At 71.0% G+C, this 56,661-nt stretch carries 49 protein-coding genes (1 of these 49 running past the window's edge); 19 read left to right on the top strand and 30 right to left on the bottom strand.

Annotated elements, in window-relative coordinates:
• Positions 1-13 precede the first annotated feature (13 nt).
• Positions 14-937 (top strand): LysR family transcriptional regulator, encoded by a 924-nt coding sequence (locus NUT86_RS35120; RefSeq protein WP_274739385.1) that lies wholly within the window; start codon positions 14-16, stop codon positions 935-937.
• Positions 938-946: 9 nt separating this feature from the next.
• Here the strand turns inward: NUT86_RS35120 and NUT86_RS35115 are convergent, their stop codons facing one another.
• From NUT86_RS35115 to NUT86_RS35080, 8 genes are all read right to left on the bottom strand, one after another.
• The gene (locus NUT86_RS35115) at positions 947-1,159 is read right to left on the bottom strand and encodes an EF-hand domain-containing protein (RefSeq protein WP_020397709.1); all 213 of its coding nucleotides are present in this window, start codon (positions 1,157-1,159) and stop codon (positions 947-949) included.
• Positions 1,160-1,241: 82 nt separating this feature from the next.
• Entirely contained in the window at positions 1,242-3,695 is a 2,454-nt protein-coding gene (uvrA, locus tag NUT86_RS35110; RefSeq protein ID WP_274739383.1) for an excinuclease ABC subunit UvrA, read from the bottom strand.
• 65 nt (positions 3,696-3,760) lie between these two features.
• On the bottom strand, positions 3,761-5,092 hold the full coding sequence (locus NUT86_RS35105; RefSeq protein WP_274739381.1) for an NAD(P)/FAD-dependent oxidoreductase: 1,332 nt from the start codon (positions 5,090-5,092) through the stop codon (positions 3,761-3,763).
• A complete protein-coding gene (locus tag NUT86_RS35100; protein ID WP_018088471.1) occupies positions 5,089-5,283 on the bottom strand; it encodes a ferredoxin in 195 nt (64 codons plus the stop codon). The genes NUT86_RS35105 and NUT86_RS35100 overlap by 4 nt, the downstream gene beginning before the upstream one ends.
• 82 nt (positions 5,284-5,365) lie before the next feature.
• Positions 5,366-6,586 (bottom strand): cytochrome P450, encoded by a 1,221-nt coding sequence (locus NUT86_RS35095; RefSeq protein ID WP_159488848.1) that lies wholly within the window; start codon positions 6,584-6,586, stop codon positions 5,366-5,368.
• 206 nt (positions 6,587-6,792) lie between these two features.
• Positions 6,793-7,410: a TetR/AcrR family transcriptional regulator gene (locus tag NUT86_RS35090; RefSeq protein WP_018088469.1), complete on the bottom strand. Its 618-nt coding sequence runs from the start codon at positions 7,408-7,410 to the stop codon at positions 6,793-6,795.
• Positions 7,411-7,510: 100 nt separating this feature from the next.
• Positions 7,511-8,680 (bottom strand): CapA family protein, encoded by a 1,170-nt coding sequence (locus tag NUT86_RS35085; RefSeq protein ID WP_274739378.1) that lies wholly within the window; start codon positions 8,678-8,680, stop codon positions 7,511-7,513.
• A 105-nt stretch (positions 8,681-8,785) separates the two neighbouring features.
• Positions 8,786-10,048: a tetratricopeptide repeat protein gene (locus NUT86_RS35080; RefSeq protein ID WP_274739376.1), complete on the bottom strand. Its 1,263-nt coding sequence runs from the start codon at positions 10,046-10,048 to the stop codon at positions 8,786-8,788.
• Between the two features lie 308 nt (positions 10,049-10,356).
• Here NUT86_RS35080 and NUT86_RS35075 point away from each other — a divergent pair, with 308 nt between their 5' ends.
• Positions 10,357-11,160, top strand: a complete 804-nt coding sequence (locus tag NUT86_RS35075) for an alpha/beta fold hydrolase (protein ID WP_274739374.1) — start codon at positions 10,357-10,359, stop codon at positions 11,158-11,160.
• Positions 11,161-11,214: 54 nt separating this feature from the next.
• Here the strand turns inward: NUT86_RS35075 and NUT86_RS35070 are convergent, their stop codons facing one another.
• Together NUT86_RS35070 and NUT86_RS35065 are read right to left on the bottom strand one after the other, a co-directional pair.
• Positions 11,215-13,293 carry a restriction endonuclease gene (locus NUT86_RS35070; protein ID WP_446750804.1) on the bottom strand — a complete coding sequence of 693 codons (2,079 nt, stop codon included), beginning with the start codon at positions 13,291-13,293 and terminating at the stop codon, positions 11,215-11,217.
• 233 nt (positions 13,294-13,526) lie between these two features.
• The gene (locus NUT86_RS35065; RefSeq protein ID WP_018088464.1) at positions 13,527-13,871 is read right to left on the bottom strand and encodes a DUF1330 domain-containing protein; all 345 of its coding nucleotides are present in this window, start codon (positions 13,869-13,871) and stop codon (positions 13,527-13,529) included.
• Between the two features lie 232 nt (positions 13,872-14,103).
• On the opposite strand from NUT86_RS35065, the gene NUT86_RS35060 reads away from it, so the two are divergent.
• Positions 14,104-16,212, top strand: a complete 2,109-nt coding sequence (locus NUT86_RS35060; protein ID WP_274739370.1) for an alpha-galactosidase — start codon at positions 14,104-14,106, stop codon at positions 16,210-16,212.
• A gap of 511 nt (positions 16,213-16,723) precedes the next feature.
• Positions 16,724-17,566, top strand: a complete 843-nt coding sequence (locus tag NUT86_RS35055; protein WP_274739368.1) for a nitroreductase/quinone reductase family protein — start codon at positions 16,724-16,726, stop codon at positions 17,564-17,566.
• Between the two features lie 30 nt (positions 17,567-17,596).
• Here the strand turns inward: NUT86_RS35055 and NUT86_RS35050 are convergent, their stop codons facing one another.
• Positions 17,597-19,159, bottom strand: a complete 1,563-nt coding sequence (locus NUT86_RS35050) for an AMP-binding protein (RefSeq protein WP_274739366.1) — start codon at positions 19,157-19,159, stop codon at positions 17,597-17,599.
• 309 nt (positions 19,160-19,468) lie between these two features.
• Between NUT86_RS35050 and NUT86_RS35045 the strand changes: the two genes are divergently transcribed.
• A complete protein-coding gene (locus NUT86_RS35045) occupies positions 19,469-21,298 on the top strand; it encodes an alpha-L-fucosidase (RefSeq protein WP_274739364.1) in 1,830 nt (609 codons plus the stop codon).
• 158 nt (positions 21,299-21,456) lie between these two features.
• On the top strand, positions 21,457-22,032 hold the full coding sequence (locus NUT86_RS35040) for a TIGR03086 family metal-binding protein (RefSeq protein WP_274739362.1): 576 nt from the start codon (positions 21,457-21,459) through the stop codon (positions 22,030-22,032).
• A gap of 54 nt (positions 22,033-22,086) precedes the next feature.
• Here the strand turns inward: NUT86_RS35040 and NUT86_RS35035 are convergent, their stop codons facing one another.
• Positions 22,087-22,257: a hypothetical protein gene (locus NUT86_RS35035; protein ID WP_158686011.1), complete on the bottom strand. Its 171-nt coding sequence runs from the start codon at positions 22,255-22,257 to the stop codon at positions 22,087-22,089.
• Positions 22,258-22,648: 391 nt separating this feature from the next.
• Here NUT86_RS35035 and NUT86_RS35030 point away from each other — a divergent pair, with 391 nt between their 5' ends.
• Positions 22,649-24,073: a lipase maturation factor family protein gene (locus tag NUT86_RS35030; protein ID WP_274739361.1), complete on the top strand. Its 1,425-nt coding sequence runs from the start codon at positions 22,649-22,651 to the stop codon at positions 24,071-24,073.
• Here NUT86_RS35030 and NUT86_RS35025 read toward each other — a convergent pair.
• Positions 23,967-25,055, bottom strand: coding sequence for a tetratricopeptide repeat protein (locus NUT86_RS35025; protein WP_159484915.1), 1,089 nt, complete (start codon positions 25,053-25,055; stop codon positions 23,967-23,969). The two genes, NUT86_RS35030 and NUT86_RS35025, sit on opposite strands and share 107 nt — an antisense overlap.
• 298 nt (positions 25,056-25,353) lie before the next feature.
• On the opposite strand from NUT86_RS35025, the gene NUT86_RS35020 reads away from it, so the two are divergent.
• Positions 25,354-26,562, top strand: a complete 1,209-nt coding sequence (locus tag NUT86_RS35020; protein ID WP_274739360.1) for a lactonase family protein — start codon at positions 25,354-25,356, stop codon at positions 26,560-26,562.
• 175 nt (positions 26,563-26,737) lie between these two features.
• Here the strand turns inward: NUT86_RS35020 and NUT86_RS35015 are convergent, their stop codons facing one another.
• From NUT86_RS35015 to NUT86_RS34995, 5 genes are read right to left on the bottom strand one after another with little or no spacing between them, the layout of a single operon-like run.
• Positions 26,738-27,406, bottom strand: a complete 669-nt coding sequence (locus NUT86_RS35015) for a contact-dependent growth inhibition system immunity protein (protein WP_266443765.1) — start codon at positions 27,404-27,406, stop codon at positions 26,738-26,740.
• A gap of 9 nt (positions 27,407-27,415) precedes the next feature.
• A complete protein-coding gene (locus tag NUT86_RS35010) occupies positions 27,416-27,712 on the bottom strand; it encodes an RNase A-like domain-containing protein (protein ID WP_266443768.1) in 297 nt (98 codons plus the stop codon).
• A complete protein-coding gene (locus NUT86_RS35005; protein ID WP_274739358.1) occupies positions 27,706-28,416 on the bottom strand; it encodes a hypothetical protein in 711 nt (236 codons plus the stop codon). The genes NUT86_RS35010 and NUT86_RS35005 overlap by 7 nt, the downstream gene beginning before the upstream one ends.
• Before the next feature lies 1 nt (position 28,417).
• Positions 28,418-30,106: an RNase A-like domain-containing protein gene (locus NUT86_RS35000; RefSeq protein ID WP_274739357.1), complete on the bottom strand. Its 1,689-nt coding sequence runs from the start codon at positions 30,104-30,106 to the stop codon at positions 28,418-28,420.
• Entirely contained in the window at positions 30,106-30,402 is a 297-nt protein-coding gene (locus tag NUT86_RS34995) for a WXG100 family type VII secretion target (protein ID WP_266443774.1), read from the bottom strand. The genes NUT86_RS35000 and NUT86_RS34995 overlap by 1 nt, the downstream gene beginning before the upstream one ends.
• Positions 30,403-30,604: 202 nt before the next feature.
• On the opposite strand from NUT86_RS34995, the gene NUT86_RS34990 reads away from it, so the two are divergent.
• Positions 30,605-30,829: a hypothetical protein gene (locus tag NUT86_RS34990; protein WP_274739355.1), complete on the top strand. Its 225-nt coding sequence runs from the start codon at positions 30,605-30,607 to the stop codon at positions 30,827-30,829.
• 37 nt (positions 30,830-30,866) lie between these two features.
• Here NUT86_RS34990 and NUT86_RS34985 read toward each other — a convergent pair whose 3' ends face one another.
• Positions 30,867-32,135 carry an aminotransferase class I/II-fold pyridoxal phosphate-dependent enzyme gene (locus NUT86_RS34985; RefSeq protein ID WP_018088453.1) on the bottom strand — a complete coding sequence of 423 codons (1,269 nt, stop codon included), beginning with the start codon at positions 32,133-32,135 and terminating at the stop codon, positions 30,867-30,869.
• A 317-nt stretch (positions 32,136-32,452) separates the two neighbouring features.
• Between NUT86_RS34985 and NUT86_RS34980 the strand changes: the two genes are divergently transcribed.
• A complete protein-coding gene (locus NUT86_RS34980) occupies positions 32,453-33,871 on the top strand; it encodes a hypothetical protein (RefSeq protein WP_274739352.1) in 1,419 nt (472 codons plus the stop codon).
• Between the two features lie 130 nt (positions 33,872-34,001).
• On the opposite strand, the gene NUT86_RS34975 is transcribed toward NUT86_RS34980, so the two are convergent.
• Positions 34,002-34,775 carry a PaaX family transcriptional regulator C-terminal domain-containing protein gene (locus tag NUT86_RS34975; RefSeq protein ID WP_159484923.1) on the bottom strand — a complete coding sequence of 258 codons (774 nt, stop codon included), beginning with the start codon at positions 34,773-34,775 and terminating at the stop codon, positions 34,002-34,004.
• Positions 34,776-34,916: 141 nt separating this feature from the next.
• Here NUT86_RS34975 and NUT86_RS34970 point away from each other — a divergent pair, with 141 nt between their 5' ends.
• The 4 genes from NUT86_RS34970 to NUT86_RS34955 all read left to right on the top strand — a co-directional run bounded on the left by NUT86_RS34970 (position 34,917) and on the right by NUT86_RS34955 (position 39,423).
• Positions 34,917-36,581 (top strand): acyl-CoA dehydrogenase family protein, encoded by a 1,665-nt coding sequence (locus tag NUT86_RS34970; protein WP_159484925.1) that lies wholly within the window; start codon positions 34,917-34,919, stop codon positions 36,579-36,581.
• Positions 36,581-37,360 carry a crotonase/enoyl-CoA hydratase family protein gene (locus NUT86_RS34965; protein ID WP_274739349.1) on the top strand — a complete coding sequence of 260 codons (780 nt, stop codon included), beginning with the start codon at positions 36,581-36,583 and terminating at the stop codon, positions 37,358-37,360. Before NUT86_RS34970 ends, NUT86_RS34965 begins: the two co-directional genes overlap by 1 nt.
• 196 nt (positions 37,361-37,556) lie before the next feature.
• Positions 37,557-38,066: a DUF1990 family protein gene (locus NUT86_RS34960; RefSeq protein WP_274739347.1), complete on the top strand. Its 510-nt coding sequence runs from the start codon at positions 37,557-37,559 to the stop codon at positions 38,064-38,066.
• 133 nt (positions 38,067-38,199) lie between these two features.
• Positions 38,200-39,423 carry a metallophosphoesterase gene (locus tag NUT86_RS34955; protein ID WP_274739345.1) on the top strand — a complete coding sequence of 408 codons (1,224 nt, stop codon included), beginning with the start codon at positions 38,200-38,202 and terminating at the stop codon, positions 39,421-39,423.
• Positions 39,424-39,603: 180 nt separating this feature from the next.
• Here NUT86_RS34955 and NUT86_RS34950 read toward each other — a convergent pair whose 3' ends face one another.
• From NUT86_RS34950 to NUT86_RS34940, 3 genes are all read right to left on the bottom strand, one after another.
• Positions 39,604-41,058, bottom strand: coding sequence for a glycoside hydrolase family 30 protein (locus NUT86_RS34950; protein WP_342456269.1), 1,455 nt, complete (start codon positions 41,056-41,058; stop codon positions 39,604-39,606).
• 138 nt (positions 41,059-41,196) lie between these two features.
• Entirely contained in the window at positions 41,197-42,033 is an 837-nt protein-coding gene (locus tag NUT86_RS34945) for an NAD-dependent epimerase/dehydratase family protein (RefSeq protein ID WP_274739343.1), read from the bottom strand.
• Between the two features lie 105 nt (positions 42,034-42,138).
• Positions 42,139-42,765 (bottom strand): LysE family translocator, encoded by a 627-nt coding sequence (locus NUT86_RS34940; protein WP_274739342.1) that lies wholly within the window; start codon positions 42,763-42,765, stop codon positions 42,139-42,141.
• Between the two features lie 195 nt (positions 42,766-42,960).
• Here NUT86_RS34940 and NUT86_RS34935 point away from each other — a divergent pair, with 195 nt between their 5' ends.
• A complete protein-coding gene (locus NUT86_RS34935) occupies positions 42,961-43,509 on the top strand; it encodes a hypothetical protein (protein ID WP_274739341.1) in 549 nt (182 codons plus the stop codon).
• 14 nt (positions 43,510-43,523) lie between these two features.
• On the opposite strand, the gene NUT86_RS34930 is transcribed toward NUT86_RS34935, so the two are convergent.
• From NUT86_RS34930 to NUT86_RS34915, 4 genes are all read right to left on the bottom strand, one after another.
• A complete protein-coding gene (locus tag NUT86_RS34930) occupies positions 43,524-45,560 on the bottom strand; it encodes an ATP-binding SpoIIE family protein phosphatase (RefSeq protein ID WP_274739339.1) in 2,037 nt (678 codons plus the stop codon).
• Positions 45,561-45,704: 144 nt separating this feature from the next.
• Positions 45,705-46,406, bottom strand: coding sequence for a class I SAM-dependent DNA methyltransferase (locus NUT86_RS34925; RefSeq protein ID WP_274739337.1), 702 nt, complete (start codon positions 46,404-46,406; stop codon positions 45,705-45,707).
• 185 nt (positions 46,407-46,591) lie between these two features.
• Complete coding sequence (locus NUT86_RS34920) at positions 46,592-47,545, bottom strand: NAD(P)-dependent alcohol dehydrogenase (RefSeq protein WP_274739336.1); 954 nt, start codon at positions 47,543-47,545, stop codon at positions 46,592-46,594.
• A 115-nt stretch (positions 47,546-47,660) separates the two neighbouring features.
• The gene (locus NUT86_RS34915) at positions 47,661-48,569 is read right to left on the bottom strand and encodes an NADP-dependent oxidoreductase (RefSeq protein WP_274739335.1); all 909 of its coding nucleotides are present in this window, start codon (positions 48,567-48,569) and stop codon (positions 47,661-47,663) included.
• Positions 48,570-48,747: 178 nt separating this feature from the next.
• Between NUT86_RS34915 and NUT86_RS34910 the strand changes: the two genes are divergently transcribed.
• Positions 48,748-49,356 carry a TetR/AcrR family transcriptional regulator gene (locus NUT86_RS34910; RefSeq protein ID WP_274739334.1) on the top strand — a complete coding sequence of 203 codons (609 nt, stop codon included), beginning with the start codon at positions 48,748-48,750 and terminating at the stop codon, positions 49,354-49,356.
• A gap of 277 nt (positions 49,357-49,633) precedes the next feature.
• Positions 49,634-50,491 carry an SMI1/KNR4 family protein gene (locus NUT86_RS34905; RefSeq protein ID WP_274739333.1) on the top strand — a complete coding sequence of 286 codons (858 nt, stop codon included), beginning with the start codon at positions 49,634-49,636 and terminating at the stop codon, positions 50,489-50,491.
• A gap of 16 nt (positions 50,492-50,507) precedes the next feature.
• Here NUT86_RS34905 and NUT86_RS34900 read toward each other — a convergent pair whose 3' ends face one another.
• Together NUT86_RS34900 and NUT86_RS34895 are read right to left on the bottom strand one after the other, a co-directional pair.
• Complete coding sequence (locus tag NUT86_RS34900) at positions 50,508-51,083, bottom strand: DUF3995 domain-containing protein (RefSeq protein ID WP_274739332.1); 576 nt, start codon at positions 51,081-51,083, stop codon at positions 50,508-50,510.
• A 98-nt stretch (positions 51,084-51,181) separates the two neighbouring features.
• Positions 51,182-51,613: a DUF2000 domain-containing protein gene (locus NUT86_RS34895; RefSeq protein WP_159484949.1), complete on the bottom strand. Its 432-nt coding sequence runs from the start codon at positions 51,611-51,613 to the stop codon at positions 51,182-51,184.
• Between the two features lie 572 nt (positions 51,614-52,185).
• Between NUT86_RS34895 and NUT86_RS34890 the strand changes: the two genes are divergently transcribed.
• Positions 52,186-54,330 carry a SpoIIE family protein phosphatase gene (locus NUT86_RS34890; protein ID WP_274739331.1) on the top strand — a complete coding sequence of 715 codons (2,145 nt, stop codon included), beginning with the start codon at positions 52,186-52,188 and terminating at the stop codon, positions 54,328-54,330.
• Positions 54,331-54,554: 224 nt separating this feature from the next.
• On the opposite strand, the gene NUT86_RS34885 is transcribed toward NUT86_RS34890, so the two are convergent.
• Positions 54,555-55,952 carry an NADP-dependent succinic semialdehyde dehydrogenase gene (locus tag NUT86_RS34885; RefSeq protein ID WP_026169426.1) on the bottom strand — a complete coding sequence of 466 codons (1,398 nt, stop codon included), beginning with the start codon at positions 55,950-55,952 and terminating at the stop codon, positions 54,555-54,557.
• Positions 55,953-56,451: 499 nt separating this feature from the next.
• On the opposite strand from NUT86_RS34885, the gene NUT86_RS34880 reads away from it, so the two are divergent.
• A protein-coding gene (locus NUT86_RS34880) for a L,D-transpeptidase family protein (RefSeq protein ID WP_274739330.1) crosses the window boundary here: on the top strand, positions 56,452-56,661 show its 5' portion. The gene runs 579 nt beyond the window's last position; 210 of the gene's 789 nt are visible here — the first part of the coding sequence; it begins with the start codon at positions 56,452-56,454; its stop codon lies off the right edge, out of view.

The raw sequence follows: 56,661 nt of genomic DNA, 5'->3' as shown, positions 1-56,661 counted from the left end.
TACGCTCCCCCGCATGATCGATCCCCGGCTGCAGACCCTGCGTGTCCTCCATGAGCGGGGCACCGTCACCGCGACCGCCGAGGCCCTGCATCTGACCCCGTCGACGGTCTCCCAGCAGCTGCGGCAGCTGTCGGCCCGGCTCGGGCTGGAACTCCTGGAACCGGCGGGCCGCACCATACGCCTCACACCGGCGGCGTTGGCGCTGGTCGAGCACGCCGACGCGCTGTTCGCGCGCTGGGAGGAGGCCCGCGCGGATCTCGCGGGCCACGCGGACGGGGTGGCCGGGCGGCTGCGGATCACCGGGGTGGCGACGGCGATCGCCGGGGTGATCGCGCCGGCGGCGGCGCGGCTGCGTGAGGAGTTGCCGCGGCTGGCGGTGGAGATCGGCGAGGACCCGGGCGAGAACCGCTTCGAGCTGCTGCTGGCCGGCTGGGCGGATATCGCCGTGGTGATTCCGGCGCCGGGCAGCCCCTCACCGGACGATGCGCGCTTCGCCCAGCAGCCGCTCCTGGAGGAGCCGCAGGACCTGCTGGTGCCGGCCGGGCACCGGTTCGCCGGACGGGCGGCGCAGGGGGTGGCACTGGCGGAGGCGGGCGGGGAGAGCTGGATCCGCGCCGGAGATCCGGCCGATCAGCATCAACTGCTGCTGACCGCCTGTGCCACGGCGGGCTTCACCCCGCGGGTGCGCCATGACGCGGTGGACTGGTACGCGGTCGCCGCCCTGGTCGCGCACGGCTTCGGGATCTGTCTGGTGCCGAGGCTGGCGCCGGTGCCGGAGCGGTGTCCGGTCGTACGGGTGCCGCTGCGCGGGGAGCCGCTGCCGGTACGGCGGTTCCTGGCAGCCGTCCGGCGCGGCAGTGCGCGGCAGCCCCCGGTCGCCCGCGGGCTGGCGGCGCTGCGCGCGGCCGCGGGCGAACGGGAGGCGAAGGGGGTGTGAGCGGGCGCGTCAGTGCTGCAGGGCCTGCCAGAACTCGTCGAACGACATCCGGCCGTCGCTGTCGGTGTCCCTGGCCTTGATGACCGCCTCGGCGACCGGGCCGGTGACGTACGGGTCGCCCATCTCGGCCATCGCGTGCTTGAACTCCTCCGGCGTGACCTGGCCGTCGCCGTCCGCGTCGAACCGGTCGAACGCCGCCCTGGCCTTCTCCATGTCTGCCATGTGAGGTGCCCCCTTCGTGGTGCTGCGCAGTACTGCGCGGTGGTGATACCTGGTGATCTGACCTGCGTACATTAGCGGACCGTCAACGGGCGTCCGGCCGCGCCCTCCGCCGGGCCAGATAGGGGGCGGTCCGGCTCCCCGGCGCGTCCGCGACCTCGGCCGGGGTGCCCGCCGCCACGATCCGGCCGCCGTCCGCTCCGCCGCCGGGGCCGAGGTCGATGACATGGTCGGCGCCGGCCACCACCCCCATGTCGTGCTCGACGACCACCACGGTGTGGCCGGCGTCGACCAGGCCGTGGAGCTGGCGCAGCAGGACCTCGGTGTCGGCGGGGTGCAGTCCGGTGGTGGGCTCGTCGAGGAGGTAGAGGGTGTGGCCGCGGCGGGTCCGCTGGAGTTCGGTGGCGAGCTTGATGCGCTGGGCCTCGCCGCCGGACAGCTCGGTCGCGGGCTGGCCGAGCCGCAGATAGCCCAGGCCCACGTCCTGGAGCGTGCGCAGGCTGCGGGCGGCGGCCGGAATGTCGGCGAGGAAGTCCGCGGCGGTGTCCACGGTCATCGCGAGGACGTCGGCGATGGTGCGGTCCCGGTAGGTGATCTCCAGGGTTTCGGGGTGGTAGCGGGCGCCGTGGCAGGCGGTGCAGGGCGCGTACGTACCGGGCAGGAAGAGCAGTTCGACGGCGACGAAGCCCTCGCCCTGGCAGGTCTCGCAGCGGCCGGCGGCGACGTTGAAGGAGAACCGTCCGGCGGTGTAGCCGCGGGCGCGGGCCTCGTCGGTGGCGGCGAAGACCTTGCGCACGGCGTCGAAGAGGCCGGTGTAGGTGGCGAGGTTGGAGCGCGGGGTGCGGCCGATCGGCTTCTGGTCGACGCGCACCAGCCGGTCGATCGCCTCCAGGCCCTCGGCGCCGCTGAGTTGGGCGCGGGCCATCGGGCCGGCCTCGGTCCCGTCCTCGCCCGTATCGGTCGTCCCGTCGCCGAGGTGCTCGCGCACCGCCTCCGCGAGCACCCGGGTGACCAGCGTCGTTTTGCCCGATCCCGAGACACCGGTGACGGCGGTGAAGACGCCGAGCGGGAAGGCGGCGTCCAGACCGCGCAGATTGTGCAGGGTGACACCGCGCAGCGTGAGCGTGCCCGTGGGGCGGCGCACCGTGCGGGCGGCGGGCGGTGCGGTGTCGAAGAGGAACCGGCGGGTGGCGGAGCCGGTGGCGTCAGCGAGCGCGGCGACGGGCCCGCTGTGCAGCACCTGTCCGCCGTGTTCCCCGGCGCGCGGGCCGATGTCGACGATCCAGTCGGCGCGCCGCACCACCTCCATGTCGTGCTCGACGACGAACAGCGAATTGCCCGCTTCCTTGAGCCGGCCGAGCACCGTGAGCAGGGACTCGGTATCGGCGGGGTGCAGGCCGGCGGAGGGCTCGTCCAGGACGTAGACGACGCCGAAGAGGCCGGAGCGCAGCTGGGTGGCCAGCCGCAGCCGCTGGAGTTCACCGGCGGACAGGGTGGGCGAGGGCCGGTCCATGCTCAGATAGCCAAGACCGAGTTCGGTGAGCACCTCGATCCGCGCCACCAGGTCGCGGGCCAGCGTCGGGGCCACCTCGTCGTCCGGCCGTGCGGCGGTGGGGCACAGCAGCTCGGCGAGGGCGCCGAGCGGCATCCCGGCGAGGGTGGCGATGTCCTGGCCGTGGAACGTCACGGCCAGCGCCTCGGGGCGCAGCCGCCGCCCGGCGCACACCGGGCAGGGCTCGGCGACCATGAACCCCTGGACACGCTTGCGCAGGGTCTCGCTCTTGGAGTCGGCGAAGGTGTGCAGCACATAGCGCCGGGCGCTCATGTACTGGCCCTTGTAGGGGCGTTGGATCCGGCCCACGTCGCGCACGGGGTGGACGGTGACGACGGGCTGTTCGTCGGTGAACAGGATCCACTCGCGCTCGGCCGGCGGCAGCTCACGCCAGGGCCGGTCAGTGTCATGGCCGAGGGCCGCGAGGATGTCGCGGAGGTTCTTGCCCTGCCAGGCGCCGGGCCAGGCGGCGATGGCACCGTCCCGGATGGAGAGCGCCGGGTCGGGGACGAGGGACTGCTCCGTGACGCGGTGGACGGTGCCCAGGCCGTGGCACTCCGGGCAGGCGCCGGCCGCGGTGTTGGGCGAGAAGGCGTCCGAGTCCAGCCGTTCCGCCGCGTCCTCCGGGTAGTCGCCGGCGCGGGAGAAGAGCATCCGCAGGGTGTTGGAGAGGGTGGTGACGGTGCCGACCGAGGAGCGGGAGGTGGGGGCGGAGCGCCGCTGCTCCAGGGCGACGGCGGGCGGCAGTCCGGTGATGTCCTCGACCTTGGGCGCGCCGACCTGGTGGATCAGCCGCCGGGCGTAGGGGGCCACCGACTCGAAGTAGCGGCGCTGCGCCTCGGCGTAGAGGGTGCCGAAGGCGAGGGAGGACTTGCCCGATCCGGACACCCCGGTGAACGCGACCAGCGCGTCCCTCGGGATGTCCACATCGATGCTGCGGAGGTTGTGCTCACGGGCGCCGCGCACCCGTACGTACGAGTCGGCCATCCCTCCATGATCAGGCACAGCCCGGCGTGGTCGGGCCATCGTCGGGGCCGGTCCCAGGAGGTGTCTCAGTCGCCGGCCGTGGCGGCGCCGATCCGCTCGCGGGCCTCCTCCCAGGGCAGCGGGGTGGCGATGACCGCGCGCAGCGCCCGGATCCGGCGGGGCGGCAGGCCGGCCGCCAGGACGCCGACGGCGTGCCCGTCCCGCCCGTAGAGCGCGAGGACGCGCCGCTCGGCCCGGTCCAGGACGGTGGCCTCGACCCGGTCGGCGCCCGCGGTCAGCCCGTACGCCTGGAGCTTGAGGTCGTACTGGTCGGACCAGAAGTACGGCACGGGCGCGAACGGGCGGCGTTCCGGGGCGGGGGCGTCTTCCGCCACCCCGGTGGCGTCGGCCGTCGTGGTCAGTTCGGCCAGGAGGTTGCGGGCGGCGGCCATGCCCTGCTCGGTGGCGTTCATCCGGTGCTCGAAGCGCAGCGGGCGGCCGTGGACCGGATGGTCCCAGCGGGCCACATCGCCCGCGGCGTAGATGCCGGGGGCGGCCGCGCAGTACTCATCGCAGCGCAGCCCGTCGGTGGTGTCCAGGGCCGGGTCGGCCAGCCACTCGACGGCGGGCCGGGAGCCGATCGCCAGCAGCACGAGGTCGGCCGGCAGCCGGCTGCTTCCCCCGGCGGCCCCACTGCCGGGGGGACCCCCACTGGCCAGCCGTACGGCGGTGACCTGCGGGCCGGAGCCGTCCGGGTCCGCGGGCGCGGTCTCGAATCCGTCCACCGCGCCGGTGAGCAGCCGTACACCCCGGGCGCGGTGTTCCTCGGCGAGCAGCTCGCCGACCTCGGTGCCGACGGCGGCGGCCATCGGTGTCGGCTCGATGCCGACGAGGGTGACGTCGTGTCCCAACTCCCGTGCCACCGCGGCGGCTTCGCAGCCCAGTACGCCGTTCCCGACGATCACCAGGCGCAGGCCCGGGGTACCCCCATGGGCCAGCCGGCCGCGCAGTGCCAGTGCCTCGTCGAGGGTGCGCAGAGTGTGCACCCCGGCGATGCGGTCGGCGCCGGGCAGGGTTCGGGCCCCGACACCGGTCGCGATGATCACGCCGGCGCAGCGGAGCGGCTCGTCGCCGTCGAGGGTGAGGGTGCGGGTGGCCACATCGAGGCCGGTGGCCCGGGTGCCGAGCCGCAGATCGAGGCCGAGCGGGGCGAGCTGCTCCTCGGTGCGCAGCAGCAGCCGGTCCGGCTCCCAGGCGCCGTGCAGCAGCTGCTTGGACAACGGCGGCCGGTCGTAGGGGAGATGGGGCTCGTCACCGATGAGGGTGAGCGGGCCGCGCCAGCCGCCGCGGCGCAGCGCCTCGGCCGCGGCGAGGCCGGCCGCGGAGGCGCCGACGACGGCGATCGGCCGGGCGGTCATGCGTGTACCTCGATCACGGCGGCCGGGCAGATGGCGGCCGCCTCACGGACCGCGTCGTGCTGCCCGGCGGGCGGTTCGGCGTCGAGCAGCACCACCACTCCGTCCTCGTCGCGCTGGTCGAAGACCTCGGGGGCGATCAGCACGCACTGTCCGGCGGCGCAGCACTTGTCGGCATCAAGGGTGATCTTCATGGCAGAAGGCTCCATGGGAGTTGCGGTGGAGTGAAGGGGGAATCCGGCCGCGGTCGCGGGCCGCCCGGCGGTGGTGCCGGGGTCACCAGGTGACGGGCAGGGCGTGACAGCCGTAGATCGCCATATCGGTGCGGAAGGGGATCTCGTCGAGGGGCACCGCGGGCCGCATCGTGGGGAAGCGGCGCAGCAAGGTGCCGATCACCACCTGGAGTTCGACCCGGGCCAGCGCCTGGCCGAGGCACTGGTGGATGCCGTAGCCGAAGGCGACATGGTGCTGGGCGTTGGGGCGGTGCACATCGAGGCGGTCGGCGTCGGGGAAGACACTCTCGTCGCGGTTGGCGGACGGAACGGCGACGACGACGCCCTCGCCGGCCCGGATGAGGTGACCGTCGATCTCGATATCGGCGGTGGCGACCCGGCGCGGCCCGTTGCGGATAATGCTGTGGAAGCGCAGCAACTCCTCGACGGCGCCACGGATCAGGCCGGGCTCCTGACGCAGCTGCCCGGCGGTCTCCGCGTCGCGCATCAGGGTCAGTGCGCTCAGACCGATCATGTTGGCGGTGGTCTCGTGCCCGGCGATCAGCAGCAGGGCGGCGAACGCGGCCACCTCGTCGTGGCCGATCTCACCGGTCCGCTGCTGCTCGACGATCAGCCGCCCGAGGATGTCGTCCCCCGGGTCCGCTTCCTTGGCGGTGACCAACCGGTCGAGGTAGTCGCGCAGTTCGAGGCGGGCGGTCTCCCGCTCGTCGTCGGGGACGGTGCGGGAGAGCAAGGTGCCGGTGAGCCGCTGGAAGACGTCGTGGTCGTCGTACGGGACGCCCAGCAGCAGGCTGATCACCAGCGACGGGACCGGCAGCGCCAGTGCCTCGACGAGGTCCACTCCGCCGTGCGCACCCCGCTCGGCGCGCTCCATCAGGTCGCAGAGTTCCTCCGTGATCCGCTGGATCTCCGGGCGCAGCGCCTCGACCCGCTTGACCATGAACTCCCGGGTGACCATCCGGCGCAGCCGGGTGTGCTCGGGCGGGTCCCGGCGAATGAAGCCGCGGTTCTCGGTGCTGCCGCCGCCGGTCATCCCGCTGAGCGGGTAGCCGTGAACGGTGGTGTCGGAGCTGAAGCGGGTGTCGCCGAGGATCGTCCGGATGTCGCTGTAGCGGGTGGCCAGCCAGGCCCAACTGCCGTCCGGGAGGGCGATCTTGGAGATCGGCTGCTGGGTGCGCAGGGTGCCGAATTCGGCGGGCGGGTCGAAGGGGCAGCCGCTCGGGGGTTCCACGGGCAGCGGCGCCGGGGCGGTGGAAAGTGTCATCTCGCTCATCTCGCTTGGTGCGCGCACACCGGCAGGGGCGTGCGCCATGAGCCGAACGTTCGCCTAACACCCGTAAACTTACATGTGTAGTGCACGCATCACGATGCCGGGGGGTGGTGTGCGTGACGGTGCCTCAGGGAGACGGTTTCGGCGCTGCGCGGAGCGGCCGGTGGGACAGGGGCTGAGCGGAGCGCCGAAAGCGCGGCTCAGCGCTCCAGCAGCAGCTGCAGCATCTCGTCCACGAACCGGTCCAGCCGACCGGTGTCCTTGCGGCTCGGCATGACCTGCCAGAGCGTGACCCGGCCGTGCACCGCCGACCACAGCACGTACGGCGCCTCGGACCGCGAGCCGCGCACCCGCCATCCGGCGTCCTCACAGGCCGTCAGGGCCTGCTGCCAGCTGCGCACCAGCAGCCCGGCGGGGTGCCCGGCGAGCCGCTCGGGGTCGACCGGGGTCTGCCGGGTCTCGTAGAGCAGGCGGTAGGTCGCGGGGTGCGCGACGGCATAGCGGCAGTAGGCGCGCAGCTGGGCGCGCAGCCGCTCCACCGGGTCGTCCGCCGCCTTCGCCGCGGCCCCGGACATCGCCTCCGCGAGCCGCTCATAGCTGACTTCGAGGGTCGCCCAGACCAGTTCGGTCTTGTCGGAGAAGTGCCGGTAGATGCTCGGCGCGGCCACACCGGCCGCGCGGGCCACCGCCCGCAGCGACAGCGCGTCCTCGCTGCCGACCTCCTCCAGGAGCCGCTCGGTGGCCCGCAGGAGTTCCTCCCGCAGACGCTCGCCCTGTCCACGCGGATTACGGGCCCGGACGGCCGCTTGCTCGCTCACTGCCCTCCGGTTCCTTCCCTGACCTGGCCGACGGGGTGCTGCGCCAGGGTTTCACACCGGGGCAGGTGCGGCCTACGCGAGGACGGCGCGGGGCTGCGGTTCACCGGCCCCTCGTCAGCCCGTCGGCCGCGGCACCCCGGCTCAGCACCACCGTGCCGACCGACGTGCGGATCCGGTCGTGCCGGCCGCTCGTGGCGAGATTGCGCACCCGGACCCGCTTGCCCTGCTCGACGAACTGCGGGAGGTACTCGGCCGTGGTGACCCGCCAGCGCTGACCGGCGCGGTGCGGCGGCGCGAACCGGAAGCGGGCGATGCTGCCCCAGTTGCCCCGCGGCTTCTTCGTGACGCCGGAGAGCTGGTCACCGAGGCCGTAGACGACCCAGGTGCCGTTGACCTTCTCGTACGGCTGCGGGGTGTGCGCACGGGTGCCGACGATCAGATCGATGTCGGGCCGGCCGGCGGTCTCGGAGGCGGTGAGCGCACGGGCCAGCCGGATCTGCCGTGCGTCGGGGGCCGTTCGGTACTCCGTGCCCCAGTACGGGCTGACGACCACGACATCGGCGCCGTCCCGGCGGGCCGCCCGGGCATCCTTGATGATCCGCTTCTCGTCGAGCAGATTCACCGTCCACGGTGCGTACGCCGGGCGCCGCCCGCCCCCGGTGCCGTAGGTGTACGCGAGCTGGGCGACCCGTGCGCCGCCCGGGGCCCGCAGCAGCGCAGGGCGGGCGCCCTCGGCGGCGTCCCGGGCCGAGCCGGTATGGCGCAGCCCGACGGTGTCCAGGGCCTCCAGAGTGCGCTGCACACCCGGCACTCCGCGGTCGAGGGCGTGGTGGGAGGCGGTGGCGCAGGAGTCGTAGCCGGTCGCCTTCAGCGCGGTGGCGATCTGTGGTGGTGCCTGCAGGACCGGGTGCCCGGTGAAGGGCCCGCCCAGCGGTCCGAGCGGCGCGTCGAGATGACACAGCGCCAGGTCGGCTGCGGAGATGACCGGCCGCACGCCCTTGAGTATCGGCCGGTAGTCGTAGCCGTCGTGTGGTGCGTCGCGCCGGGCGGTGGCGAGGACCTCGGGGTCGGAGGGGAGGACGTCCCCGGCGGCGACCAGGGTGAAGGACTGCCGGCCGGCGTCGTCGGTGACGGGGGCGCCCGCATGGGCCCGCGGTGTGGGTTCCGGGGTGGGCCGCGGGGCCGGCCGTGGGACGGGGTGCGGGCTGGTGCAGCCCACGGCCAGCGCGGCGAGCAGGGCTGCTGCCGCATACCGTGTGTACGCGCTCATGCCCGACAGATATCAGCAGGGACATGACCGGAAATCCCCCCGTGCGCCGGTGTCCGCGGCTCTCCCCCATACGGACTCACGACTGCCGCCATCGGGCCGGACGCCTCACGGGGCCTCCGGTTCCGTCTTCTCCAGGGCCGCTGCCTCGTCCCGTGCCGCCTGTGCCTCGGCCGGGCGGTCCAGCGCCGTCAGCACCTCGGCGAGGGTGTGCAGGGCGCCGGTGAGATTGCGGTTGCCGAGGAGGGTGATACGGGCACGGTGGAGGTCGACGGCCTCCTGGGCGAACGGCAACGCCTCGGCCGGGCGGTCCAGCTGCGCCAGCAGCTCGCCGAGGGTGTGCAGCGAGATGGCGAGACCGGCCTCGTAGCGACGGTCCTCGGCCTGAGACTCCGCCACGCCACGCCAGAGGCCGACGGCTTCCCGGGCGAACGGCAACGCCTCGGCCGGGCGGTCCAGCTGTGCCAGCAGCCGGCCGAGGAGACGCAGGGACAGGGCAAGGGCAAGGCGTCGGCGAGGCGGCGCGTCGGCCTCCGCCAGGCCACGACGGAGGGCAACGGCTTCCTCCACGTACGGCAGTGCCTCGGCCGGCCGGTCCAGTTGTCCCAGCAGCGCGCCGAGGGCACGCAAGGACTCGGCGAGGGCGATGCGGCGGTACGCGGCCGCGCCGGCCCCCGCCAGGCCACGACGGAGAGCAACGGCCTCCTCCACGAACGGCAGCGCCTCGGCCGGCCGGTCGTCCCGCCTCAGCCGGTCGTAGCCGTAGTACAGGGAGGCTGCGAGGGCGGGGCGGTAGCGGTCGGGGTCGGCCTCGGCCAGGCCACGGTAGAGGGCGACGAGGTCCTCGGGCTCCCCCTCCAGGGCGAGGGCTTCGTCCTGGGCGGCCTGCGCCGCGGCCGGGCGGTCCAGCGCCGCCAGCAGGTCTCCGAGAGTCCTCAGGCACTCGGCGAGGTCCGAGCGGTAGCGAGCGAGGTCGGTTTCGGCCAGGGGGCGGCAGACGTCGACGGCTTCCTCCGCGTACCGCAGCCCCTCGGCCGGACGGCCCAGCTGTGCCTGCAGCTCGCCGAGGGTACTCAGGGACTGGGCGAGCTCGATGCGGCAGTGAGGGTGCTTGTCGGTCTCGACCTTGTCGCGACGGAGGGCAACCGCTTCCTGGAGGAACGGCAGCGCCTCAGCCGGCCGGTCCAGCTTCTCCGCCAGCAGGTTGCCGAGGGTGGTCAAGGAGCTGGTGAGGGCGCTGCGCCAGCCTTGGGGGTCGTCCTTGAACCAGCCGCGTTCCTTGGCCACGGTCTTCCTGGCCGCCCGCAGTTGTCTGCCCCACCGCACCTTCGCCGGGATCACGCCCGAGTGGCGCCCCGCTTTCCGCACCATTGCTTCACCGTTCCCGGAACCGGCCCGTCAGGGCGCGCTCCGTCCGTCGCGTGCACGTGGTGACCGAACGGTCCGGTGCCGCGGAGCCGGGTCTCCGCGCCCCGGCCGAGCTGCCCGTCCGGCGGCAGGAGTACGACGGACACCCTGGCCACGGGGCCGGTCGGCCCTGCGGCCAGCCTTGACCAGCGCCACCACGCTCAGCGACCGCCATGCGGGTAGTTCAGCGGGCCGGCCCCACCGCCGGGGACGGTGACCCGTCCTGCTGGGGCCTGTCCCGTGAGCCCGGCGTGGATCTAACCTCAGGCCGTATGACCCATGACTCCCTCCAGGGCCGTGAGCCGCTTCATGTGACGGTGTGGGACGAGGCGACGCCCGGTGCGCCGCGGGCGGTGCTGGTGCACGGCACGATGAGCTGGGGCACCGAGTGCTTCGCGGAGCAGCGGCCGCTGGCCCGGAGATTCCGTCTCGAACTCGTCGACCGGCGCGGCTTCGGCGACAGCCCGGACATCGCGCGGAGCGACTACACGGTCGACGCCGAGGACATCGGCCAACTCCTGGGCAGCGGAGCGCACTTGGCCGGCCACTCCTACGGGGCGGCCGCCGTGATGCTGGCCGCGTCGGCCCGCCCGGAGGCGGTGCGGTCACTGACCCTCATCGAGCCGTCCCCGCTGCGCACCGCGGCCGCCCATCCCACCGTGGCGGCGGCGCTGGAACGGATCAGGGCGTCGTTCGCAGACATCGACGAGGAGCTAAGCCCGGAGGACCATCTGCGGCGGTCCACCGAGCCGTACGGGCTGCCGCTGCCGGAGCTGACCCCACGGCTGCTGCGCGCGGTGCGGTCGGCGATGCGCGAACGCCCCGTATGGGACGCGGAGCTTCCGCTCGGTCCGCTGGCCGCGGCCACCATGCCCAAGACCGTCATCAACGGGACCTGGGAGACCGTCCACCCCGACTACCGGGACTTCACCGGCACGGCGCTGATGGCCTGCGGGGAGTACCTCGCCGCGGCGATCGGCGCCCGCCATGTGCGGGTGAGCGGCGCCGGCCATGCGCCGCACCAGGACCGGCCGGAGGAGGTCAACGCCGTCCTCACCCGGCTGTGGCAGGGCTGACCCGGGCGACTGTCCGAAGGGCCCGCCCTTCGGATCACTCCGCCGGCCCGGGCCTCAGGCCACCTCGATGCCGTACTCCTGCACCAGCGCCTCCAGGCCGCCGGGGAAGCCCTTGCCGCCCGCCACGAAGTCCCAGTCGCCGCCCGCCCGTTGCCGGAACGAGCCGAGCACCAGCGCGGTCTCGCCGGGCCGCCCCTCCGAGACCTCCAGCTGTCCCAGCTCCTCCCCCGACGCGTCCAGCAGCCGGACCCGGGCCTCGGTGAAGCCGGAGAGATCGGCGTCGGGGTTGATCTGGGGGTCGATCGCCGCGACCAGGACCAGCCGGTCGGCGTCCGGCGGCAGCGCCTCGAACCGCACCTGCATCGCGGCCCGGTCGGGGGCGAAGCCGGGCAGCATCCGCACCGAGCCGTCCGGGTTGCGCGGATTGTTGTAGAAGACGAAGTGCTCTTCGCTCAGGACGCTGGTCCCCTTGCACACCAGGGCGCAGACGTCGAGGGCGACCTCGCCGGACCAGTTCATGCCGAGGATGTTGTGGTCCGGTGCCTCATCGGGGACGGCGGGGCCGGCGGGAGCGTCTCCGCCGAGCCGTCCGCGCAGCCCGTAGCGGGCGAGCAGATCGACGAGTTCGGAGCCGGCGATCAGGCTGAGCGGTTTGCCGTTGGCGAAGGTGTGGGCGCCGGGGCCGAAGCGGGAGGTCGTCACCAGCACGCCCTTGTTGGCGCCTTCGGACTGGACGGTGCCGTAGAGGTCGCGGACGGCGGTCGGCGGGACGGTGTGGCGGTAGCGCTTGACCTGCACCACGATCTTGCCGCCGCGGATCGGGTCGGGGTCCAGGGCGTCCACATCGACCCCGCCGTCGCCGGAGCGCTGAGTGGTCACGGCCTGCATGCCCATGGCGCGGAACAGCTCGGCGATCAGATTCTCGAAGGCGATCGGGTCCATCTCGTACAGATCCGGTTCGCTGTCGGTGCCGTGTGAGACGACCCCGCCCCCGACGTCGCCCGGAAGGCGTGCGGGGCGTACCGCGGTCCGCTGGTCGGGGCGCGCGGCGAGCTGGCCGCGCAGCCCGTCGGTGAGGCACTCCACGGCGCTGACCTGCGCGAGGTGGAAGGTGTCGAAGGCGCTGCGGGGTGCCATGACGGTCGCCAGACACACCTGGGCCGGGCGGCCGGTCACCGGGTCGACATCGTCCACGAACCCGTTCAGGGCCACCGAGTCCAGCGTGCCGTAGGTGTCGGCGGCGAAGAGGTCGCGCAGCACCAGCAGCACGCTCTGGGCCAGGACATCGCGGTAGAGCGCCCGGCGCTGCGCGGCCGGCCGGGCGGTCTCCTTCTCCTGGTCGGCGGTGGGCATGTACCGGACGGATTTGGTCTCGGGCACGATGTCGTAGCCCGGGAGCTCCCAGTCCAGGACGAGCTGGCGGGCCATCGGGTCGTAGGCGGCGGCGACCTGCCGGGGGAAGCCCTCCGGCCAGGCGGTGGAGGAGTACAGCGCGGCGGAGAAGTACTCGACGGCCGCGTCCGGTTCGCCGTCGCGCAGGCCGTCCAGCAGCTCCGCCATCCCGGCGTTGTGCTGCCGGATCTCGGCCAGGGCGCCCGCGGCCCACTGGTCGTACTGCTGCCGGTAGGCCGCGAGTTGGGCCTGCCGCCGGCTCTCCGCGGCCTGCGCGGCGTACCAGTCCTGCTCGTAGCGGGCGCGGGCCTCCCCCTGGGCGCGGTCGCGGCGGACACCGACCTGCCATCCGCCCGGCGGTGCCTGATAGCGCGCAGGGTCGGGCATCGGGACCGGGGTGGCGAGGGCGCCGGGCGCGAACGCCTCGATGCGCTCGGGGCGCAGCAGCGCTGCCGGGGAGAACGCGGGGGCGCGGCAGCCTTCGGCGAGGAGCCCGGTCAGTGTGGCGACCCGGCCGTCCAGCTCCTCGGTGCGGCGGCGGGCGTCGGCCTCGCGCTGCTGCCGGTAGGCCGCCTGCCGCTCGCGGTGCATCCGCGCCATGGCGCGTTCGGCGTCCCTGGCCTGCCGTTCCTGGTCGCGCTGCTGCTGGGCCCGCGCGCGGCGCTGGGCTTCCTGCTGGCGCTGCTGCTGCCGCTGCGCCTCGGCCCAGATGGCCATTAACCCATGGGAACGGCGGCTCATTCGCTCTGTGTCCTCCCCCCGGGGCGCTGCCCCCGGAACCCTGTGGAAGCGGTTTCACCTGCGTTGTTGGGGAGACCTTAGCGGGGGTGCGAGCGGCCGGTCACGGTCGGGTACGAAGATTCGGCCCACTTCGCGGGGTGCCTCCGAGGGCGTCTTCACGGGGTGCGGGCCGGCCGTCGTTCCGTGCGGTCGCGGACGTCACCCGGCCGCCGTTGCGGGTCCCGGGCCGGGCCTCAACCGGCCGCCGCCGCCCGCAGCTTCGCCGCCGTGACGGCCGGGTCGTAACCGTCGGGCACCCCCGGCACCAGCACCGCCTCGCCGTCGATGTGGCGGGTGCGCAGCGGCAGGATCTCCGCGTAGGCAGGCGAGTCGTACCAGCCGCGGGCCCGTGCCATGTCGGGGAATTCAATGATGACGAGGGCTCCGGGCCAGCTGCCTTCCTTGACCTCCACTTCGGCGCCGTGGACGAGGAAGTGGCCGCCGAAGGGGTCCAGGGTCGCCTGGATCCTCTCGATGTACTCGAAGATCTCCGGGTGCGGGGCGGCGGGGCGGAGGTGGGCGACGGCGTATGCGGTCATGGGACTGCCTCCCGGTGCATCGGTGGTGCGGTGACGCCCACGTTTCCAGCCGTCGGGGTACGGGTCGATTACCTCCGGCGTCATCGTGGGCGGCCGGCGGCCCTCTGGTGTGCCGGGCCGTGCGTCCGGTACCTCTCGCAGCAGGGCCCGCCGCCAGGCCCGTCCCACCGCCCGCGCCGTTCCGTCCGTCCCCCGGCACACCCCCCACCGTCCGTCACGAAGGGATCCCACCATGGACGACCTCCTGCACTTCCGGGCCGCCGGCACCAGCCTGGTGCTGGACCTGTCCGGCACCGGTCTGCCGCGCATCGTGCACTGGGGCGCCGACCTCGGGGCGTGCGCGCCCGGCCGTCTCGCCGGGCTGCGCGCCGCCGATGTCCCCCAGACCGTCCCCAATGCGCTGGACGAGCCGGTTCCGCTGAGTGTGCTGCCGCAGCAGTCGGCGGGCTGGCTCGGCACCCCGGGGGTGAGCGGCCATCGTGCGGGCCGTGCCGCCGCGCCCGCGTTCACGGTGCACGGCACGTCCGTACGGGACGAGAGCCGATCCCTGACGGTCGAGGCGGTGGACCCGGACGGCGGTCTGGCGCTGACGCTGGAACTCGGGCTGACCGGTGCGGGGCTGGTGCGGCTGCGCGCGGCGGTCACCAACACCGGCGAAGGGCCGTACCACCTCACCGAGCTGACTCCCGCCCTGCCGGTCCCCGCCCAGGCCACCGAGCTGCTCGATCTGACCGGCCGGCATCTGCGGGAACGCGCCCCGCAGCGGCATGCGTTCACGCTGGGCACCCATCTGCGGGAGAGCCGGCGCGGGCGCACCGGCAGCGATGCGACGCTGCTGCTGACCGCCGGGGAGGCGGGCTTCGGTTTCCGGTCCGGTGAGGTGTGGGGGCTGCATGTGGCCTGGAGCGGCAACCACCGCTCGCTCGCCGAGCGCACCCCGGCCGGGCAGGCGGTGCTGGCCGGCGGCGAACTCCTGCTGCCCGGCGAGATCCGGCTGGCCCCGGGCGCCACCTACCGCTCCCCCTGGCTCTACGGCTCCTACGGACGCAACGGCCTGGACGAGCTGGCCGGCCGCTTCCACCGCGAGCTGCGGGCCCGCGACGGGCACCCCGCCTCCCCTCGGCCGGTCACCCTCAACACCTGGGAGGCGGTGTACTTCGACCAGGACCTGGCCACACTGGAACGGCTGGCGAGGACGGCGGCCGAGGCCGGCGCGGAGCGGTTCGTGCTGGATGACGGGTGGTTCCGGGGGCGGCGGGACGACCACGCCGGGCTCGGCGACTGGTATGTGGACGCGGAGGTCTGGCCGGACGGGCTGCGGCCGCTGATCGACACCGTGCGGGGGCTGGGGATGCAGTTCGGACTGTGGGTCGAACCGGAGATGATCAACCCGGACTCCGATCTGGCCCGCGCGCATCCGGAGTGGGTGCTCGCCGCCTCCCCGTCGCGGCTGCCGCCGGCCTCCCGCCATCAGCAGGTCCTCGATCTGGCGCGCCCCGAGGCGTACGCGTACGTCCTCGCACGGCTCGACACCCTGCTGCGCGAGCACCGTATCGACTATCTGAAGTGGGACCACAACCGCGATCTCGTGGACGCCGCCGCGCACCACCAGACAACGGCCGCCTACCGGCTGATGGACGAACTGCGCACGCGGCACCCGCAGTTGGAGATCGAGTCCTGTGCGGCCGGTGGCGCCCGGGTGGATCTGGGAGTGCTGGAGCGCACCGACCGGGTGTGGACCAGTGACTGCATCGACGCGCTGGAGCGGCAGCGGATCCAGCGCTGGACGGGGCTGCTGCTGCCGCCGGAGCTGCTCGGCGCACATGTGGGGGCGCCGGTCGCGCACACGACGGGGCGGCGGCACACCCTCGACTTCCGGGCGGGGACCGCGCTGTTCTGCCATTTCGGGATCGAGTGGGACCTGACGGCGGCGAGCGCGGCGGAACGGGCGCGGCTGGCCGAGTGGGTGGCGCTCCACCGGACGCTGCGACCGCTGCTGCACAGCGGGACGGTGGTGCACGGCGACCATCCCGACCCGGCGCTGTGGGTGCACGGCGTGGTGGCCGGGGACGCCGGGCGGGCGGTGTTCGCGCTGGTGCAGATGGCGACGAGTGTGCAGTCCCCGGCCGGGCGGGTACGGCTGCCGGGGCTGGATCCGGACGCGGACTACCGGCTGGCGCCGCTGGCGCCGGGTGACCGCCCGGAGGGGCCGGCCACCTCGGCGCTGCCCTGGTGGGAGCGGGGTGTGACGCTGCCGGGCCGGGTGCTGGCCGAGGTGGGGGTGCAGGCGCCGACGCTGTTCCCGGAGCGGCTGGTGCTGCTGGAGGCCGTACGGCTCTGAGACGTCGCTTCTTTTGGTGAGGCGGCGGTGGCAGGTGAGGACTGCGGCTTTGCCGACGAAGGCGAGGAAGGCGAGGAAGGCGAGTGGCCGGATTTCGCTTCGCCGTTGCCTTCGCCCCTTTGTGGCATTACCTTTGTCGCCGTGACTACCGGGTCGGCCATGTGCCATGAGCGAGTGAGGTTCCCGGTCACCACGTGACCGCCCGGCGGGCGACAAGAGGCCCGCCCCTCCGCTCTTTGAGTTTTCGCGCGTTTCGCGCTCCACTTCCGCCTGCGGGTTTGGCCCGCGCAAGGGTTTCACCCTGCCTGCGCGCCTCTTTCCCAGGCACTTTCCGCGCCTCCGCGCCCTTTCCGTTTCCGCCTTTCCGGCGGCTTCGCACCACGGTCGAACGCCCTTCGCCCCGTGGTCGATTCGCCCTGCCCGCGAGCGGTTCTCCGTCTCACCCGCAGGGCCTCTTCGTCCTGCCTCCGCGGGCTCATCCGCACTCCCTCATCCTGGAGAAACACCGCATATGCCGATCGATTTCAACCGACAGATCATCGAGGAGTTCCGCGCCAACGGCGGTCGCGTCGGAGGCCCCTTCGAGGGCGGCCGTCTGCTTCTGCTGACCACCACGGGCGCCCGGTCCGGCGCCCCGCACACCACCCCGCTCGGCTACCTTCCCGACGTCGACGGGCGCGTCCTGGTCATCGCCTCGGCGGCCGGCGCACCGAAGCACCCGGCCTGGTACCACAATCTGCTGGCCCATCCCCGTGTCACCGTCGAGGCAGGCGTCTTCACCTACGAGGCGCAGGCCGTTGTCCTGGAGGGCGCCGAACGCGACCGCGCCTTCGCCCGTGCGGCCGAGGCCGACCCCGGGTGGTCCGATTACCAGGAGAAGACGGAGCGGATCCTTCCCGTGGTGGCCCTGGAGGAAATTCCCGCCGGGCCACCGAATATCAACGCCTCCTCGGTGGGCACGGCACTCAAGGCCGTACACGACGGATTCCGGCGGGAACTCGCCCTGATCCGCGAGGAAATCGCCACCTCGGGCCCCGGTCTCGGTGCCCAGCTCCGGGTGAACTGCCTCTCCCTCTGCCAGGGGCTGCACAATCACCACACCGGTGAGGACGCCGGAATGTTTCCGATGCTCGGCCGGCATCATCCCGAACTCGCCCCGGCCCTGGAGCGTATGCACCAGGAACACGAGAAACTCGCGGTCCTCCTCGCCGACCTGCAGAAAGTCATCTCCGCACAGGACGCGGATCCGCAGCTGGTGCTCTCCGAAGTCGAGCGCCTCACGGAGGAGGTGGAAAACCATCTCACCTATGAGGAGGAGGTGTTGATTCCGGTACTCGACGGAGGGGCCTGCTGAGCCGAGGCGGCCGCCGGGCGGGCACGACGTTCAGATCGCGCCGTCGTGACCCGCCCAGTACGGATCCCGCAGCCGCCGTTTGAAGAGCTTTCCCGAATCGTCGCGCGGCAGCCGCTCCTCGAAGACCACGGCCCGGGGGACCTTGTAGCCGGCGAGCCGCGCACCGACATGGGCGCGTACCGTCTCGGCGCTGAGCAGCACACCGGGTTCGGTCTCCAGGTGCACGGCGAGGACCTCGCCGAACTCCTCGTCGGGGATGCCGAAGACCGCCACGTCACGGACCCCGTCGAGGGCGAGCAGACAGCCCTCGATCTCCGCGGGGTAGATGTTGACCCCGCCGGAGATGACCATGTCGTTGCGGCGGTCGCTGAGGTAGAGGTAGCCGTCCGCGTCGAGATGGCCGATGTCCCCGATGGTGACGTACCCGGGCAGGCCCGGTGCCTCCATGGCGGCGCGTTTGTCCGGGTCGCCGAGGTAGGTGAACGGGGGCCAGTCGTCGGCGGGTTTGAGGTAGATGTCGCCGGTGGCACCGGTCGGCAGCGGCTGCCCGTCGGGGCCGAGGACCGCGACCCCGCAGGTTCCGGTGGCCCGTCCGACGGTGCCGGGGTGGGCCAGCCACTCCGCGCTGTCGCACCAGGTCACGGCACCGGTCTCGCTGCCGCCGTAGTACTCCCGCAGCACCGGCCCCAGCCAGTCGATCATGGCGTGTTTGATATGCGGCGGACAGGGCGCCGCGGCATGTACGACGGAGGTGAGCGAGGACAGGTCGTAGCCCTCGCGGACGTCCTTGGGCAGGCGCAGCAGCCGGACGAACATCGTGGGCACGACCTGGACCTGCTCGATGCGGTGGTGGGCGATCAGCCGGAGGAACTCCTCGGCGTCGAAGCGCGGCATCAGCGTGATGTCCAGACCGGCGGCGAGGGCGAGGACGGCGTGCTGGCTGGGCGAGGCGTGGTAGAGCGGGGCGGGGATGAGCGTACGGCCGCCGGGGGCGACGGCGAAGTACTCCAGGAACCGCAGTACCGCTTCCTCCAGCCGGTCCGCGGCGACGGGTTCGCGCAGCACTCCCTTGGGGCGTCCGGTGGTTCCGGAGCTGTAGATGACGGTGGGCGGGCGTTCCACGGCGACGTCCCGCAGCGGTGCGCGGCCTTCCAGCCAGTCGTCGAGCAGCGGGTGGGCACCGGTGGCCGGCGGCAGGGCGATCCCGCAGGCGGCCGCGACCCCGGCCGGGACGGCCACCTCGACGACCCGTACGCCGTCGGGAAGCACGGCGGACACCTCGGCCAGCAGGTCGGTGTGCACAAAGACGACCTTGCTGCCGCTGTCGGCGAGCACATGGCGCAGCTCGTGGTGCCGGAAGTGCCAGTTGACGGGAACCGCCGAGGCCCCGAGCAGAGCGGCTCCGGCGGTGATCTCCAGATGGGCGGGCTCGTTGCGCAGCACGACGGCGATCCGGTCGCCGGGCTCAACTCCCCATTCCTTCAGGCCGGTTGCGATCCGTGCCGCACGTTCGAGGAAGGCCGGATAGTCGCGTTCATGGCCCGCGCAGCGGATGACCGGGGCGCCGGCGGCGGATCGGGCGACGGCTTCCATGGTGCCTCCAGTGAGTGCGACCGGATGGCTCATTGAACCGGCAAGACGCGTTCCTCGCCAGGGCGCTGACCTCTCGTCAGCCGCGCGCCGGCCATACGACGCGCCCTTCTCGGCCATTCCCCCGCCCCCCCCACTTAGGTCCGAGGTCTCCTGGCCTTCCACTCTCCAATTTCCCCAACTCGCCGCCTCTTCCTCCTAGATGCTCCGATGTTTGTCATGTCCGGGGTCTTCCGGTCCGGCTGCCGGGACTGCACCATGCGGGATGGCACAGGAGGCACGTACGTGACCAACTGACCCGAGGAGCGAGCGATGCACAGCCGCACAAGACCGTTCGGGCTGCCGGTACTGGCGGGGGTGCTGGGCGCCCTGCTGCTGGCCGCCGGCGGCCCCGTCGCCGCCGCGAAGCCCCCGCCCCGGCACACCGCCGGTCCCGGCACCAACCACGCGACCGATGATCCCTTCACCTCGCCGCGCACCTCGTGGTGGCGTCAGAGCCGCTTCGGGATGTTCATCCACTTCGGCGCGTACTCGAATCTGGAGGGCGAATACACCCGGCCCGACGGCACGGTCTGCCGCAACGCCGAGTGGATCAAGCGCGAGTGCCGGATCCCGGACGAGGAGTACGAGCGGCAGGCCGCCACCTTCAACCCGTCGGCCTTCGACGCCCGAGCGATCGTGCGGGCGGCCAAGGACGCCGGTCAGCGCTACATCGTCATCACCTCCAAGCACCACGACGGCTATGCAATGTGGCCCACCCGGCAGAACACCTGGAATCTGCGCGACCACTCCTCCTTCGACCCGCACCGCGACATCCTCGCCGAGCTGAAGAAGGCCGCCGACGCCGCCGGGATCAAACTCGGCTTCTACTACTCGATCTGGGACTGGCACGATCCGGACTTCGCCGACCCGGCCACCTTCCCGCGCTACAAGAAGCGGATGTACGGCCAGCTCAAGGAGCTGATCGACAGCTACGACCCGGCACTGCTGTGGTTCGACGGCGAGTGGGACACGGACAACCCCACCAACCGCTGGTCACGCCGCGACGGTGCCGACCTCCAGGCGTATCTGCACACCCTGAATCCTCGTCTGATCGTCAACAACCGGGTCGGCAAACGCGAGGTGGTCGACGGCGACTTCGGCACACCGGAGCAGGAGATCCCCGCGGAGCCGGTCGACGGGCAGCTCTGGGAGAGCTGTATGACGCTCAACGACCACTGGGGCTTCGCCAAGTACGACACCCACTGGAAGTCGTCGGCGACCGTGGTCCGCAACCTGCTGGACGTGGCGAGCCGCGGCGGCAACTATCTGCTCAACGTGGGCCCGGACAGGCTCGGGCGCATCCCGCAGCCGTCCGTCGACCGGCTGCGGGAGACCGGCCGGTGGCTGGCCGCGCACGGCCAGGGCGACGCGGTGTACGGGGCCGGGCACACCGGTCTGGTGGCGGACCCGCCCTGGGGCGCGGTCTCCCGCCGGGGCAACGAGCTGTACGCCGCCGTCACCTCCTGGCCGGCCCCCGGCGCCGCACTCCACCTCACGGCGAGGGCACCGTTCGACATCACCGCGGCCCGGGTGCTGGGCAGTTCCCAGCAGGTGAAGGCCGTCCGGTCCGGGGACGGCTTCGACCTCACTCCGTCCGGCGCGGCCACCGATCCTCGCGCAAGCGTCATCCGGCTCACCATCCGGCCGCCCGCCGCGGCCTCCGCCGGCACCGGCACCGGACTGACGGCGCGGAGCTGGGCCAATGACTCCTTCACCGGCCCGCCCGCGGTGACCACCGTCGATCCGACGGTGAACAAGTCCTACCGCTTCGACGGCTCACCGGACCCGAAGATCCCCGCCGACCGCTTCAGCACCCGCTGGACCGGCAGCATCCAGCCGCGCTACGACGAGACGTACACCTTCACCACCGTCTCGGACGACACCGTGCGGCTGTGGATCGACGGCACGTTGGTGATCGACGGCGCCACCCCGCACGGCCCGAGGGCCGACAAGGGGACGGTCACCCTGAAGGCCGGTCAGCGGCACCGTATCCGGATCGACTACACGGAGCAGACCGGCGAGGCCCATATGAAGCTGCTGTGGTCCAGCCCGAGCCAGGACCGGCAGATCGTGCCGCGGCGTCAGCTCTACGCCGACTGACCGCGGCCGTACGGGCCGGCCGCGGGTGGGCGGGAAATCGCCCACCCCCGGTTGGGCCGTTCGGTTCGGCGCGGGCCTTCCCATGACCGGCGGGCCTTCCCATGACCGGCCGTGCGTCGGGGCGCCGTTGTCCGTGTCCGCTCCTATCCTCGGGGAGCATGAACCACGACGAGATCCTGCGAACCCATGGCGAGGCTCTCGCCCTCTTCGGGACCCGGGTGCATGCCGTCCGCGACGACCAGTGGGAGGCCCCGACGCCGTGCACGGAGTGGTCGGTGCGCGATCTGGTGAACCACCTCACCGCGGAGCAGCTGTGGGTGCCCCGCCTGGTGCGGGACGGCGCCGCGATCACGGACGTCGGATCGGACTTCGACGGCGAGGTGCTCGGGGACGACCCGGCCGCCGTCTGGGACCGCGCGGCGGTGGCCGCCGTGGCGGCGTTCTCGGAGCGCGGTGCGCTGGACCGGCCGGTCCAGCTGTCCTACGGCTCGCAGCGTGCCGAGGCGTACTGCACACAGATGATGGCCGACGCGGTGGTGCACACCTGGGATCTGTCCCGGGCGATCGGCGCCGAGGAGCGGCTGCCCGGCCATCTGGCGACGGCGGCGCTGCGCGAAGTGGAGCCGTATGCCCCCGGGCTCGCCGCCTCCGGGCTGTTCGCTCCCGCGATGGAGCCGCCGGCGGACGCCGATGATCTCACCCGGCTGTTGTGTCTGCTCGGGCGTCGGCCCTGACCCCGGAGGAGGAGGCCCAAGGGTCAGGGCCGATACACACCTGCGATCAGCCGATCAGTCGATGCCGCGGAAGATATTCGGCTCGGCGGGATCGTCGTCGCAGCCGGCCAGGCGCACCGGGGCACAGCGGTCCCAGACTTCTAGGTTGCGGACTTCCTTGATCCGGCCTGGCCGCTCGCCCTGCTTCAAACGGGGCTGCTTGTGTTGAGCTTTGTGCAATGCCACCACGCACTCCTTCATCGAGGTATTGGTTCCGACGCGGTGGCGCCTTGTTCACAAACCGGGAGGTCAGCCAAGGTTTGTGGCGTTCCCGCGACGGGCCAATGGTGTTGGCGTCTCCCAGAAAGGTCGTCCGTCGCCCCTCAGAGTAACGACGCGGCACGCGGCGCGCTCGACGTTTTCCCTTGAGAAAGTCAAGTCCTCGAAAAGCGCGAATAACGCCCCCCGAGAATGACGGGCGACAGGCTCGAATATGTGATGTACGTCACTCACTCCAATGGCCCTGCGGTTGCTGCATTCGCGCCGGTCCCTACGCTGGAGAGTGAGCGAGGGATCCGGCCTCCAAGGCCGCGCGCCATGCCGCGGAGCGCGCGGCCGCGGTGCTACCCATGGGCGGGTGGCATGGTTCTCGGATTCCGGTTACTGGCTGGGGCGGCTGGTCTTCCAGCGCCTGCTGGCCGTTCTCTATGTGGTCGCGTTCCTCGCGGCGGTGCGGCAGTTCCGGGCACTGATCGGTGCGCGCGGGATGCTGCCGGTGCCCGACTACGTGGCGAGGGTGCCGTTCCGCGCGGCGCCCTCGGTCTTCCACTGGCACTACTCGGACCGCTTCTTCGCACTGTGGTCATGGGGCGGGGTCCTGCTCGCCGCGGCCGTGGCGGCCGGGGCCGCGGACGCCGTGCCGCTGTGGGCGTCGATGGTGATGTGGGCCGTGTTGTGGGTGCTGTATCTGTCCATCGTGAACGTCGGGCAGACCTGGTACGGCTTCGGCTGGGAGTCGCTGCTGCTGGAGGCGGGCTCGCTGGCGGTGTTCCTGGGAAACGCCGAGACCGCTCCCCCGGTGACGATCATGTGGCTGCTGCGATGGCTGCTGTTCCGGGTGGAGTTCGGGGCCGGGCTGATCAAAATGCGCGGCGACCGCTGCTGGCGGGATCTGACCTGCCTCTACTACCACCATGAGACCCAGCCGATGCCGGGCCCGCTGAGCTGGTTCTTCCACCATCTTCCCAAGCCCCTCCACCGGGTCGAGGTGGCCGCCAACCATGTCGCCCAACTCGCCGTTCCGGTCCTGCTGTTCACACCGCAGCCGATCGCCGGATGGGCGGCGGTCGCGATGGTGGTCACCCAGCTGTGGCTGGTGGTCTCCGGCAACTTCGCCTGGCTGAACTGGGTGACCATCGCACTCGCCCTGTCGGCCGCCGCCCCGCTGTGGGCGCAGCCCTCCGCACCGCTCCCGGCGCCACCCGTCTGGTTCGAGGTCCTGGTCCTCCTCGCCACCGCCGGGGTCCTCGCGCTCAGCTACCGGCCGGCCCGCAATCTGCTGGCCCGGCAGCAGATGATGAACACGTCCTACGAGTCGCTCCATCTGGTCAACTCGTACGGCGCGTTCGGCAGCATCACGCGAGTGCGCCGGGAGATCGTGGTGGAGGGGACGGCGGACGCGGTGACCGGGCCGGACACGACCTGGCTCGCCTACGAGTTCCACGGCAAGCCGGGTGCGGTGCGCCGGATGCCGCGTCAGTTCGCGCCGTACCACCTGCGGCTGGACTGGCTGATGTGGTTCGCCGCGCTGTCACCGGCCTACGCACGGGCCTGGTTCGTGCCGTTCGTGACGCGGCTGCTGGAGAACGACCGGGACACGCTGCGGCTGCTGCGCGGCAATCCGTTCCCGGATCTGCCGCCGGCCCGGATCAGGGCCCGGGTCTTCCGCTACCGCTTCACGACCTGGCGGGAACTGCGGGATACCGGGGCGTGGTGGCATCGCACCGAGGAGCGGGAGTTTCTGCCGCCGGTTGCGCGGTCAGCTCTGCACGGAAGGCGATGACCATATCGCGTGCGTGGCGCAGTCCGATGCGCACGAAGTCCTTTTCCAAGGAGGCCAGTTCGGCCAGTGTCTCGTCCCGGTCGCGGCCGAGGCGGGCGCGGGACTTGACCAGGCCGAGCCGGGAGAGGGCCACGCCGCGGGGCTCCTGCATGTCATTGAACTCCTGCAGCGAGAGGGTGTAGGTCTCCCGCGCGGACTCGTAACGTCCCGCCCGGTAGAGGACGTTGGCGCGCATCTTGTGGTTGTAGGCGAGCGCGCTCGCCAGGTCCATGGCGCGGCAGATGGCCTCCGCCTCGGACAGCAGATCCAGCGCCCGGTCCGTCTCGCCCTGGACGGACAGGACATCGGCGACGCCGCGCAGCGACCAGGCGCGCCCGCGGAAGTCATCGGCCTCGGCGGCGATCCGGGCGGACTCCTCGAACAGCTCCAGGGCCTTGTCGTAGCCGCCGGTGTTGCGGTGCATCTGGGCTATGCCGGACATCGCCCAGACCATGTGCCGGGCCTCGCCGTGCGCCCGGCCCTGTTCGAGCAGCTGCTCGTGGAGTTCGGCGACCGCGGCGTAGTCGCCCTGTATGCGGCCGGTCTCGGCGAGGCCGGCGAGCGAGTAGCCGTGGGCGAGGCGGTCACCGCTGCCGTCGGCCAGCGCGACAGCATGGGTGAGCAGCCGGCGGGCGAGCGGCAGGGTCCCGCACTGGCGGGCCAGGGTGCCGCCGCTCCACAGGGCCCAGGCCATGGCGCCCGGGTCACCGGCGGTGCGGCCGCTGCGGTAGCTCTCCCGCCAGGCGTCGCCCGCCTCCGCCACCCGGCCGAGCCGGCGGTTGGCCTCGGCGACCGCGAGCGCGGCCCGTGACCGCTCCAGTGGTGTGCCCGCGTCGGCGTGCGCCCGGCTCGCCGTCGCCAGTACCTCCTCGTAGGAGGAGTTCACACCCAGAGCCGAGCCCAACTCGCCCTGGTATTCCGGGGCGAATGCCTTGCCGTACATAGATCCGTGGCCCTCTCGATTCATCTCCGTGCCTTGATCAACAACCTACGATCCGTGAAGGGGCCGGCGAATCCGTCCGCATGTGGGTTATGCCGTACGACTCGAGTGCTACGGAGGAGGATCATGGTCATCATGGGGATGTAGGGGCTCGTCAGGGTCACCCCTCCGATGGGGGACCGCGCGAGCCCATGCACCCCGCGCCCCGCCGGACGCTCGGCTTGCCGGAGCCGGGCGGCACGGGACACCCTGCTGACAACCACCCGTCACGGACCACCGACCGCGAGCACCGAGGTGTGGCATGGGAGCAGAAGGCACGGGAACGCAGACCGGGAGCGGTACGGGCCGCCGGCGGTTCCTCGGCACCGTCGCGGGGCTGGGGCTGGCCGCGGCGGCCGGGACGGGGCTGCGCTCGTTGGAGGACACCGAGCCCGCGCAGGCCCCCCGCCGCCCGGCGCCACGCCCGCCCCGCGTCCGTCCGCTCTTCCTGGGGACCTACACCTCGGTCGAGGGCGGCGGCACCGGCGTCGGATACGGCACGTACGACACCAGGACCGGGCAGATCACCGCCGGCGGGGTGGTGACCGGCGTCGGCGATCCCTCGTACCTCGCCCTGGCGCCGTCCGGCCGCACCCTCTACGCGGTCAACGAGCGGGAGCAGGGCGGGGTGACCGCCATGGCGCTGCGGCCGGACGGCCCGCCCGGCGTCCTGGGCACCCGGTCCACGGGCGGCGCGGGCCCCTGCCATCTGTCGGTGCACCCCGGCGGCCGCTGGCTGCTCAGCGCCAACTACCTCTCCGGCAGCGTCGCCGTACATCCGGTCGACCGGGCCACCGGCGCCCTGGGCGAGCGCACGGATCTGGTCACCCACTCCAGCCCGCCGCCCGGCCCCGGACAGGACGGGCCGCATGCCCACCAGATCATCACCGCCCCGGACGGCCGCCATGTGCTGGCGGTGGACCTCGGCAACGACACCGTCTACACCTACCGGCTCGACTCCTCGGCCGGAAAGCTCACCCAGCTGTCGTACGCGACGCTGCGGCCCGGGGCCGGCCCCCGGCATCTGACCTTCCATCCCTCCGGCGACTTCGCGTATCTGGCGAACGAGGTCGACAACACGGTCGTGGTCTGCCGCTACGACCGCCGGAGCGGACGACTCACGCCCGGTGCGCCGCAGCCCACGGGCACCGGCCCGGGCACCAGCTACCCGGCGCAGCTCCTGGTCACCAGGGACGGCCGCTTCGCCTATCTCGCCAACCGCGGCCACAACAGCCTGACCCGCTACGCCGTGGAGACCGCCGGGGCCCGGCTGCGACTGCTGGACACCGTGCCCGTGGGCGGGGACTTCCCCCGGCAGATCGCCTTCTCACCGGATCAGCGATGGCTCTTCGCGGCGAACCAGAAGTCCGGATCGGTGACGGTGTTCTCGGTGGACCCCCGGACCGGGACCCTGGACCGCACGGGCACCCCGTTCACGGCTCCGGTACCGGTGTGCGTCCTGCCACTGTGAGCGGGGGGCATGGGCCGCTCCGGGGTCCGCGGCGCGGTCCCCATGGCTCCTTGAACCGCCACCACCCCGGCCACGCGACCACCGGCAACCCGCACCAGCCCTCCCCCAACCCAGCGGCAAGTCCGACTTCTTCAAAGGCAAGCAGCTAAAGCTGTGGGGCTGTGCGGCTCCATGCTTACTCAGCCGCCGCCGGCTCTGCGAGAAGGCCCGGCAACGCCGCGAACCAGGCTCCGTGGCTCAGGGAGTCGGGGGGTTCGACCTCCATGCCGAGTTCGACCGTGGCGACGGCGTAATCCGCCTCGTCCAGGTTCAGGCCGAGCAGCTCGTGGAGTTCACCGATGAGCCTGGCGACGAGGCCGGGGGCGGTCGAGGCGCGGTAGTCGGCGACGGCGCCGGCATGGTCGCCGAATTCCTCCGGCATGCCCTGGGAAAACCAGCCACCGAGCAGCTGCCCCAGCTCCGGAAAGCGGGCGTGCCACTCCCAGTGTGTCTGTGGTGTCAGGTACTCGGGGGCTTCGGCGGAATCGACGCTCGCTCGAAGATGGCCCGCCACGCACTCCAGCCAGCTCTGAATCTTCTCCTGCGGAAGCCCGGTGTCGGGCAGGTGGAAATACTCTCCGAGGCGGATCCGTACGTCGGAGGGTGGGAACTTGGCGAACTCGGCGACTTGCCGGGCCCCGATGGAGATGACCCAGGGGCGGGTGTGCCAGGTATGGCGCAGATACGCCTCGAGGGCGGTGCTGCGCTCCTCGGGGGTGTCATCGGCGGTCTGCCCGAGGTAGGCGTGCAGCACCTGTTCCATCTCGCCGTAGTCGCGGTCATGCGGAAAGGGTTTCAGCGGCATATCGGCCCCTCAGAGATAGATGGGGAATGTTGCATGCACGCGAAACCCATTCGGATTGTCCGGGTCCCGCTTGAGGATGACCCGAGCCGCGTGTACGTCCGTGGCTTCCCGGCCGGCCAGCAGCATTGCCTTGATCTGGACTCGGCCGACCGGTTCCCGTGAGGGCCAGGCCGCCTCGACCGTGAGGCGGTCGCGACTGCTTTGCGCGAGCCAGCGGCGGATTTTTTGATCGTTCAGGGAGACAACCTGCTGGGTGCACCACTGCGCCGTTTCGCGGTCGGGGTAGGAGGCGGCACGCGTCAACATGTCGAGAGTTCCTCCTTGTCCGTGTGATGGTCGCGCATGTGCTCGGTGAGACGGGAGGCAAGATGAGTAAACCATTCGGTCCATGTGGGATGGTCGCCCATGGCCGATTGCGTGACCTCTTCGAAAACGTAGTGAAGCATTTCCTCCGTGGGGTAGGCGGCGAGCGCCATGTGTACTTCGGCGACCAGACGGGGCACCGTCCAGCGGCAGCGAGGGTGGACCTCACCCAGCCAGTTGTCGATGGCCTCATCAGACGAGTCGATGGCGTCGCAGTAACTGGCTTCCAGGTGGCCATTGAATTGACTGAGGAGAGGGTAGAGGTCCTGAATTTGATGACTGGCGGGAGGGAGCAAGGACCCGGCTGAAGGCCGCGATTCTTTTTCGAGCACCGAAATGCAATTTTCGAGCGTCGACCGTACGGTTTCAGCGCTTTGGTGGCGAGAGAGCCGCTTGACGACTGCTTGGAAGGCCGGGTGCACGTCCGGAAGAGAAAGGACTTCCCGGGTTTGCGCCACCACTTCTTCCACGGTACGGGATGTGCCCCCCGCATTGGCTGCAAGCAGGCGACGGAACCTCTCAACGACAGTCGGCGAAGCGGTGTCGAGATCCTGACGCTTCCCATCCGACAGAAATTCGACGAAATGAACGGCGCCACCGTATCGGCGATACCAATAGAGGTCGGCCTTCTCGGTTGATTCGGGCATTTTATTCCTTGGGGTAGCTGGTAAGTACCACGAATTTTGGCGTCATGTTCGGTTCATAGCGGAGGATCGTTTGCACGCGACGTACGTTTTCGGGTTTCGCGTCGTCCCCTTGAGCCATGTAATCCTGCTTGGAAACGCTCCTTCCGGTAATCTCATTACTCCCCTCCGGGCTTTCAATCGACAGCGAACTGGGGGGAGGATCACTCTCAAGCCATTCTCTGATCTTTCGATCGTTGTCGTCTATGTTCTCCTGTGTGAATTTCTGCGCATCATGCATGTTCTTGAACGTCGAAGATGAACTTGGGGCTATGTTTCCGTTCGGCCTGAGATCATCTCGCAATCTCTGGGTGAGCTGCTCATCGGTCTTCCCTACGTGCTTGTCGATCGGGTGCGCGTGCGAGTTCGGGTTCCCGGCCTGCTTCTCCTCCTGACTCGCCAAGTCGATCGGATAGGCATGCTTCGACTTGTCATCGTCCGGCACGTTCCACGTGTGATCCGGCTTGAACTCGTGGAGGGCGCGGTTGCCGACAGCCTCCGCCCTTGCCTCCTCCGCGGCGTAAGTTGGCGCGCTGCGCGCAGCTTCGTCCAGCGGGTCTTCGAGGCTTGTCAAGGACTGGCCGATCGTGTGGGCACGATTCTCGTACTTCTCCATCGCCTGCGCGATGGCACCTTGGTCAAGCTTCTGGAGAAAAATGGCCGCGATCTCATTCATGCCCATCAGCATGAGCTTGGCCTTCTCGACGACATCGAAATCCCCGATGATCTCCTTGATCGTGTCCTTTACCGCCTGAACGAATATTTGCTTGAGCTTGCGCCGGGCATCATCAGCGGCATCGGCCCACTCTTCGCAGCTGTCGGCCAGCCTCTTGGCCGAATCCCTCTGCACCTCCAGGATGGGGCGGCTGGTGGCGTTCCTGTGATCAGGGCCGTGCGGTCCGGGCTTCTTTCCGTGTCCCCAAACGTAGCCGTCGGAAGGGCGGTTCGGGTCGCTTCCCCAGGCTGTCGTACCCCAGATGCTGCGGCAGAACGTATGCATGGCGGCCTGCCACTCGTCGTTCTGCGTGTTGGTGATGCCAGCGATCTCGGTGCTGAAACCAGTCCCGGCGTCTGTATGGTTCCGTGCTGCGGTGCGCCACAGGTCGGCAAGGGAACGCAGTTCGTCCGAGTCGGCCAGAGGCAGGTTCTCCGCGACCTTCACGAACCCCTTGAAGCGATCGAGGAGAACGTGTTGTATGGCGTCGTCGATCGCGGGCACATCTTCGAGGAAATCATCCATCCCTTCGGCCGTCGCGTCCCGGTAAATCGACGGAGGCGTGGGGTAGTTGGGTGCTTTCTCGATCACGCTCGGCGGATGCTCGGTCGCCGACGACCCGCTCGACTTATGGTTTGTCGCCTCTTCTGCCTTGACGTAGTTGTTCGCGGTGACGGTGAGGCCGGTAGACACACCGCCAATGCTCGCTATGCTGCGTCCCCATACATGGAGAACCCTTGACGCCGTCTTGTCATAGGGTGCACCGAAGGCGGCAGCCGCAACCCCTCCGCCGCCCGAAGCCTGGTATTCACTGTGCTCGGAGAGTAGATGCTTGGCGTGGGAGTGATAGGCGTCCTGTTGCTCCGCGACGTTCCGGGAAACGGCGTAAAGGTCTTCCGGGTCGACGTCGAAACCACCAGAAGAAGGGGGGTTGGCCATCAGGCAGCCCCCCAACCGCGCATCACGGCTTGGTGTGCCGAACTGTAATTGCTGTGGCCGTTCGTGACGAGGTGGTGGCACCAGCGCTGAGCAGATTGCAGGCTTTTCATGGAGGCTTCCCACTCGTCCATGCGTTGCATGCAGGCGTCCCTGGCGTCGCCTTCCCAACTCTCCATGATCTTAAATAGTGCGTCCTGAACAGATTCGAGATTCTCCGTCAGCCGGCTTAGCGTCTGATCCAGTTCTGATGTCAGGTAGGTCAATGCGGAAAAATTGACCGATATCGCGGTACTCAAGGACACTTCCCCCCGGTGCGTCGGACGCCATGCGTTGCCAGCCGTCGAACATAACTGATCAGTGAACGGCAGTGCGGCATCGAACCAGGTGAGTTCCGGTCAAGAAGCTTGGCTGGATAGCGATATGCGCAGCGGATGACGACACCGTCCGCGACGTGAGCCTCATTTTGCGATCACCGGGATCGCCGTCGCCCAGGTGCGGATGCGGCGGAAGCTGGAGCGTACGGAGCCGGAGCGGCTGACGCTGAAGATGTGGCTGTTTCCGTGGCTGAGCCGGCTGACCATTGCGCTGATGGCAGTGGTGATCGGGGCCATGGCGTGGTTGCCGGACAGCCGGTCGCAGTTCTGGCTGAGTCTGCTGACGGTGGCCGTGGTGCTGGCCGGTTACGAGCTGCGGCGGCGGAAGGGACCGGCCGGCGCGGGCTGAGCCGCGCCGGCCGAACGGACACGTCCTAGCACACGCCCTAGCCGGCCTGCTGCTCGTAGCCCACGAGCCGGACGCAGACGGCGAGGCCCTCGATGGCCTGCTCCAGTTCTTCGAGGCCGGGGTAGCTGGGCGCGATCCGGATGGTGGCGTCGCGCGGGTCGTCACCGTACGGGTGGGTGGCGCCGGCCGGGGTCAGCACGATGCCCGCCTCGGCGGCCCGGCGTACGACCTCCTTGGCGCAGCCGTCCGGCACTTCGAGGGTGACGAAGTAGCCGCCCTTGGGGTCGGTCCAGCGGGCCAGTCCGGTGCCGCCGAGCTCGGCCTCCAGGATGCGGGCCACCGCCTCGAACTTCGGCCCGAGCAGGGCGCGCTGGCGCTCCATGTGGGTCCGCACCCCGTCGGCGTCCCGCAGGAACATCGCGTGCCGCAGCTGATTGACCTTGTCCGGGCCGATCGACCGCTTGGCGTTGTTGGCCAGCAGCCACTTCACGTTCGCGGGCGACGAGCCGAAGAAGGCGACGCCCGCGCCCGCCGCGGTGATCTTCGAGGTGGAGCCGAAGACGAACGCGCGGTCCGGGTTCCCGGCGTCCGCGCAGGCGGCGAGCAGATCGGCGATCTCGACGGGCTCGTCGGTGAGGTGGTGGGCGGCGTACGCGTTGTCCCAGAAGATCCGGAAATCGGGCGCGGCGGTGTTCATCGCGGCCAGTCGCGCCACCGTCGCGTCGCTGTAGCAGACCCCGTCCGGGTTGCTGTACTTCGGGACGCACCAGATGCCCTTGACGGCCGGGTCCTCGGCGACCAAACGCTCCACGACCGCCATGTCCGGCCCCTCGGCCGTCATCGGCACCGGGATCATCTCGATCCCGAACCGCTCACAGAGCGCGAAGTGCCGGTCGTAGCCCGGTATCGGGCACAGGAACGCGATCCGCTCCTGCTCCACCCACCGCGACTCGGCCCCCGGCAGCACGCTCAGCAGGGCGTGCACCAGGCTGTCGTGCATCAGCTCAAGGCTGGAGTTGCCCGCCGCGAGGAGCTGCCCGACCGGCACCTGGAGCACCCCGGCGAATATCTCCCGGAGCTCCAGCAGCCCTTCAAGACCACCGTAGTTGCGCACGTCCGTACCGTCGGCGGCGGTGTGCCGCCCGGCCGGCAGGCTCAGCAGTTCCTCGGAGAGGTCGAGCTGCTCGGGCGCCGGCTTGCCCCGCGTGAGATTCAGCGAGAGTCCGCGCCCCGCGAGATCCTGATAGTCCTTGCGGGCCCGCTCGAGGAGCCCGTTCAGGGCGTCGGCGCTCAGCTCGGTGGTCATGGTGTTTCCTCTCAGGCCGGTGGCGCCGCGGGGTCGGCGCCCGGGGCTTCGGTACTGCCTGCCGAGGATACAAACCGGCGTCCGGCCGCCCCGGCCAGGCCCGGGTGGATCTTGCTCGGGCCCGGCATACCAGGCCCGGCACCTCACTGCCGTATCGGTTCGCACCGCTATGGCCGCTATGTAGCAGAATGCAGCCGAATTGCCATTTTGTGAGGTGGGTTCCGGAACCGCGAGGCACCCGGCCAAGATCCACCGGACACGGCTGCCCGCCCGGACGGCCAGGAACCCCGCGTGGGCACGGCACCGTCGTACAGAGCATGATCGACACTCCCGCCGCTCGGACACAGCGGCTCATCGAGGCGTGGGGGCACGTCACGGCCGACTCGGACCGCGCCGAAGCGGACCCGCTCGTCCAGGACTGCGCCCGCCGCCTGCTCACCGATCCCGGCGGCGGGACGGCGTATCTGTGGACCTTCGGGCTGGTGCGGATGGCCGGATACCTCGCCTGGCAGCCGGGGCAGGAAGCCGCCCGGAGCGCTCTGGACGCGCTGCGCGCCGTCGACCGGGCGCTGGGGGGCCCGCCCTGCGCCCATCCCTCCCACCCCTACGAGGGCACCCTGAAGGGGCTCCTGGCGGACGAGGTGTGGCTGGCCGGGCCCGACCTAATGAGCCTGGTCGGGCCCGCAGCCGAGGACGGCGTCTGGCGGTGCCCGGCCAACGTGGCCGGCTTCGCGCGGCTCACCGCCGACGTCCTCGCCCCGTTCACGGTCCGCGGCATACCCGGGCTGATCCCCGACGCCCACACGAGCAGCCTGAGCAACCTGTCCTCGGTCCTCAACGGCTACCCCTACGGCGACCCCGGCGAGGAGCTGTCCTTCCAGGCCGGCGGCCTCCCCCGCCATCCGACGCAGGGGGTGCTCGCCGGGTATGTCGTCACCCTGCACGCGAGCCAGTGGTACGCGACGTCCGGCCTGATCACCGAGAAACGCGTGCTGGACGACATGATCGCGGGCCTGGAGGCGGCGCTGCCGCTACTGGGCGACGCGCCCTGTGCACGTACCGTCGCCGAGCACCCCGGCCTGGACAGCGACCCGAGCGGCAACGCCAGGACCGGCTACCTCCTGCGCAGCCCCGGCGGCCGGGCCGAGCTCAGGTCGTGGCACGCGGACGCGCCCCTGGAGCGGTGGCTGTGCCACGACTTCCTGCGCGGCCTCGCCCACGAGGCGCTGGGCAATCTGCGCTATGCGCGGGACTCGCTCTTCGGCATCCGGGACGACCGCCTTCTGGACGCCGAGTACCTCCGCCCCGACGGGCGGCTCGACATCGGCGCGCTCACACACTGCTTCGACGAGGCGGAGTACGACACGTCGTGGCAGGCCGAGAACGCCGTGCGCTGGGCCGCCCGGCGCTACGCGGCCACGGAGGACGGCAGCCCACGGGAGCGTCTGGTGCTGCTGCTCCTCGTCCTGTGGTGCGCGGGGACCGCCGAACTGGCTCCTGACGTCGGCGAGGAGATCCGGGACCTGCTCGTCGGCGCCCGGACGGTCCCGTCCGACTCGGCGTGTGCGCACGCCGATGCCCATCCACCCGAGTACCCGGACTTCGAGGCGCACCTCAACCACCTCTACGCACCGGATGAGTTCGACGCCCCCGAGGAAGCCCGTGGCGCCGGGGCGTGGGGCTGCCCCCGCTACCTGGCCGGGCTGGCCGAGGACGCGCTCGCGGCACTGACGTGATCACGGGACGCGGCGAACGCGCCGAGGTCTGCCACCGCACCATCACCGTCACCGTCGCGGCGATCCGCCTCCGGATGTGACTTCGCGGCTGCCCCGCCGGCCCCTTCCTTGCCCTGCCCGGGCGATACCCCTAGCCCGCCAGATACTGCCGCAGCAGATCCCGTAGTTCGGTCTCGAACTCCGCGTAGGTGCGGCGGAGTTGCTCGCCCGGCCAGTTCTCCGGCAGGAGTTCGGCGGGCAGCAGCGGGTCGGCGAGGAGATGGCGGAGCGCGGCCGCCGCGACCGTGAAGCGGTCGGCGTGGGTGCCGGCGCGGTCCAGTGCGACCGACAGGGCGCGGGCCCGCCCGGCCCAGCCGGTCAGGTCCCACAGCCGGCCGGCGAGCGTGGCCGGGTCACCGTCCGGGGTGCCGGTGAACCAGGTGCACTGGTCGGTGACGACGGCGGGGCGGGACCGGTCGAGGTTGGCGGGGCGCAGCCAGTTGCCCTCGCGGAGCTCGGCCATCCGCAGCGTCGCCATGGCCTGGCGCAGCGCGGTGCGCTCGGCCGCCGGACGGCCTTCCGGGGTGGTGACGACGGCGATCTCCCAGTCCCCGCTCCAGGGGCGGGTCCGCGGTGAGCGGCTCTCGTCCTGCCTAGTCTGGCGCGCCAGCAGCCGGGTCGTGAGGGCGTACGCACCCTCGGCCTGCCGCAGGTCACCGGCGGCCACCATCCGGGAGAGCGCGACCCGGACGGTGCCCTCGGCGATGCCGAAGAGCTCACCGACCCGCACCAGGGCGCGCGCGGGCAGCCGCGGCGGGTGGTGCCCGAGGAGGGTGCTCAGCACGATGGAGCGGGCCGTGAGCGGGCGGAGCGCGAGCGCGGCGGCCTCGGTGTCGTCGATCGTGCGGGTCCGGTCGTCGTTCATATGTGCACGGAATTCTAGCGAGGGCGGCCTGGGCGGGATGAGAGCGCCGAGAGTCTTACAGCCGTCCCTCTTACAAGCGCCCCCTCACAAGACCCTCTTACAGCCTTCCCACGGCTGTCCGGTTTCTGTAACGTCAATGCTATGACCGTCACCCATGAAGTCGTGAATCAGGCCCCGCCGCTGACCGGGTTCAGCACGGCGGACGAGCCGGCCCTGCTGGAGGCGCTGCGCCGGGACGGCGCCGAGTGGGGCGTGCGGGAGGTGACCGAGCTCGGCGCGCTGGCCGGTTCCGCGGCGGTGCAGGAGCAGGCCCGCTGGGCGGAGGAGCAGCCGCCGCGGCTGCACACCCACGACCGGTTCGGCCACCGCATCGACGAGGTCGCCTTCCATCCGGCCTGGCATCAGCTGATGACCGTCGCGGTGGAGCACGGGCTGCACGCCGCGCCCTGGGCCGACGGCCGCTCCGGGGCGCATCTGGTGCGCGCCGCGAAGTTCTACGTCTGGTCGCAGGCCGAGGCGGGACACGGCTGTCCGATCTCGATGACGTACGCCGCCGTGCCCGCGCTGCGTGCCGCGCCGGGTCTCGCCGCGCAGTACGAACCGCTGCTCGCCGCCCGCAGCTACGACTTCGGACTGCGGGCGCCGCTGACCAAGTCGGGCCTGATCGCCGGCATGTCGATGACGGAGAAGCAGGGCGGCTCCGACGTACGGGCCAACACCACGCGCGCGGTGCCGGCCGGCGACGGCACGTACCGCATCACCGGCCACAAGTGGTTCACCTCGGCGCCGATGAGCGATGTGTTCCTGGCGCTGGCGCAGACCGAGGAGGGGCTCGGCTGCTTCCTGGTGCCGCGGGTGCTGCCGGACGGCACGCTCAACGGGATGCGGCTGATGCGACTCAAGGACAAGCTGGGCAATCGCTCCAACGCCTCCTCCGAGATCGAGTACGACGAGGCGGTGGCCTGGCCGGTCGGCGAGCCGGGCCGCGGGGTGCGGACCATCGTCGAGATGGTGAACATGACCCGGCTGGACTGTGTGCTGGGGTCGGCGGCCGGGATGCGGGCCGGGCTGCGGCAGGCGCTGCACCACACCGCTCACCGCCGGGCGTTCGGACGGCAGCTGGACCGCCAGCCGCTGATGCGTTCGGTGCTCGCCGATCTGGCGGTCGAGTCGGAGGCGGCGACCCTGCTGGGGATGCGGCTGGCGACGGCGGTGGACCGTTCGCAGGCCGGGGACGCCGGGGAGGCGGCGCTGCGCCGGCTGGCACTGGCGGCCGGCAAGTACTGGGTGTGCAAGCGGGGCAGCACCCATGCCGCGGAGGCGCTGGAGTGCCTGGGCGGCAACGGCTATGTCGAGGATTCCGGAATGCCGCGGCTCTACCGGGAGGCGCCGCTGCTGTCCATCTGGGAGGGCTCGGGAAATGTCGCCGCGCTCGATGTGCTGCGGGCACTGGGCAAGGAACCGGCCGCGCTGGACGCGTTCTTCGCCGAGGTGGAGACCGCGGCGGGCGCCGACCGGCGGCTGGACGCGGCGGTGGCCGGGGTCCGCAAGATGCTCGGTGGGCTCGCCGAGCCGGAGCGGGCACAGCTGATGGCGCGGTCGCTGGCGGAGCGGATGGCGCTGGTGCTGCAGGGTTCCCTGCTGGTGCGGCACAGCCACCCGGCGGTCGCCGATGCGTTCTGCGCCTCGCGGCTCGACGGGGAGTGGGGCAACGCCTTCGGCACCCTGCCGGCCGGCGTCGATCTGACCTCGGTCCTGGAGCGGGCCCGGCCGGATGCGCCGGGTGCGGCCGGGAACGCGGTCTGATGTCCGTACGGGTGGAGCGCGCCGGGCCGGTGACGACGGTGGTGCTGTCCCGGCCCGCTTCCCGCAACGCCGTGGACGGGGCGGCGGCCCGGCAACTCGCCGACGCTTGCCGGGAGTTCGACGCCGATGACGGTGCCCGGATCGCGGTGTTGTGGGGCGAGGGCGGGACGTTCTGCTCCGGTGCCGATCTCAAGGCGATCGGCACCGAGCGCGGCAATCGCGTGGCCCCGGACGGGGACGGACCGATGGGGCCGACCCGGATGCGGCTGGGCAAGCCGGTGATCGCAGCGGTCGCGGGGCATGCGGTGGCCGGTGGTCTGGAGCTGGCGCTCTGGTGCGATCTCCGGGTGGCGGAGGAGGACGCGGTGTTCGGGGTGTTCTGCCGGCGCTGGGGAGTGCCGCTGATCGACGGCGGTACGGTGCGGCTGCCGCGGCTGATCGGCGCGAGCCGGGCGATGGACCTGGTGCTGACGGGGCGTCCGGTCCCGGCCGCGGAGGCGCTGGACATCGGTCTGGTCCACCGCGTGGTGCCGGCTGGTACGGCGCGCGCGGAGGCCGAACTGCTGGCGGCGGAGATCGCCCGCTTCCCGCAGGCATGTCTGCGCAGCGACCGCGCCTCCCTATTGGACCAGGAGGGCCGGGACGAGGAGTCGGCGATGGCCGCGGAACTCCGTTACGGACAGGCGGTACTGCCCGAGGCGACGGCAGGTGCGGCGCGGTTCACCGCGGGGGCGGGACGGCACGGTGCGCCGGACGGGAGTCAGGAACCGGGAGCGTGACGCCCACGGCGCCGGTCCGCCCCGGAGCCGCTCCGGGCTCCTCCGCCTCCGGCCCTGGCCAGGGCGGCGGACGGCAACCGCTGCGACCCGCCACCCCCCAGATGACCGGCGTCGTTGAAGGCCCACGGCCCTCCGCGTACCGTCGCTCTGCCCCGCCTTCGCCGCCCGCCCGCAGCCCGCCCTCCAGGAGCACACCATGCGCGATCTGAACTACCCCGAGGAGGGCGGCACTCGGCGCACTCCGCTGCCGTCGGGCTATCACCACCTCCACGAGGAGCTGCCGCTCGGCCACGGCCGGACGGTGCTGGCCGCTGCGGGCGAGGCGATCACCACCTTCCGGATGCACCGTGCGGCCGGCGCCGGAATCCGCGCCGATGCCCCACGGGCGGCGCCGGGCGTGAACGTCGAGGTCGCGCTGGGGTTCGGCCTGCTGCGGCTGCGGGCGCCGTGCACCGTGGTGTGGACGGTGCACGACGAGAACCGCATCGGGTTCGGATACGGGGCCCGGAAGGGGCATCCCGAGTGCGGTGAGGAGGCGTTCGTCGCCGAGCTGCGCGCGGACGGCTCGGTCTGGTTCACGGTGACCGCCTTCAGCCGGCCCGCCCGCGCGCTCACCCGACTCGCCGGCCCACTGGTCCCCGTCTTCCAGCGCCAGTACGCCCGCCATCTGGGCCGGACCCTCCGACGCCTGGCGAACCGTCCGTAGCTCACCCCCTGATAGCCCCCCGAATACACGTAGTTACTGGCGCGTAGCAATACCGCATCCGATCGCTATACGTCCACCTCGCATTCATCATTTCGTCACCATCACCTCTGGCGACCGTGAAAGAAAACCAGACATGTGTGAAGACGAACTGATCCCGCCGCAGGCGGACATGACCGAGCGGGAGTGGCTGCGGGCCGGGTCGGAGACGACGGCCGGGGGGCCGTCGATGCGGACGACGGGGCGCGTTCCGCAGTGGGTGAACCGGCGGACCCTGCTGGGCGGCGCGATGGCCGGTGCGGCGCTCACGGTGCTGCCTTCGCCGGCCCAGTCGCCCGCTTCCGCCGCGCCCCGCCTCGGGGGCCCGGGAGCCTTCCCGTTCCCCGAACACCCCAATGGAAAGGGCGAGTTCGCCGTTCTGGTCACCGGTGACGCGGGGACGGGGGACGAGGCGCAGTACGCGGTGGCGGCCGCCGCACGGGACCTGTGCCGGACCGAGGGGATAGGCCTTGCGGTGGGCCTCGGCGACAACATTTACGAGAACGGGCCGGAATCCGACGATGACTCGGAGTTCCAGGACAAGTTCGAGAAGCCGAACAGCGGTATCGATGTGCCCTGGCTGATGGTGCTGGGCAATCACGACTGTTCGGGGCTGATTCCCGGCAGCGGTGGCGACCCGTCCCGCGGTGACCGCGAGGTCGCCTATGCCGCCACCTCACGGCGCTGGTACATGCCGAGCCGCTACTACAGCGTGCCGCTGCCGGCCGCCGACCCGCTGGTGGAGTTCTTCGCCATCGACACCATCCCCTGGTCGTCGTACGTGGCCCAGCTCGACCCGCACTACCGCTGGGACGGGCCGTACATGCGCGAGCAGCGGAGCTGGTTGGACGGTGCGCTGCGCGCCTCGCGCGCCCGCTGGAAGGTGGTGATCGGCCACCACCCGTACCTCAACAACGGCAAGCACGGCAGCGCCGGTTCCTATGACGGTTTCGAGATCGGGAACTACACCAGCGGTGTCCACCTCAAGGACATGTACGAGAACGTGGTCTGCGGACGGGCCGATCTGATCCTGTCCGGTCATGACCACACACTGCAGGTCCTTGAGCCGACGGCCCGTACGGGCGGCACCCGGCAGGTGGTGTGCGGTGCGTCGGCCAAGACGGAGGACGGCAAGGCGCACTTCGGGCACCCTGCGGCCTGGCAGAACTTCTCCGACAACGGGTTCATGGTGCTGAAGGTGTCCGGCGCGCGGCTGACCATCGATGCGTACACCGTCGATGTGGCGACCCGGAAGGCCACCCTGGCCCACCGGACCCACCAGACCCGGCCGGTGGCGGCGCCTGCGCGGACGCACGCCTGACGACAGCAGCCGTCCCGGGGCCGCACTCCCCCGGGACGGCTCACCTCGCACGAGAGGAAGGGCAGGCCGGGAGCCCTCCGGCCGGGCCTGAGGGGCCCTCGGGGCATGACCAGTCGGGTCAGTCGGGCGCAAGGGGCAGTCGGCGCACGAGGGGAAGTCAGCGCACGAGGGGCGCTCGGCCTACCAGGTGAAGGTGGCCGAGGCACCGGCCGGCAGAGCATAAGTGACGTGCTGTCCATGCCAGTTGATACCCGTCCGCCGGGTGCGCCCGGTGTCGTTGTAGACGATGAGGGCCCTGGAGCCGTCGGGGTTGCGCCAGGCGACATTGGGGAGGGCGGCCGAGGCGGTGGAGCCGATACGGCGGGCGCCGGGCCGCACGAACTTGGTGAGATGGCCCATCGTGTAGTACTCGACGGTGTAGTCGACCGTGCCGTGCCGTCCGTCGCCGCGGTGCACGGTGACCAGTCCGGTGCAGTTGCCGCAACCGCCGTGGTGCGGACCGCCGTTCTGGTCCACGGCGAGGGACCACTTGACCCAGCTGCGGCCCCAATTGCGGGTGTAGTCGATGAGGTTGCGCATGTCCTCCCGCTGCTGGTTTCTGACCCACCGGCCGCCGGAGTGCTCGGTGTCGTACGCGGCCAGACCCGGATACCGGTGGTGCAGCCTGGTCTGCCGGGTGACCTCACCGCTGTAGCCGTGCCAGGCGACGCCGCCGAAGTTGGGGTGGCGGCGGACGGCGGGATCGTCGACAGTGGGCGCGGCGAATTCTCGATAGGTGTCCCAATTCCAGTCCAGCGCAAGGACCTTGGTGGACAGCCCCGCACGGCTCAGGGCGGGGAGCAGGTCATGCTTGGTGAAGTAGGCGAGTCCGGAGCCGTTCCACCGCATGGACGGATACCCAGAGCAGCAGGTGGGCTCGTTCTGGACGGAGACATAGTCGACCGGCACCCCTCGGTCCCGGTACGCCTGGAGGTACTTCACGAAGTACCGGGCGTAGACGCCGTAGTACTTCGCCCGGAGCCATCCCTGGTCGAGCTTCCTGTTGTCCTTCATCCAGGCGGGTGCGCTCCAGGGCGAGGCCATCACCGTGACGGCCGGGTTGAGCCGGCGGGCCCAGGCGGTCAGCGGCAGGACATCGGCGAGATCGTGCGCGACGGAGAAGTGCTGCAGGCCCGGGTCGGTCCGTCCGGCCGGCCGGTCGTCGTAGGTGTAGCCGAAGCGGGCGAGGTCGGAGGCCCCCATGGGGTTACGGACGAAGCTGAGCCCGATGCCGTCGGCGGGGTCGAAGAGCTTTTTCATCGTGGCGGCGCGGGCACGGTCACTCAGCGCGCCGCTGCTGTTCAGCAGCCATGCGGCGGTATCGGTGAAGGAGGCACCACCACCCTCGAACCGCTGGTATTTCTTCCCCTCGTCGACGGCGATGCCGCCCCCGCCACCCGGCGCGAAGGTGAGCGGCGCCTGCTTCTCCAGCCCCTTGACGACCTGCCGGCCCCCGGCACCGGCGGTGGTGGTGAGGTAGACCTGCACCTGCTGCGGCCCACTGGCCGGCGGTCCGACCGACCACAGCACGACGAGCGCGGCCACCACCGCCCCGGCCGCGCCGGTCAGGATCCGCCGGACGCTGCTGGCTCTCATGTGGGTGTGTCTTCCTCCGGCAAGGACGGTCGGGTACGCACACCGGCACGCGCACACACCGGACCACGGACCTGCTGCCGGCGCGGCCTTACGACGTTCGTGCCATGGAAGTCGTCGAGGGCGAGCCGATCCGTCCGATCACTCATGGGCCGGCCCGCCCCCGACATCGCGCAGTAGTTGGCGGACTCCGCGAACAGGCCGGTAACCGAGCGCGTCTGTGGCGGCAGTCGAGTCGTACACCCGGTCCAGGCGATCGGGCACTGGCCACCCCTGGTCGCGGAATGCCTGGACGACGTCCGGAACCCGTTCGGCGAGCACCGCGCCCGCATCGCGGGAAAGGGCAAGGCAGTCTTCACGGTGAAATGGGTGCGGCCCGGAGATATTGAACCTGCCGGTCACGGTGGAGTGCGTCACGGCCAGGACCCCCGCCGCTGCTACGTCGGCAACGTCGACTGCCCGGTGCAGCAGATGGCGGGCCCGCACGGGCAGTGGCTCCGGAAAGCATCGCGATATCCGCAGCGTGACCGAAGAAATGGGGCAGGCGGCGACCAACTCCTCCGCAGCCAGTTTGGTCTCGTCGTAGATGTCCCTGGGAAGAGGCGTGAGCTGCTCGTCCACCCAGACCGCACGGTCGGTGGGCACCAGGGCGTGTCCGTACACACTCGTACTGCTGATGTAGAGAACCCGCCGGGCGCCGAGGCCGGCAGCATCGTCGAGAAGGCCCGCTGTCATACCGACGTTCACGGCTCGGAACTCGTCATCGGCCAGGCGCCCGACGTGCGGGGCGTGCAGCGCGGCAGTGTGGACCAGGACATCGGCCGACTGCAATGCGGCCAGCCGCACGGGCCGGTCGCGCAGGTCTCCGACGACACTCGTCCAGCGGCCGGGAACCCGGTCCACACCGCGGACCACCCAGCCGGCCGCGTCGAGTGCCGCCGCCAGGGCCGCTCCGACCCGGCCCGAACTTCCCGTCACCGCAACCAGCCCAGCGGGGGCTCTTTCCGTCGCTCGGTCCACGCGTCCGACTGTACGGCGTGGAACCGATCTCCTGAGATGGCACAGCAAAAGTGGAAGGCGGACTCAGGCCGCGGTTGCGGTTCGCGTCCCCAGGGCGATCAGCACGGCTCCCGCCAGGCGGCTCATCCCACGTCGGAACCGAGGTGTGTCGATTGCCGTGCTCGCAGCGGCGACCACGGACGTCCAGAACAGCAACCACACCAGCACAACGGCCATATGGGCGGCCGCGAGCGTCGCGATCTGTGGCGCGACGGGGCGGCTGGAAGTGAGGAACTGCGGTACCAGGGTGAGATAGACCGAAGCCGCCTTCGGATTGAGGACGTTGGACCACAGCCCCTGGCCAAATCCCCCGAGCCGCGCCCACGGCAAGCGCCATGGCCTCGCTGCCGTTGGTTCGACGCTTCGCCGCGTGGAGCGCCACGTGGTCACGCCCAACCAGATGACATAGATGCCGCCCAGGAGCTTCACCGCCGTCAACGCCCGGGCCGACGACATGACCAGGGCCGACAAGCCAACCGCGGCAAACGTTGCGTGCACCAGGAGTCCGCACACCGACCCACATGCGGCGCGCACGCCATCGGACCGCGAACCCGCGATCACCTGCTGCGTGACGAGGGTGAAGCTGGTGCCGGGAATCAATGTGAGGGGTGTGACTGCGGCTACGAAGCCGAGTACCTGAGGCCACTGCACACAACGAGCCTATGCAACGGGCACGCGCCAAGCCACCCTCAGGCATTCAACACCACATCGCCCGCAGAGGCGTTGAGCGCAAGGCCGAGCACTCCCCCGCCTTCGTCTGCATCGCCTCAGCTCTCAACAAGCTCCGACGACCACGCAATGAATCAACATCACGTCGCGCCTGTGTCCGCGATATACCGTGTGGCCATGTCGGCGTTCATACAACAGCTCCCCGCCCTCATCGGCGTGGTGATCGGCGCCCTTGGATCGTATGTGGCGAGTACGCGCGGCGATCAAGCCCGCTTCCGTCGCGAGCGGGCGGCCCATTGGGAGGAGCGGCGGCTGACGGCCTACGCCGACTTCGCCAGGTCGCTGAAGAAGAGTGTCACCCTGGCGTACCGGATCGCGGCCCACCTCGGCAACGACCCTCACCCGCATCCCTTGTCACCCGAGGAAGCGGCGCCTCACCTGGCCGATGCCACTGATGCCCGGGACCCAGCCGGAGAGGCGCTGTTGATGCTCGGCACCCCGGACGTGGTGGAGAAGGCCCGCGCATGGGTCGTCGTGGTGATGGAAATGGAAGGATTCCTGCGAGACCGGACCCATAGCCCGGAAACATGGTCAGCCATCCTCAAGCGCCAACGTGCCGCACGTGAGGGGTACTACGCGGCCGTCCGACGCGATCTGGCACTCCCGCCCGGCCATTCCGGGGAATGGCGACTTGCGCCGGCCCAGACCCCAGGGTCTCTCACATGAGGGCTTCCGCTGAACTACGCTGCGTCCGGCCCCTTCTGGCGGTACTCCTCGGGTATCTGCTGCTCGAACCAGACGACCTTGCCGGTGCTCAGCATTGTCGCTCCCCAGCGCCGGGAGAGCTGGTCGACCAGGAACAGGCCACGTCCGCCCTCGTCTCCGGCCTGAGCGCACCGCATCCGGGGCAGCTGCGGTGAATCGTCGCCCACCTCGCACCGGAGCACCTCGGTGCGGAGCAGCCGCAGGGCGATCGGGCGGGAGGCGTAGCGCACCGCGTTCGTCACCACTTCGCTGACCATGAGTTCGGTCGCATCGAGCATCGAGCCCAGGCCCCAGCGGTGCAGCGCCCGGCGGGTCAGCTGCCGCGCCCGGCCGGCCGTTTGCGGCTGGGGGCTGAGGAACCAGTACGCGACATTGCTCGGCGGGAAGCCGTCGAACCGGGCGGCTATCAGCGCCGCGTCGTCATCCCGGGCGTCCGGTGCCAGGAGGGTCAGCACCGCGTCGCAGAGCATTTCCAGCGGCGGGGAGCCGGCCCTGGCGGCAGCAGCTTCCAGGCGGGTACGCAGCGACTCCACACCTGTCCAGACATCCGTGGTGCGCGACTCGACAAGGCCGTCGGTGTACAGGAACAGAGTCGCTCCGGTGGGCGCGGGCATTTCCACGGTTTCGAAGGGAACGCCGCCCACTCCGATCGGTGAGCCGGGCGGGACCTGAAGCACTTCGCCCGAGCCGTCCGCATGCAGCAGTACCGGGGGCGGATGGCCCGCGTCGGCCACCTGAAGTCGCTGCGATATCGGGTCGTAGATGGCGTAGAGGCAGGTGGCCATGTGCTCGCTGCCGAGGCGCTGGGCCTGCTCGTCGAGGTGATACAGGACCTCTTCCGGCGGCAGGTCGAGCCTGGCGAGGGTCTGCACGGTGGTGCGCAGCTGGCCCATGATGGCGGCGGAGGTGATGGAGTGCCCCATGACGTCGCCGACGACCAGTGCGACGCGGTTGCCGGGCAGCGGGATCGCGTCGTACCAGTCACCGCCCACCTGGGTGGTCCCGGCAGACCACAGGTAGCGACTCGCCAGCCGGACCCCCGTGGTCTCGGGGAGCGACGAGGGCAGCATCGTGAGCTGGAGCGCGTCCGCGACCGAGGCTTCGTGTCCGTACGGCATGGTCTCGTCGACGCCGAAAGCGGCGTGTGTGGCGAGCTGGGAGGCGACGAACAGGTCGTCGCCCGTGAAGGCGAGCCGGTCGGCCCCGCGCAACAGGGCAACGGTTCCCATGAGGTGATGGCGGCCGTACAGCGGGGCGATGATCAGTCGTCGGCCCGGTGAGGGCGGCGTCGGCATGCTCCCCACCGGCTCCAGCAGCTCGGCCACCGCGGGCGCGGCCTCCGGGGCGTCACCGAAGAGGGGCTGCCGGGCCAGCAGAGACTCGACGAACCGGCCGGTGACCGTCAGCTGTATGGGCTCGGCGGTCCCCCGGGGCGCCGCAGTGGCCGTGTCCTCCGCCCCCTGAGCGACGCTGTGCAGCCGCAGGACGAGAGGCTCGGCCGCTTGCCCTTCCCCGGTCGGCAGCGGATGACGCAGATGGACGAGCATCGCATCGGCGAACGCGGGAATCGCTGCCTGGCGCAGTTCTCGCAGCGTTTCGTCCAGGTCGACGCCCCGGGCGATCCGCTGCGTCGCGGTTTCGAGGAACCGGAGCCGGTCGGTCTGCGCCTCGGGGGCACGCGCGGCCTGGTCCCGGGCCCCCTCCGCAGCACGCTCGGCGGTCGGTGCGGGGCGGGTGGCGCCGCGGCCCGGCAGGGTCGGGCCCTCCCCTGACCCACCGGACACGTCGTCGGAGCGGCGGCTTCCGGGAGGCGGCGGATGGGACGGCGGTGTCCGTGGTGGTGCGTCGTCCGGCTGCTGGGGCGTCCGGGACCGCTCCTGGTCGAGCGATGGGGGCTGCTTCCTCGTCGGCGGAGGCGGCGCGGTGGCGTCGGTGTTGGCGCTGGTGTTGGCCTTAGCGCTGGCGCTGGTGTTGGCGCTGGCCTTGGCGTTGGCGTTGGCGTTGGCGTCCACAGGTACGGCACCCGCTGCCAGGTCCTGGGAAGCAGGGCGCTCCCCGGCCCCGGCGGTGAACCTGCCGGGGCCTCGGTCTGGGGTGCGGGGCTTCATCACTCGTCTCGCCCGTCCGGTGGGGGCCGGGGACCGCGCGGGGCGGCCTCAGCCGCGCCGCGTGCAGTTGAGAAACAGCTGTTCCTCGGGCGGCACGTCCGAGATCTCCGGGGCGTAGGTGTACGAGGACTCCTCGACGACCTCGAAGTCCGCCTCCTCGATGACCTTGCGCAGGTCTTCCCGCAGGTAGCCGGTCACCCGGATCGCATTGCCGAGAAACGGGATCTTGAAGTAGTCCACATCGGCCTCCACCATCGAGAGGCTGAACAGGCCACCGGGGACCAGCAGGCCGTGGACCGTCCGCAGCACACCGGGAATCTCGGCGCGCGGCAGCATCAGCAGCGAGAAGAACGCCACGACCGCATCGAAACGGCCCAGGTCATGAGGGCCGTCGGGCCCCAGATCGGCGATGTCCAGCCGGTGGAACGTGGCACCGGGCACATACTCCCGGGCGAGAGCCACCATCCCACGGGACAGATCGACGCCGACCACCTCGCACCCCGCCTCCACCAGCTGCCGGGCGGTCGGGAGACCGGTTCCGCAGCCCAGGTCCAGCACCCGGGATCCGGCGGGCAGCGACCCGATCACCCACTCTGCGGCCGCGAGCTGCCCCTTCTTGTAGGGGAACGCCTCGTCATAGCGGTCGCCGATCGCGTCGAACGCCTCGGCCTGCCCCACGCGGTCGAGCCGGATGCTCTCAGGGCCGGCCTCGTCGCTCTCGTAATCGGCCTCGACGAATCCTCTGCTCACGAATTGCACCTCTTTACGTGCAGTTATTCGATTGTATCTACTATGGGGTCCTTTCATCCGCCGCGGCCTCGTAGGAATCCGCTTGCGCGAGGTGGGAGGGCGGCGGGACGACGAGCGCCACGGCCACCCGGTCGGGCCGGGCGGCCGGCCAGGCCACGGCGACGTGGACGGCAACGCCTGTCGGGCTACTCTCCGGACACAGCCACCACCTGCTTGCCCACCACTCCGCCTCGCTCGAATGCCTGATGGGCCGAGGCGATGTCCGCCAGCGGATACACGCTGTCGATGACGGGCCGCAGTCCACCAGACGTCACGTGGCCGGCCAGGGCACCCAGCAGTGCGGTGTCGGGGTTGGCGCTCAACGTGCGGATCCGGCGGCCGCCGTGCACGCTCGACGCGGCGATCGCGGCCATGGAGGAGGCCGAAAGAGCGATGGTGGCCATCCTGCCCTCACGGGTCAATCGACGCCGGTAGCCGTTCAGTTGCGAGCCCGCCGTGTCCAAGATGACATCGAACGGCCCGATCTGATCCGCCGTAGTGGCGCCGTAGTCGAAGACCTCGTCAGCGCCCAGCTCCCGCAGCGCCTCGGCATGGCGGCCGCGGGCCAGTGCGGTGACGTGTCCGCCCATCGCATGGGCGAGTTGCACGGCGGCCGTGCCGACTCCGCCGGCGGCGCCACGTACCAGGAGGCGTTCACCGCTCGTGAGGTGCAGGGTGTCCCGCAGTGCGATCAGCGCTGTCGTCCCCGCGACAACCAGGGAGGCCGCCTCCACCGACGAGACGCCTGCCGGTGCGGGCCCGATGCGGTCCGCGGGGACCACGACATACTCCGCGGCGCCACCGACGGTGTGCCGCTTGAGCGGCTGCACCGTGCCCCACACCCGGTCGCCGACCTGGTACTGATGGACGCCGGCGCCGGTTGCGGCGACGACACCGGCGAAATCCAGCCCCACACCTATCGGGAACCGGCGTCCGGTCATGATGCGCAAGCCCCCTGCGCGAACGATGGTGTCGAGTCCGTTGACGCTTGACGCCTCGATCGACACCAGGACCTCACCCGCGCCGGGGGCGGGACGGTCAACGTCGTTGACCCGCAGGACATCTGGTGCGCCGAAGCCGGTGATCTGAGCGGCCTTCATGTCATTTCCTATCGGTAGTTGCTGGTGAGTGGCGGTCGCCCGTGGGGGGTGGCGTGATGGCCGCGGCGCCGCATGCGCCTCGCCTACGGGCTCGGGCGAGGTGGCGGGACCCGGGTCAGGGCAGAAGGACGACCTTGCCCTGGTTGCGGCGGGATTCGATGTCGGCGTGGGCCCGGGCGGCCTCGGCGAGCGGGTAGACGTGCCCGACGGGGACGTCGAGCTTGCCGGCGGCGATCAGTCCGGCCAGCTGCGGCAGGGCCTCGGGGAAGCGGTCGGCCGGGTCCATGCCGGTGAACCGCACACCGTGCTGGGCGAAGGACGGGTCGGCGATGGTGATGACCTTGCCCGCGTCACCGGCCAGGGCGACGGAGTCGGCAAGCACCCCGGCACCTGAGGTGTCGAACACGCAGTCCACACCACAAGGGGCGACGGCCATGACCCGCTCCACCCAGCCCTCGCCATAGGGCACGGCCACAGCACCGAGGCCGTTGACGCGCTCGATGTCCCGCTCAGCGGTGGTGCCGATCACGGTGATTCCGCGGGCGGCGGCCACCTGCACGGCGATGCCGCCCACGCTGCCACCGGCGCCGTGGATGAGCAGTGTCTGCCCCGGCCGCACACCGAGGTGCTCGATCCCCCGGCAGGCGGCCTCACCGACCGTGATCATCGCGGCCGCGGTCTCGAACGACACCTCCGCGGGCTTGGCGAAGGGCCGGTCGAGCACTGCGTACTGGCTGTAGCCGCCGGCCGAGGCGACGCCGAAGACCTCGTCGCCGACCGCGGCGGCGGCGCCCTCGCCGGCCTTGTCGACGACACCGGCCACGTCCCAGCCCGGGACCGCCGGGAAGGCGACCGGGAAGACACCCCGCATCATCCCGGCACGAATCCGCAGGTCGATCGGGTTGACGGCGGTCGCCCGCACACGGATGCGGACCTGGCCCGGGCCCGGTTCGGGGAGGGCGACCCGGGACAGGGTGAGGACCTCGGGGCCGCCGTACTCGGAGTAGGTGATTGCAGTGGACATCAAGCACTTCCTGAGGGAGTCGGAACCGCACTAACCATGAATCATCCAGCGCGTGTGATTTCTTTGTATCACACACCACGTATGATTCGAGTCCACCCAGGGATCAGCCATGGCCCGACCATGACCCGACCATGACCTAAATCACACGATCCGTATGATTCATGGATAGGATGGGTGCATGCCGCAGCAGCCCCTCCACCGCCGCCAGCCGACGCCGGGCAATCCGCGCGTCCAGCGCACCCGCAACCGCGTTCTGACCGTCGCCCGTGAACTGCTGCCCCAGGTCGGACCGACCGGGCTGACGTACGCACTGCTGGCCGAGCGCGCCGATGTCACCCGCCAGACCCTCTACCGCCACTGGCCCAATCGGGCCGCGCTGCTCTTCGACCTGATCCTGGAAGGCCCCGACCTCGGCAACTACCCCACGCCGGGCAGCGACGTACGCACCGTCGCCACCGATTGGCTGAAGAGCCTGCGGGACGGCATCAGCGAACCGGTCATCCGCACCGCAGTACTGGCCGTCACCGCCCAGGCCGACCACGACGCCGACAGCGCCCAGGCCCTGGTGCGCATCGGCCAGGACCGCCACGCCGCCCTGAACAAACTGCTGGAGCCCTCGGGCGTCCAGATCGACGACGCCGAGTTCACCCTGCTCTACGGACCGGTCCTAGCCCGCCTCTTCCTCGACCGCAGCCACCCGACCGACGAGTTCATCGACACCGTCGTCACCCAGTGGCTCACCACCCTCGAAGCACAGCAGCGTCCGGCAACTCCGAACGCTTCCTGAGGGCGGGCCGCATCGGCATCACAGCGGCGAACACGAGGATCGCCGAACGAACTCACCCTCGTCACAGGGGTCTTCTTCGCCGACTGCCTGGGACCGTGAACGGCCACTGCCTGCACGCGCCGTGGCCCGCAGCGCGCTCGCCGCGAACCCCGATCCCGTGCTGCTCGTCGAGCCCATCGCGGACGCGATACGACTGAGCCCCGCCTGCCCGCCTGCCGGTATCGCCCAAGTATCCGGGCAGCCTCAGCCCGTCATAGACCGGTTCTAAGGTGGGCACATGATCGACTCACATGGCCCGCTCGCCCGCATCATGGAACGGGTACCGCCGCCGGCTGAAGTGGTGAACGGATCTGGCGACTGGGGTGCCGCCGAGCGGGCGCTGGGCACGCCGCTACCGGACGACTTCAAGCAGGTGGTGGAGGCGTACGGACTCGGCGACTTCTGGGGCGCCCTGTGCCTGTGCACACCATTCGGTGACGACAACCCCATCCGGCTGCAGGCGGACCTCCTGGAGGACTTCGGTCCATTGCGGGAGGACGAGCCCGAGCGCTATCCGTACCCTCTTTTCCCGGAACCCGGCGGGCTACTTGCCTGGGCGGTGACCGACATCGGAACGCACTTGTGCTGGCTGACCGCTGGGCCGCCCGAATCCTGGCCGGTGGTGATCTGGTCACGTGACGACGAGTACGAACGGTTCGACTGCGGGGTCGCCGCATTCCTGGAAGGGTGGCTCAGTAGCCGCATCACTTCTGAACTCCTGCACCATGAACCGGAACTCGCCCCCTGGTTCGATGCAGCCGTCGAACGCGACCACATATACATCCAACTGGACGGAGGGACTCTCCCCTACACCGAAAGGCTGCGGATCCTGCGCGATGCGCTCGCCCCCACCGCGGACCGCGGCTCTTATGAACATGACGGCAGCCGGCAAGACCATTTCGTCGTTACCGAGACCGGCTGGGAACTGACTTATGAGACGGCCTACGGGCACCAACTTCGCGTCGCTTTCCCGCCCGCCGACAGCGCGCAGGCCCGCCATGCCGTCCTCACGGCCATCGACCGCATGGGATGCGTCGTCCAGTCCATGAACACGGTCCACGGCACCTCATCCTGGGCCCCCGGCGGCGGGGTGTAATCCAGTCAGCCTGGGGCTAACGCCTGCTCGCGGCTACCGCGACAATGCCGCCCAGGGAGCCGAGTACCACACACAAGGGCGAGTACAGGACAGTGTTCAACTGCTGGAATTCGACGGCGGCTCCGGAGTTCATGAAGTAGCCGCCCAGGCCTCGGACGAGCAGCACCACCGTCAAGCCGTACATGCCCACCAAGCGCAGCCACTCCGGGCCGATTGCCGGGAGGGACTCATTCACCATGAGGGTGAGCACAGCGCCACCGATCAGCGCCAGCCCTACCAGAAGGGTGATCGGCGCCGGCGGCATCTTGCCGTCATAGGTACCGGCGAACGTCTTGGTGAATGTTATTGCGTCCTTCATCGGCCAGTACGAGAACGCCCAGATGAAGTGCAACAAGCCGATTGCCGTGAGGACAATCGCCAACACCATAGGGACCAGCGTGCGGACCATATGCAGTGCCTCCAACTCAGTGTGCTTGGTGCCACGGTCTTCGGCGTCCCTTGTGCCTAGGGCCACGGCGATCCCGATCCCAATCCCGATCCCGATCCGGCCGGCCTCGCCGACCACGGCGATCGCAGTCGTGCCGACGTCCACGAGCTGACCACGAGGTGGTTGCTCGACTCTTCGCGCCTGCCCGGCACCAGCACCGCACGCCGGTAGCGCACCGAGCTGGTGCCGTTGCCCCCATGTGGTCAGGGGTGCATACGGGCGCCCTTGAGTACCTTGTCGACCGCGTTGCGCGGTCCGTACACGGCGAGACCCACCAGATCCAACTGGTCCTTCGGCACCGCACGCACCGCCGCGCGGTTGTCGCGGTCGTTGCCGGTGGCGAAGAGGTCGGAGGTGAACACCGACCGGGGAAGCGAGCGGGACAGGGCGCGGCCGTGCGCGGCGGTCAGTGTCTCCTTGGTCCCTTCGAAGACCAGGACGGGCTGGCGGAACATCGGCAGATACGGGGTGCCGTCGGCGTCGGCGTACGGTTCGCCGATGACTTCGGGGAGCTGCGAGCCGAGACCGCTGACCAGGAAAGCGGTCACATTCAGCCGCTGCCAGGACTCCAGGTCCTCACGCAGCAGAACGGCAATTTTGGTGTCGAATCGTACGGGGGCGTGCTCGATCGTCATGCTCTGAGACTGCCAACCGCCCCTGCACGCCTTCTTGTACGTTCCTGGCATGGTGGCACGCCAAGAGGTTTCCGCGTATCGCGCGCACATCAGGAAGGGCCACCCGACATGACGACGCCAGGGCTTCCCGATATGGGAGATCCGATTCCGCGCGAGGGGCCTCCGCAGAGCACGTACACCTTCTACAGGAATGCGTTGTCGTCTTCGGCGTGTCCCCGTGGGTCTTCATCAGCTGAATTGAGCTGAATTGAGCTGGACCGGTGCCTGGAAGCCCTGGGGCGCCGCGATGGAGCCCGGGGGCCGGCAGCCCGTGGCCGGAGTCCCCTCCCACTCACCCGTCCTCCGTAATCCCCCTCGGTGTCCGGCGGCACCGGAAATGCGGGGGCTGCGACCCGCGCCTAGGGTGTTCGCATGGCCGCGTTCCGGTGGATATCGGCCCCGGTCAACGGCCCGCGACCGAGGGTGCGAGGTGTGCTCGGCGTGGCGTTGCCGGCCGCCGTCCCGATGCGCCGCTGCCCGCGAGGAGCGGGGCCGCACGTTGCGCGTGGCCGGGGCACGAGGTGCGGCACGTCATGACCGGCCCGTCCCTGGAACCGTCCGACAAGGACTACGACCCGCTGGCCGACCAGGAGTGGCGCCTCGTCGCGGAGGACGCCCCCGGGGTGTCGCACCATGAGGCCATCGGGCTGCGTGAGCGGCTCTCGCTCAACCGGATGGGCACCTTCGACTGGGACCTGGACGGCGGTTCCATGGACCTGGACCCCGGTGCCATGGAGGTCTTCGACCTCCGCCCGGAGGAGTACGACGGCGCACCGATGTCCCTGGTCACGCGGGTGCCGCCGGAGGAGGGCCTGCGGCTCGACGAGGCGCTCTCCCAGGCCCTGCAGGACGGCCTCTCGTCCTACGGCGCGTACTTCCGGGTCCAGTGCCGCGACGGGACCCAGCGCTGGACGCACTCCCAGGGCCGGATTCTGCACGACGCGGACGGAAAGCCGTACCGGATCATCGGCATCGTCCGGGAGGCGACCAGCGAGCTGGCGGACTCCGCGCTGCTGCGCTCGCTCCAGCAGGAGCGGCAGCGGCAGACCGTGATGGTGCAGCAGACCACCGCCGCACTGGCCCGTGCGCTGTCCGTCAAGGACGTGACCCGGGTGCTCACCGGGACCGGCGGCGCCCGGCGGTTCGGTGCGGACGGACTGGTCCTGGGGCTGGTGGAGAACGATCAGTTCGAGGTCATCGCCACCGCCGGGCTGGAGGGCGAGGTGCCCGACGACATGATGACCTCCCGGCTGGACGACACCCTGCCGCTGGCCGACGCGGCGCGTTCGCGGCGGCCCATCTTCCTCGGCAGCCGGGGCGAGCTGATCGCCCGCTATCCGCGGCTGCGCCCGTACACCGACGTGCTGCCGGCGGGCAGCGCGGCCTTTCTGCCGCTGGTCGCGCAGGACACCGTCATCGGTGCGCTGGGGCTGTTCAACGCCGAGCCTGCGGTGCAGTCGCCGGAGGCGAGGAACCTGGCGCTGGCGCTGGCCGGTGTCGTCGCGCAGTCGGTGCAGCGGGCGACCCTCTTCGATCAGGAGCGGGAGTTCGCGACGGGGCTGCAGGCGACGATGCTGCCGCGCCGGCTTCCGCCCCTCACGGGCGGCGCGGTCACCGTGCGCTACCACCCGGCGAGCGTCGGGCGGGACATCGGTGGCGACTGGTACGACGTGATCGCGCTGCCCCAGGGGCGGACGGGGCTGGTGGTGGGCGATGTGCAGGGCCACGACACCCATGCGGCCGCCGTGATGGGCCAGCTGCGCATCGCCCTGCGCGCCTACGCCAGCGAGGGCCACTCCCCGGAGACCGTGCTGGTGCGGGCCTCCCGTTTTCTGGCCGAGCTGGACACCGAGCGCTTCGCGACGTGTACGTACATCCAGGCCGACCTGGAATCCGGGGCGCTGCACCTCGCACGGGCCGGCCATCTCGGCCCGCTGATCAGCAACAGCTCCCGGCACGTCGACTGGCCCGAGGTCCGCGGCGGGCTGCCGCTGGGCCTGGCCACGCACTTCGGGCACGACCACTTCCCCGAGACCCAGCTGTTCCTGGAGCCGGGGTCGACGCTGCTGCTGTGCACCGACGGCCTGGTGGAACAGCCCGGCCGGGACATCTCCGCGGGCATCGACGCGCTGTCCGCGGCGGTCCGCGCCGGGCCCACGGACCTGGAGGCGCTCGCCGACCGCCTCTCGGACCATCTGTGGGCCGATCCCGGTTCCGAGGACGATATGGCCCTTCTTCTGCTGCACCGGCTGCCCGGTCCCGGGGGCGCCACCACACCGCGGCTGCGGCTGCATGTCCATCAGGCCGATCCGTCGGGCACCGCGGAGGTCCGCTCCGCGGTGCGCCGCACCCTGGACCAGTGGCGGGCGGGCGCCGTCATGCACAACATCGAGGTCGCCGCCTCCGAGCTGATCGCCAACGCGCTGACGCACACCGAGAGCGGCGCCCTGGTCTCCATGGAGCTGCTGCCCGGCACCCCGCGGCGGATCCGGCTGGAGGTCGAGGACCGCTCCAGCCGGTGGCCGCGGCGGCGCAGCCCCGGCGAGACCGCCACGTCGGGCCGGGGGCTGATGCTGGTCGAGGCCCTCGCCGACGAGTGGGGCGCCGAGCCACGCGGCGCGGGCAAGGCGCTGTGGTGTGAGTTCGCGGTACCGGACACGACGGATCTCGCGCACTGAATTGCCGTACTGGCAGAGGAATTGGCGGTACGTCGGTGCTGGGGAAGGCCGGACGTCAGGTCCGGTGATGTCGTCCACGGGCGCCCGGTCCGCAAGGGGCCGAGCCGACCAACCTGGCCGTTGGCCGACTCGGCCTGACCGGAACGTACCCGCTCACGGCCCCGGCGAAAACCGCTCCGGCACGCGCGCCCGTCGGGGCCAACTCCCGTGCCGGGCCGCGGTCCTCAGTCCTCCGGCCCGTACCACAGCGTCGTCATGTTGCAGAACTCCCGCATGCCGTGGCCGGAGAGCTCCCGTCCGTAGCCGGAGCGCTTGGCGCCGCCGAACGGGAGGCCCGGGTGGGAGGCGGTCATCCCGTTGAAGAAGACCCCGCCGGCCTGCAGGTCGCGGGCGAGGCGGTCCTGTTCGTCGGGGTCCCGGGTCCAGGCGTTGGAACTGAGCCCGAACGGGGTGTCGTTGGCGACCCGCACCGCCTCGTCCAGGTCGGCGACGCGGTAGAGCGTGGCGACCGGTCCGAACGCCTCCTCGTAGTGGATGCGCATCTCGGGGGTGATGCCGGACAGCACCGTCGGCTCGTAGAACCAGCCCGCGCGGTGCTGCGGTGGGCGCTGTCCGCCGCACAGTGCGGTGGCGCCCTTGTGGACCGCGTCGTCGACGAGCTCCTCCAGGTCGGAGCGGCCCTGTTCGCTGGAGAGCGGCCCGATGTCGGTGTTCTCGTCCATCGGGTCGCCGACGGTCAGCGCGGTCATCCGGCCGGTGAACCGCTCGGCGAAGGCGTCGTAGACGTCCTCGTGCACGATGAACCGCTTGGCCGCGATGCACGACTGTCCGTTGTTCTGGACGCGCGCGGTGACCCCGACGCGGGCCGCCTTGTCGAGGTCGGCGGAGGGGAGCACGACGAACGGGTCGCTGCCGCCGAGTTCGAGGACGGTCTTCTTGACCTCGTCGCCGGCGATGGAAGCCACCGAGCGGCCGGCCGGTTCACTGCCGGTCAGGGTCGCGGCGGCGACCCGCGGGTCGCGCAGGATGTCCTCGACCGCACCCGAGCCGATCAGCAGGGTCTGGAAACAGCCCTCGGGGTAGCCGGCGCGGCGGAAGAGTTCCTCGATGTAGAGGGCGGTCTGCGGGACGTTCGAGGCGTGCTTGAGCAGCCCGGTGTTGCCCGCCATCAGGGCGGGCGCGGCGAACCGTACGACCTGCCAGAGCGGGAAGTTCCAGGGCATCACCGCGAGGACGGTGCCGAGGGGGCGGTAGCGCACCACGGCGCGCCGCGCGCCGGAGTCGCTGACATCGGCGGGGTCGGGGTGCTCGTCGGCGAGCAGCGCCTCGGCGTGGGTGGCGTACCAGCGCATGGTCTTGGCGCACTTCGCGGCCTCCGCGCGCGCCTGGGCCAGCGGTTTGCCCATCTCGGTGGTCATGGTGCGGGCGATGCCGTCCTGGTCGGCGTCGAGCAGGTCGGCGGCCGCGAGCAGCAGTTCCCTGCGGCGGGCGAAGCTCGTGGTGCGGTGCTCCTGGAAGGCCTGCTCCGCCCGGACCAGATGATCTTCGATCTCGCCCGCGTTGAGCGCGTCGAAGGTCTTCAGGGTCTCGCCGGTGGCCGGGTTGACCGTGGCGATGGCCATGATCAGCACCTCCTTGGTGGTGCGGGGACGTGGTACTCGCGGTATGACGTGGTACCCGCGGTATACGGGGCGAAAGTCCGGGCGGCTCCTAGGAGAGCGGCGAAGGAGCCGGGGACGGCTCCGGGACCGGGTCGGGATCGGGTCCGGGCGGACGGGGTATCGGCGACGGTTCCGGCGGTATGGGTTCCGGTGGCGCGGGTGGGACCGGCGGGCCGGGGAGCGGGTCGGGGACGGGGTTCGGCGGTGGGCCCCCCGGCTCCGGCGTGGGCTGCGGGTCACGGTCGAGCGTGCGCTCACTGCACGTATGCGGTTGCCGCTGCACTGCGGGCCTCCAGAATGAGACGGCTAGTGGCACATGAGCCCCCGTACCCGAGTTTCGCCCGTCCATGGCCCCGGCGCACGGCGGATTGCCGCGGACGGGTTGCGCGGGGGACGGGCCCGGCGTATATGACCCGATCGGACGGCGCCGGGCACACCGGTCGCGCCCTACCGTGCGGTCATGCCCATGACGCGGACGAGGACGACGACGCATCCGGCGACGGCCCGCACCCGGCTCGGGGCCAGGATCGTCGCGCTGCTGTCAGCGGTCGGGGTGGCGCTGGGTGCGCCCGCCGCCCCCGGCTCGGCGGCCACGCCGCGCGCCGTCTCCCCCGCCCCGCGCGTCCCCCTCCCCGCCGCCATGGCCGACACCGGCGGCGGCACCCAGCTC

The sequence above is a fragment of the Streptomyces sp. G7(2002) genome (assembly GCF_028870195.1).
In the GTDB taxonomy this organism is placed as follows: domain Bacteria; phylum Actinomycetota; class Actinomycetes; order Streptomycetales; family Streptomycetaceae; genus Streptomyces; species Streptomyces nigrescens.
Note: the sequence above shows the minus strand (reverse complement) of the source record. Positions and strands in the feature narration are given on the sequence as shown.

Coding starts and splice junctions, on each gene's coding strand:
- NUT86_RS35000 (WP_274739357.1), bottom strand. CDS start 30,106: ATGGCCAACCCCCCTTCTTCTGGTGGTTTCGACGTCGACCCGGAAGAC.
- NUT86_RS34915 (WP_274739335.1), bottom strand. CDS start 48,569: ATGTCCACTGCAATCACCTACTCCGAGTACGGCGGCCCCGAGGTCCTC.
- NUT86_RS35005 (WP_274739358.1), bottom strand. CDS start 28,416: ATGCCCGAATCAACCGAGAAGGCCGACCTCTATTGGTATCGCCGATAC.
- NUT86_RS34985 (WP_018088453.1), bottom strand. CDS start 32,135: ATGACCACCGAGCTGAGCGCCGACGCCCTGAACGGGCTCCTCGAGCGG.
- NUT86_RS35120 (WP_274739385.1), top strand. CDS start 14: ATGATCGATCCCCGGCTGCAGACCCTGCGTGTCCTCCATGAGCGGGGC.
- NUT86_RS35020 (WP_274739360.1), top strand. CDS start 25,354: ATGGGAGCAGAAGGCACGGGAACGCAGACCGGGAGCGGTACGGGCCGC.
- NUT86_RS35065 (WP_018088464.1), bottom strand. CDS start 13,871: ATGACCGCATACGCCGTCGCCCACCTCCGCCCCGCCGCCCCGCACCCG.
- NUT86_RS35055 (WP_274739368.1), top strand. CDS start 16,724: ATGCCGATCGATTTCAACCGACAGATCATCGAGGAGTTCCGCGCCAAC.
- NUT86_RS35085 (WP_274739378.1), bottom strand. CDS start 8,680: ATGAGCGCGTACACACGGTATGCGGCAGCAGCCCTGCTCGCCGCGCTG.
- NUT86_RS35115 (WP_020397709.1), bottom strand. CDS start 1,159: ATGGCAGACATGGAGAAGGCCAGGGCGGCGTTCGACCGGTTCGACGCG.
- NUT86_RS34920 (WP_274739336.1), bottom strand. CDS start 47,545: ATGAAGGCCGCTCAGATCACCGGCTTCGGCGCACCAGATGTCCTGCGG.
- NUT86_RS35080 (WP_274739376.1), bottom strand. CDS start 10,048: ATGGTGCGGAAAGCGGGGCGCCACTCGGGCGTGATCCCGGCGAAGGTG.
- NUT86_RS35095 (WP_159488848.1), bottom strand. CDS start 6,586: ATGACACTTTCCACCGCCCCGGCGCCGCTGCCCGTGGAACCCCCGAGC.
- uvrA (WP_274739383.1), bottom strand. CDS start 3,695: ATGGCCGACTCGTACGTACGGGTGCGCGGCGCCCGTGAGCACAACCTC.
- NUT86_RS35100 (WP_018088471.1), bottom strand. CDS start 5,283: ATGAAGATCACCCTTGATGCCGACAAGTGCTGCGCCGCCGGACAGTGC.
- NUT86_RS34895 (WP_159484949.1), bottom strand. CDS start 51,613: ATGACGATCGAGCACGCCCCCGTACGATTCGACACCAAAATTGCCGTT.
- NUT86_RS35045 (WP_274739364.1), top strand. CDS start 19,469: ATGCACAGCCGCACAAGACCGTTCGGGCTGCCGGTACTGGCGGGGGTG.
- NUT86_RS34950 (WP_342456269.1), bottom strand. CDS start 41,058: ATGAGAGCCAGCAGCGTCCGGCGGATCCTGACCGGCGCGGCCGGGGCG.
- NUT86_RS35015 (WP_266443765.1), bottom strand. CDS start 27,406: ATGCCGCTGAAACCCTTTCCGCATGACCGCGACTACGGCGAGATGGAA.
- NUT86_RS34890 (WP_274739331.1), top strand. CDS start 52,186: ATGACCGGCCCGTCCCTGGAACCGTCCGACAAGGACTACGACCCGCTG.
- NUT86_RS34975 (WP_159484923.1), bottom strand. CDS start 34,775: ATGAACGACGACCGGACCCGCACGATCGACGACACCGAGGCCGCCGCG.
- NUT86_RS34980 (WP_274739352.1), top strand. CDS start 32,453: ATGATCGACACTCCCGCCGCTCGGACACAGCGGCTCATCGAGGCGTGG.
- NUT86_RS35010 (WP_266443768.1), bottom strand. CDS start 27,712: ATGTTGACGCGTGCCGCCTCCTACCCCGACCGCGAAACGGCGCAGTGG.
- NUT86_RS35050 (WP_274739366.1), bottom strand. CDS start 19,159: ATGGAAGCCGTCGCCCGATCCGCCGCCGGCGCCCCGGTCATCCGCTGC.
- NUT86_RS34965 (WP_274739349.1), top strand. CDS start 36,581: ATGTCCGTACGGGTGGAGCGCGCCGGGCCGGTGACGACGGTGGTGCTG.
- NUT86_RS35040 (WP_274739362.1), top strand. CDS start 21,457: ATGAACCACGACGAGATCCTGCGAACCCATGGCGAGGCTCTCGCCCTC.
- NUT86_RS34935 (WP_274739341.1), top strand. CDS start 42,961: ATGTCGGCGTTCATACAACAGCTCCCCGCCCTCATCGGCGTGGTGATC.
- NUT86_RS34990 (WP_274739355.1), top strand. CDS start 30,605: ATGCGGCGGAAGCTGGAGCGTACGGAGCCGGAGCGGCTGACGCTGAAG.
- NUT86_RS35060 (WP_274739370.1), top strand. CDS start 14,104: ATGGACGACCTCCTGCACTTCCGGGCCGCCGGCACCAGCCTGGTGCTG.
- NUT86_RS34910 (WP_274739334.1), top strand. CDS start 48,748: ATGCCGCAGCAGCCCCTCCACCGCCGCCAGCCGACGCCGGGCAATCCG.
- NUT86_RS34905 (WP_274739333.1), top strand. CDS start 49,634: ATGATCGACTCACATGGCCCGCTCGCCCGCATCATGGAACGGGTACCG.
- NUT86_RS35070 (WP_446750804.1), bottom strand. CDS start 13,293: ATGAGCCGCCGTTCCCATGGGTTAATGGCCATCTGGGCCGAGGCGCAG.
- NUT86_RS35075 (WP_274739374.1), top strand. CDS start 10,357: ATGACCCATGACTCCCTCCAGGGCCGTGAGCCGCTTCATGTGACGGTG.
- NUT86_RS34955 (WP_274739345.1), top strand. CDS start 38,200: ATGTGTGAAGACGAACTGATCCCGCCGCAGGCGGACATGACCGAGCGG.
- NUT86_RS35105 (WP_274739381.1), bottom strand. CDS start 5,092: ATGACCGCCCGGCCGATCGCCGTCGTCGGCGCCTCCGCGGCCGGCCTC.
- NUT86_RS35025 (WP_159484915.1), bottom strand. CDS start 25,055: ATGTACGGCAAGGCATTCGCCCCGGAATACCAGGGCGAGTTGGGCTCG.
- NUT86_RS34960 (WP_274739347.1), top strand. CDS start 37,557: ATGCGCGATCTGAACTACCCCGAGGAGGGCGGCACTCGGCGCACTCCG.
- NUT86_RS34970 (WP_159484925.1), top strand. CDS start 34,917: ATGACCGTCACCCATGAAGTCGTGAATCAGGCCCCGCCGCTGACCGGG.
- NUT86_RS34885 (WP_026169426.1), bottom strand. CDS start 55,952: ATGGCCATCGCCACGGTCAACCCGGCCACCGGCGAGACCCTGAAGACC.